This is a genomic window from Pseudomonas moorei (assembly GCF_042846945.1).
Taxonomy (GTDB): domain Bacteria; phylum Pseudomonadota; class Gammaproteobacteria; order Pseudomonadales; family Pseudomonadaceae; genus Aquipseudomonas; species Aquipseudomonas moorei.
Genome location: NZ_AP035776.1, coordinates 1,710,151 through 1,767,821, shown reverse-complemented (window position 1 = coordinate 1,767,821; position 57,671 = coordinate 1,710,151). Strand labels below are relative to the sequence as shown.

Below are 57,671 nucleotides of genomic sequence, written 5' to 3'. Positions count from 1 at the left end.
GAAGCGGCGCACCACGTTCAGCTGATGGGCTCCGGCACCATCCTGCGTGAAGTCCGCGAAGCCGCGAAGATCCTGCGTGAAGAGTTCAACGTCGGCGCCGACGTGTGGAGCGTTACCAGCTTCAACGAACTGCGTCGCGATGGCCTGGCCGTTGAGCGCAGCAACCGTCTGCACCCTGGCCAGAAGCCTAAGCTGAGCTATGTGGAAGAGTGCCTGAACGGCCGTAAAGGTCCGGTCATCGCCTCTACCGACTACATGAAACTGTTCGCCGAGCAGATCCGTCAGTGGGTACCGTCCAAGGAATTCAAAGTCCTGGGCACCGACGGTTTCGGCCGCAGCGACAGCCGCAAGAAACTGCGTCATTTCTTCGAAGTCGACCGTCATTTCGTGGTGTTGGCAGCCCTGGAAGCACTGGCTGACCGTGGTGACATCGAACCTAAAGTGGTGGCCGAGGCCATCGCCAAGTTCGGTATCAACCCGGAAAAACGCAACCCACTGGACTGCTGAGGAGAGATTCTGTGAGCGAACTCATTCGCGTACCTGACATCGGCAGCGGTGAAGGTGAAGTAATTGAACTGTTTGTGAAGGTCGGCGACCGTATCGAAGCCGATCAGAGCATCCTGACGCTGGAATCGGACAAGGCGAGCATGGAAGTCCCTGCTCCCAAGGCCGGTATCATCAAGAGCCTGAAAGTGAAGCTCGGCGATCGCCTGAAAGAAGGCGACGAATTGCTGGAGCTGGAAGTCGAAGGTGCCGCTGCGGCGGCCCCTGCGGCTGCCGCCGCGCCTGCTGCAAAAGCGCCAGCTGCACCGGCGCCTGCCGCCGCTGCTCCAGCGCCGGCCGCAGCACCTGCTGCCGCTTCGGTTCAGCAAGTGCACGTGCCGGACATCGGTTCGTCGGGCAAGGCCCAGATCATCGAGATCCAGGTCAAGGTCGGCGACACCGTCGAGGCTGATCAGTCACTGATCACCCTGGAATCCGACAAGGCGAGCATGGAAATCCCGTCGCCTGCCGCGGGCGTGGTCAAGGCCATCAGCGTCAAGCTCAACGATGAAGTCGGCACTGGCGACCTGATTCTGGACCTGGAAGTGGCGGGTGCTGCGGCACCGGCTGCGGCCGCTCCAGCCCAGGCAGCTGCACCTGCCGCCGCAGCTCCAGCGCCAGCCGCTGCTGCTCCGGCCGCACCGGTGGCCGATAGCGTTCAGGACATCCACGTGCCGGACATCGGTTCGTCGGGCAAGGCCAAGATCATCGAAGTCCTGGTCAAGGCCGGCGACAGCGTCGAAGCCGACCAGTCGCTGATCACCCTGGAATCCGACAAGGCGAGCATGGAAATCCCGTCGCCTGCCGCTGGCGTGGTGGAAAGCGTTTCGATCAAGCTGGACGATGAAGTCGGTACCGGCGACCTGATCCTGAAGCTGAAAGTCAAAGGCGCCGCCCCGGCCGCTGCTCCGGCACCGGCCGCAGCTGCACCGAGCGCTCCGGCTCCAGCCGCGGCTGCCGCTCCTGCCGCCGCCGCACCGGTTACTGCACCGACCGCGGCTCCAGCCAAGCCTGGCGCCAAGGTTCACGCTGGCCCGGCCGTGCGCCAACTGGCCCGTGAATTCGGTGTCGAGCTGAGCGCCGTGGGCGCCAGCGGTCCGCACGGTCGCATCCTCAAGGAAGACGTGCAGGTCTACGTCAAAGCCATGATGCAGAAGGCCAAGGAAGCACCGGCCGCTGCTGCTGGCGCAACCGGTGGCGCGGGCATCCCGCCGATTCCGGTCGTGGACTTCAGCCGCTTCGGTGAAATCGAAGAAGTGCCGATGACCCGCCTGATGCAGGTCGGCGCCGCCAACCTGCACCGCAGCTGGCTGAACGTGCCGCACGTGACGCAATTCGACTCGGCGGATATCACCGAACTCGAAGCGTTCCGTAACGCTCAGAAAGCCGTTGCAGAGAAGGCCGGCGTCAAGCTGACCATCCTGCCGCTGCTGCTCAAGTCCTGCGCGCACCTGCTCAAGGAACTGCCGGACTTCAACAGTTCGCTGGCTGCAAGCGGCAAGGCGATCATCCGCAAGAAGTACGTGAACATCGGCTTCGCCGTCGACACCCCGGATGGCCTGCTGGTACCGGTCATCAAGAACGTTGACCAGAAGAGCCTGCTGCAACTGGCCGCCGAGGCCGCTTCCCTGGCTGAAAAAGCCCGGACCAAGAAGCTCTCGTCGGACGAGATGCAAGGCGCCTGCTTCACCATTTCCAGCCTCGGCCACATTGGCGGCACCGGCTTCACGCCGATCGTCAACGCGCCGGAAGTGGCGATCCTCGGTGTTTCCAAGGCAACCATCCAGCCCGTCTGGGACGGCAAAGCCTTCCAGCCGAAGCTGATGCTGCCGCTGTCGCTGTCCTACGATCACCGTGTGATCAACGGCGCCGCGGCTGCACGCTTCACCAAGCGCCTGAGCGACTTGCTGGCGGACATCCGCACCATCCTGCTGTAACACCGGACGGCCCTCCTTCACCGGAGGGCCAGCCGCGTTTCGTTTTCCGAGCGCCACGCTCGTACCTCAACCCCGCCAATTTGGCGGGGCTTTTTTTGCCTGCGATTTTTAATCGAAAAGAATGCCTTCCTACATTTGTGGCTGATATCGCCCACAACTTGAATCCATTTCGGCTCGATATTTTTTAGGGCCAAATAACTAGCCTTAGTTGCGAGGTTACCGAGCAAACCCAACTAAAAACTTATTGACTCAATCAGCGCAAAGCCGAATGGACTCGAATATGTTCAAACCAACCGTTGGCCCCATTATTGGCCACACCACGACCAATCACGTACGCATATTCCTGCGCGCAGATAAACAAAAGGATGCGCCGGTATTTGCCGGCATTCGCTATCGGCGGCTTGGCGAAGAACACTGGTCAACGGGCGTCTTCGCGAAACTCGACAGCGCGCGCGACATGTCCGAAGTGATGACCCTCAACGATCTTGCCGCCGACACCGACCATGAATATCAGGCCGGCTGGTTCAGCCCCATGAGCCCGGTGCACACCGTAGAAACAGTTCAGGAGCTACCGCTGCAATGGCCGCGACAGATCCACCGCTTCCGCACCCGTTCCAGCCAGCAGACGCTGCCCAGGGCCTACATAGTGGGGTCTTGCCGTTATCTGCGCATCACTGCGGGCATCGCCTCCGCGCCTCATGTGGGCGACAGGATCTTTGCCTCGATATCCAATTTGCTGGAACAGGCCGAGCCGCCCGTCAGCGCGATGTTATTGACGGGTGATCAGATCTACGTCGATGACCTGAACTTCGTTGCCCCCGACCGGGAACTCAAGGACATTCTTCACAAGTATCGCGTGGCGTTCTCGCAGCCGAACATTGCAACGTTAATGTCAGGACTGCCTACTTACATGATCCTTGATGACCATGAGATCGAAGACAACTGGCCAGCCAATAAAAACAAATCCGATGAGTTGTTATATGCCAATGCAATGAAGGCCTATGAGCTCTATCAAGCCAGCCATAGTCCGGCCCACGAACTTTCTTCCACCGGTCAAATAAACAGGGAACTTCACAAATATTGGTATCAGTTCACGGAAGGCGATATCGAATGGTTTGTCACCGACAGCAGAACCCGACGCAACCTTTCGGCCGCCGACCGACGCATCCTGGATGTCGAGCAGGAACACGCGCTGTGCACATGGCTGATCAACAGCCCGGCCCGCGTCAAATTCGTGGTCACCAGCGTGATGTTCTACCCCGACTGCAAGCGCTCGGACGATGACGCCTGGCAAGCCTTTCCCGAGCAACGGCTGCGACTGCTGGAGACGATTCGCACGCAGCGCATCAAGAATGTGATTTTCGTTTCCGGTGACGTCCACGGCTCGATGACCAGCCGCCTGACCCACAGCGAAGACCCGGACTTCGAAGTCCACACCATCGTTTCGTCACCGCTGTGCAACAGCAAAATGCTGCCCTACGCCAAGGCCTCCACCTTCATCCTCGATCACCCCCTGGCCCGAACCGCAGCGGGCGATTATCAGCATGAATTGACGGGCGAGGTGATCAGCCAGGATAACTTCGCGCATGTGATCGTCGATACCGAACAGATTCAGGTGCGTTATCACGATCGGGATGGCAACCTGCTGCAATCGACCGGCATTGAATTGCATCAGGGCTGAAAGCGGCAAGCAGGATGACTTTTTGCGCTATTAACTGAAGAAATCCGCGCTTCTGCCGAGATATTCTTATAGCACTTGGCCTTCATGTCTCTTGTCAGTCGGTGTCGCAATGATGCAACCTTGCCGCAGGCAACAGTAAAGGGGCGAGAGCCCGGCGCGTTCAGCAAATTCGAAGCGAGTTTCCCTCAATGAAAAGCCAACCCGATGCCGCCAGCCGTATGGTGGCCGAGGTAGTGACGCAGTTGCCTGTGCCCTCGCGGCTCGGCATGCTGCGTTTCGAACGGCTGAATGAGCCAAGCTGGGCGCTGCTGTTTCTTGATCCCAATTGCGAACGCCAGTTCGGCCTGCCGGCCATGGAGCTGTGCGCTCTGGTCGGCTCGCCCTACGCCAGCCTGATGGAGCCGGAAGCGCGCTATCAACTGCACGATGCCATCCAGCAACAACTGAGCGAACACTCGCATTATCTGATCCGCTACACCCTGCACACCGCCACCGGCTCGCTGAGCCTGCTGGAAATGGGTGAACCCTTCAAACAACACAATCGACACCTGCTGCGCGGTTACCTGCTGGTGATCGACGGCTTGTTCGAAGACGATCCCCTGCTGCCGGCACTGGATCTGGAAACCCGGAACTCGCGCCTGCAAATTGCCCTGGAACTCAACCAGCGCGCCCAGCAGGAACAACTGCAGCATCTGGAACGGGCACGTGCCCAGCAGGACCTTATCCTGCTGCTGACCCGCCAGCGCTACAGCAGCAACAACTCCCTGAAAGAAGCCGCCGAGCTGATTACGCGCAGTGCCTGTGACATCTACGAAATCGACTGCGCCAGCCTGTGGAACCTCGAAGGCTCGATGCTGGTGCCCATCTCGGCCTATCACCGCACCCGCGAGGAATACCTGCTGCCGGCGCCCATCGACGTCAGCCATTTCCCCGATTACCTCGAAGCCTTGCACACCGGCCGCGCCATCGACGCCCACAACGCCATTCACGACCCGCGCACCCGGGAAATGGCCGAAAGCCTGCGCCCGCGCAATGTCAATGCGATGCTCGATGCCAGCATCCGCGTCGATGGCCAGGTGGTCGGCGTGCTGTGCCTGGAGCAAACCGGTGCCACCCGTGCCTGGCAGTCGGACGAAATCGCCTTTGCCGGCGAACTGGCCGATCAGTTCGCCCAGGTCATCAGCAATCACAACCGGCGCACCGCCACCAGCGCCCTGCACCTGTTCCAGCGCGCGGTCGAGCAAAGTGCCAACGCCTTTTTGCTGGTCAATTGCGACGGTGTGGTCGAGTACGTCAACCCGAGCTTCACCGCAATCACCCAATACAGCACCGAAGAAGTCCATGGCCAGCGGCTGTCGGAACTGCCGGCCCTGGAAAACCTCAGCGAACTGCTGTTCGACGCGCCCTCGGCGCTGGCCAAGAGCAACAGCTGGCAGGGCGAATTCAAGAGCCGGCGCAAAAACCTCGAACCCTACTGGGGCCAGTTGTCGATTTCCAAGGTCTATGGCGACAACCGCGAGCTGACCCATTACATCGGCATCTATGAAGACATCACCCAGACCAAGCTCGCCCAGCAACGCATCGAGCGCCTGGCCTACACCGACAACCTGACCAACCTGGGCAATCGTCCGGCGTTCATCCGCAACCTCGACGAACGCTTCGCCCGCGACACCGATACCCCGATCAGCCTGTTGCTGGTGGACATCGACAACTTCAAACGGATCAACGACAGCCTCGGCCACCAGACCGGCGACAAACTGCTGATCAGCCTGGCCCGACGCCTGCGCAACAGCCTTATCCCAAGCGGCAGCCTGGCGCGTTTTGCCAGTAACGAATTCGCCGTGCTGCTGGACAACAGCGACCTCTCGGTGGGCCAGCAAGTGGCCAATCAACTGCTGGCGACCCTCGACAAACCGATGTTCGTCGACAACCAGTTGATCAGCGTGACCGGCTCCGTGGGCCTGGCCTGTGCACCGCTGCACGGGCGCGACCCGCAAACCCTGATGCGTAACGCCGGCCTGGCGCTGCACAAGGCCAAGGCCAACGGCAAGCATCAGGTGCAAGTATTCACCGAAGCCCTGAACGCCGAGGCCAGCTACAAGCTGTTTGTCGAAAACAACCTGCGTCGCGCCCTGACCCAGAACGAACTCGACGTGTTCTACCAGCCCAAGCTGTGCCTGCGCAGCGGTCGCCTGCTGGGAATGGAAGCGCTGCTGCGCTGGGATCACCCGGAAAAAGGCATGATCCGCCCGGACCAGTTCATCAGCGTCGCCGAAGAAACCGGCCTGATCATTCCCATCGGCAAATGGATCGCCCGCCAGGCCTGTCGCAAGAGCAAGGAACTGACGGCTGCGGGGCTGGGCAATCTTCAAGTGGCGATCAACCTGTCGCCCAAACAGTTCTCCGACCCGGACCTGGTGGCCTCGATCGCCAATATCCTCAAGGAAGAAGCCCTGCCCGCGCACCTGCTGGAGCTGGAACTGACCGAAGGCCTGTTGCTGGAAGCCACCGAAGACACCCACCTGCAACTCGACCAGCTCAAGCGCCTGGGCCTGACCCTGGCCATGGACGACTTCGGCACCGGTTATTCGTCGCTTAGTTACTTGAAAAAATTCCCGATCGACATCATTAAGATTGATCGAAGCTTCATCCACGAAATCCCGGACAACCAGGACGACATGGAAATCACCTCCGCGGTGATCGCCATGGCCCACAACCTGAAAATCAAGGTCGTGGCTGAAGGCATCGAGACGGCCCAGCAGCTGGCCTTCCTGCGTCGCCATCGTTGCGACGTTGGTCAGGGCTACCTGTTCGACAGACCAATCCCGGGCTGCGAGCTGATCGAAAAGCTCAAACGCTACCCGCGCGGCCCGATCGCCTGACCTGCGGCACCCATGGACCTGTAGGAGCGAGCTCCTACAGGGTTAGTGCGTAAATGGCCGGTATTGGGCACACTGGCGATCTGATTATTTACATCTCAACCTGACTGAGAGGACTGATAATGGTTCTGCGCTCGGAAATTCTGGTGAACAAAAACGTGCTCCCTACTAAAGAACAAGCTCTGCCCGGCCGCGAAACCCCGATCAAGGTGCCGGACGAACACTTCGTCAACCACAACCCGCTGCTGGGTCCGTTCCCCGGCAACGTCGAATTCGCCATCTTCGGCCTGGGCTGCTTCTGGGGCGCGGAGCGTCGATTCTGGCAGCGTGAAGGCGTGTACAGCACCGCCGTAGGTTATGCCGGCGGTTTCACGCCGAACCCGACCTACGAAGAAGTCTGCTCGGGCCTGACCGGCCACAGCGAAGTCGTGCTCGTGGTCTACGAGCCGGAAAAAGTCAGCTACGAAGAGCTGCTGAAGATGTTCTGGGAACTGCACAACCCGACCCAGGGCATGCGCCAGGGCAACGACATCGGCACCCAGTACCGCTCGGTGATCTACGCCACCAAACCAGAGCAACTGGAAGCGGCGAAGAAGAGCGCTCAAATATTCCAGGCCGAACTGACCAAGGCCGGCAAAGGCACCATCACCACTGAAATCGATGAAGCCCCGACCTTCTACTACGCCGAGGCGTATCACCAGCAATACCTGGCGAAAAACCCTGAAGGCTATTGCGGGATTGGCGGTACGGGCGTCACCTGCCCGATTTAATCGGCCAACAAACCTGTAGGAGCGAGCCTGCTCGCGATGGTCGTTAACGATAACGCGCACTTTCTGATTTAACGCGTTGCCTTTGCGTCCATCGTCGGAACGCCGCCCGGAGCAATCTCGCTCCTACAGGCACAGAATCAACTCTCGGCAATCAACCAATCCATGCGCCACCCGCCCTGGGTCTGACCAAGCTTCTCGGACAACCACGGCAGCAACTCACGCAACTCTTCCTCCAGCCCCCACGGCGGATTGGCAATCGCCAGCCCGGAACCGTTCAGGCTGTTGGGCGTATCCAGCGGATGCACCAGCAACTCCACCCGCAGCAACTTCGGCGCGCCCGTGCCGGCCAGGTCCTGATAGAAACGGCGCAACGCACGCTGATCCTTCACCGGGTACCAGATCGCCGCCACGGTTTGCCGCATCCGGCCAATCGCCTCTTTCAGGGACGCCGCGCAACGCTGCATCTCATCGAGCTTCTCGAACGGCGGATCGATCAACATCACCGCACGCTTCTCTTGCACCGGCAACATCGCGCGCGGCACATGCCAGCCTTCGCCCAGGTGTACCTTGACCCGACGATCACCGGCCATGTTGTCCTTGAGCAGTACGCCGTCTTCCGGGTGCTTCTCATTGAGCAGCACGCGATCCTGCGCACGGGTCAGACGCCGCGCCAGCTCCGGCGAGCCCGGGTAATAGCGCAACTGCCCATCCGGGTTCATTTCGTGCAGCACCTGCATGTAATCGGCGGTCAGGATCGGCAGATCCGGCTGATCCCACAAACGCGCAATGCCCTCCAGGTACTCACCGGTACGACTGGCCTGATCGCCCTGAAGGTCATACAGGCCAATGCCGGCGTGGGTGTCGAGATAGGCAAACGGCTGCTCCTTGCGCGACATCAGGGCGATGAGGCGGGTCAAGGTCAGGTGTTTGAACACATCGGCGTGATTGCCGGCATGGAAGGCGTGACGATAATTCATGGCTGCTCCTGCGAAGGCCGGGAAGTTTACCTTTTACCGGCCGGCAAGTCAGGGGTTGGCGACAGAGTGGTTCACCCAACCACTGTGGCGAGGGAGCTGGCTCCCGCTGGGTTGCGAAGCGCCCCCAAGACCTGCCAATCGTGTTTCAACTGGCACACCGCACGCTCCCTCGCCACCGAACCGTGCTCGATGCTACTGCCCAGGCCGAGCCCGCAACCGCCTCCCAACCACATCCAGCACATCGCAGCCATCGCGCAACGAAATGGCGCAGAGCAAGGCGAAGTCGCTGAGGATGAAGGACTCGCACTCGATCGAACCGCGCATGGACAGGTTTTCAAGCACCTGGGTGACAGCGCGAATGCGGTGATTGGCCGCGTCATACAAAACATCGAGTGGCGCGTGGGTGTCGACGAACAGGGTGGGCATGTCGCTGCAATTGCTGGTCAATGCCATGAAGCGGTTGTCGGGATGGGCGGTCGGTTTTTCGTAGGGGGGATCGGGATGTATGGTTTTCATTTTTTAACCTCTGGTAGAAGCGGGGCTACCATCGGCCTTCCTACGGGCTTGGGTGGCAGCCATACGCGGGGTAGGAATATCGAGACCAGGGAACTCGACCACGCCGAAGCGTGCCCGCGCACAGCCGCCGCAACAGATCTTACGGACGCACGTTAGTGGCCGCAAATCAGGTGTCGACGCCAAAGCGTTTCAACTGGTCTTGACGGGTTCCTACACCCCACCACTGAATGGTCAGTGACCGCCAAAGACTACCCATGAAACCGAAGCTCCAACAGTTCACGGAAACCGTTACGTTTTGAAGGAAATGTCCGAAGACCTTGCCCGGAAAATTCGCAGCGCCCCCCATCCACTAAAGAGATGTGAGACTGCCAGGTAGTCATTGCGCGAAAACATGCGTTTGTTCGTGACGCCTGCCGGGGGCGTGCTCATCGATTGTCCTTGGGTTAAAGGTCAATCGCGCCGGGGCGATCCTCGCCGAGCGAGCTGTTTTTGATCAGGTCGCGGCAGCCATGGGCATGCGCCATCACCCCAACTCCCGCTCCGCCTGCGCGGCCAGTTCGGCCTCACGTTCGGCGATGGCGGCTTCCAGTTCCGGGGAGCGTTTGGCCCATTGCTCGGGAGGCAGGGGTTTTGACCATTCGATGATGTCGGGATAGGGCAGGTCGGGCGGTGGATTCAGTTTCCAGCGTTCCAGCACGTCGATCAGCAGGGTGTTGAAAATGAAGATCCCGCAGAACCCTTCCCACAAGAGGGTTAAAGGCCAGCCTCGCAATTTCGCGGCTTTTACAAGATCGTCCAGATAGGTCGCCCATATTCCCTTAGACCAGTCGAAACGTGCCGTCTGATCCTCGACAGCTTCTGGCCCGATCTCCATGTAACTGCGCATGCACTCCCACAACGCCATCGCTGTGGTCCCGCCGCCGCAGTTGAAGCCCAGTGAATAGTGCTTGTTGTCTTCCTTGGCCTGCGGGTCCGGATTTTCGAAACCAATGATCAACAGACCCATGGTGGTTCGACCAGCCTGACTCACCGACGACTGCTGGGTGGCGGCGGCGGTCACGGTTTCCCATGGGACGATCCAGTATTCGCCATCGTCGCGCGGGACGCAGACCTCTCGGCGTTGGCGGTTGAAGCGCACAGGCAAGGGGACTTCGCGGAAGAGGCCTTGGATCAACAAAAGAATCGGGATGACCATGATGCAGGCCCCCAACACCAATGCATCTGGATCCTCGAAGAAATAGGCCAGCCCCAGAAACAGCATCACCATCGGCCACATCACCATCACCGCCGAGCCGATGCTGTAGTTGCCAACATCCAAAAACACCTCGTTTTTGCGCCAGATGACGTTGAGCACATCGGAGGGTTTTCTACCCGTGGGGATGGGCAACGGCGCCAGGTAGTCATTGCGCGAAAGCAGCCGTTTTTTCGTGCTGCCTGCCGGCGGCGTGCTCATCGTTTGCCCTTGGGTTGCAGGTAAATCGCACCGGGGTTGCCCTCGCCGAGCGGGTAGTTCGGAACCCGATCCAGCTCAGGCGTCGGGTCCGCCCAGAGTGCGGTCACGCCCGTTGAGTGATTCAGGGTAAAGGCCAGCCCTCGCTCGCCGCCGATGAAGCGTTGGGCGCCGAGCATGGCGGTCAATGGCGTGCGATAGCGCACACGCAGGGAAACGGTGGCGGGTTGGGAGCTCAGAACATTACTCAGAGTGTTGAACGGGCCACTCAGGCGCAGGCCTCGGGTATGCGCCGTCACGCCAACTCCCGCTCCGTCTGCGCGGCCAGTTCCGCCTCGCGTTCGGCGATGGCGGCTTCCAGTTCCGGGGAGCGTTTGGCCCACTGCTCGGGAGGCAGGGGTTGTGACCATTCGATGATGTCGGGATAGGACAGGTCGGGCGGTGGATTCAGTTTCCAGCGTTCCAGCACGTCGATCAGCAGCGTGTTGAAAATGAAGATCCCGCAGAACCCTTCCCACAAGAGGGTTAAAGGCCAGCCTCGCAATTTCGCGGCTTTTACAAGATCGTCCAGATAGGTCGCCCATATTCCCTTAGACCAGTCGAAACGTGCCGTCTGATCCTCGACAGCTTCTGGCCCAATCTCCATGTAACTGCGCATGCACTCCCACAACGCCATCGCTGTGGTCCCGCCGCCGCAGTTGAAGCCCAGTGAATAGTGCTTGTTGTCTTCCTTGGCCTGCGGGTCCGGATTTTCGAAACCAATGATCAACAGACCCATGGTGGTTCGACCAGCCTGACTCACCGACGACTGCTGGGTGGCGGCGGCGGTCACGGTTTCCCATGGGACGATCCAGTATTCGCCATCGTCGCGCGGGACGCAGACCTCTCGGCGTTGGCGGTTGAAGCGCACAGGCAAGGGGACTTCGCGGAAGAGGCCTTGGATCAACAAAAGAATCGGGATGACCATGATGCAGGCCCCCAACACCAATGCATCTGGATCCTCGAAGAAATAGGCCAGCCCCAGAAACAGCATCACCATCGGCCACATCACCATCACCGCCGAGCCGATGCTGTAGTTGCCAACATCCAAAAACACCTCGTTTTTGCGCCATATGACGTTGAGCACATCGGAGGGTTTTCTACCCGTGGGGATGGGCAACGGCGCCAGATAGTCATTGCGCGAAAGCAGCCGTTTTTTCGTGGTGCCTGCCGGGGGCGTGCTCATCGTTTGCCCTTGGGTTGCAGGTAAATCGCACCTGGGTTGCCTTCGCCGAGCGGGTAGTTCGGAACCCGATCCAGCTCAGGCGTCGGGTCCGCCCAGAGTGCGATCACGCCCGTTGAGTGATTCAGGGTAAAGGCCAGCCCCCGCTCGCCGCCGATGAAACGTTGGGCGCCAAGCATGGCGGTCAATGGCGTGCGATAGCGCACACGCAGGGAAACGGTGGCGGGTTGGGAGCTCAGGACATTGTTCAGTGTGTTGAACGGGCCGCTCAGGCGCAGGCCCTGGGTATGCGCCATCACGCCAACTCCCGCTCCGCCTGCGCGGCCAGTTCGGCCTCGCGTTCGGCGATGGCGGCTTCCAGTTCAGGGGAGCGTTTGGCCCACTGCTCGGGAGGCAGGGGTTTAGACCATTCGATGATGTCGGGATAGGACAGGTCGGGCGGCGGGTACAGCTTTTTCCTTTGCAGGTAGGTGGCGAGTGGAGCATTGAAGATAAATATGCCGAATATTCCTTCCCACAGCACTGTTAAAAACCAGCCGCGTTCTTTGGCTTTATCGTTCAGGTAATCGATGTAGTAACGCAGGTTGGCGCCGGAGTTAAGCGCCGCAGCCTCCGGTGCGGCTTCCGGACCAACCTCCATGTAGCTACGCATACACTCCCACAACGCCATCGCCGTAGTCCCGCCGCCGCAATTAAAGCCCAATGAATAGTGCTTGTTGTCCTCCCTGGCCTGCGGGTCCGGATTTTCAAAACCAATGATCAACAAACCCATCGTGGCTCGACCAGCCTGATTCACCGACGACTGCTGGGTGGCGGCTGCGGTCACGGTTTCCCACGGGACGATCCAGTACTCGCCATCGTCGCGCGGGACGCAGACCTCTCGGCGTTGGCGGTTGAAGCGCACGGGGAGCGGGACTTCGCGGAAGAGGCCTTGGATTATAAAAATGGCTGGGATACCAGTGATCACCCCTCCCCCGATAAGAGTAAAGGTGCTCAGTTCAGGTGAAATGTTTCTGAGTCCATAAGCCAGAGATAAAAACAACATCACCCCCGGCCACAACACCATCACCGCCGAACCGATGCTGTAGCTGCCAACATCCAAAAACACCTCGTTTTTGCGCCAGATGACGTTGAGCACATCGGAGGGTTTTCTACCCGTGGGGATGGGCAGCGGCGCCAGGTAGTCATTGCGCGAAAGCAGCCGTTTTTTGGTGGTCCCTGCCGGCGGCGTGCTCATCGTTTGTCCTTGGGTTGCAGGTAAATCGCACCGGGGTTGCCCTCGCCGAGCGGGTAGTTCGGAACCCGGTCCAGCTCAGGCGTCGGGTCCGCCCAGAGTGCGATCACGCCCGTTGAGTGATTGAGGGTAAAGGCCAGCCCTCGCTCGCCGCCGATAAAGCGTTGGGCGCCAAGCATGGCGATCAATGGCGTGCGATAGCGCACACGCAGGGACACCGTGGCGGGTTGGGAGCTCAGGACATTGTTCACCGTGTTGAACGGGCCGCTCAGGCGCAGGCCCTGACCTTCCTTGAACGGTATCCACTGGCAGGCGCTGCTGGCCAGCCAGTGCGGCGTCAGGTCGCGCCAGGGACGCGGTAGTTTGAAATGGCCGGTACGGCTGTTTTTGATCAGGTCCCGGTAGTCCTGAGTATCCACCGGATCACCGACCATGCTCAGTTCCAGGTAGACACTGTCGGGCTCGGCACCTGGCAAGTCGAGGGTCAGGTGATTGATGGAACTGACGAAGGCGAGGCCGGAAGGCCCGTTAGCCCGGGTGGGCTTTGAGTTGCTTTGCATGCTGACCCGCGGCGCATAGAGGATGAAGTACAGCCGGTCGAGTTCGTCCTGCTGGGCCTTGGGCGGGATCGGCTGCAGATCCTTGGCCCGCGCCTTTGACCAGCAGCAGCGGTTCAGGAAGTTTTGCAGCGGGGTTTGCTGCAGGAGGCTGGTGATCAGGTGCAATACGCCCAGCATGAGAATCAGCCAGTTCAACGGTCCCATGTACAGCGTGTAACGCAAGATGGCGACATCGACGGTAATTGACCCTGCCAGGACACGAGCGGTGTAGCCAAACCCTAACAGCGCTTGAGTGCCGAAGGTCGCTATTTGTCCACCGACCACGGTTTGGCGCATCTCCAGCCACGGATCGACTCGGTTTTGGGCGCTCTCTATTTGTATTTGTAAGGACTTGAACTCTGCTCCTGCTGCAACAAATGACAATCCACCAATCACCCCGCCAAACAGAGTAAGTGCAGGTGCCGTTGAGCCATAGAAGTGAAATCGATCCCGCCCCAACCCCTTCCGCACCTGACTATCAACCACCGCCACCAACGCCGCCCCCGCATACAACGTCGCCGAAATAGTGTCATTGACCCGTCGGCTGTCCATCCCCTCCAGCCCCCCGGCCTGACTCAAATAGTTATTTGCATTGACCACGTTCAACAACAACGCCGCCAATGGCACCACCCCACCGCTGTTGACCACCACCGGCGATTGGGTAATCCACCCCATCTGCCCGGCGCCAATGGCCTTGCCGGTCGCCCTGGCCCAGTGGCCCAGCGCTTCGGCCTGCTGGCCCACCAGCTTCGCCACTGACCGGCCCGCCTCGGTGACAATCTGCAAGCGCGTGTCGTTGCCCAGGCGCGCGGCGACAAAGATGCCCATCCAGGAACGGCCGAGGCCGTTGTCACCCTTGAGCATCAACAGCGCCGCCGCCAACCGGTTGACCAGCACGCTCCATTGGCTGCCGACGTCACGGGCCATGTTGGCGATGTCGCGCAGGGTCGGTTCGCTCAATGGCGCCAGCGCCTGATGGGTCGCGCTGAGGTTGTCGGAGGCCAGGGCGGCCGTCAGCTCGCTCAGGCGCGAAGCGCTGTTCACGGCCGCATCGATGGAGGGTGTCCAGGCGTTGAACAGTTGCTTCAGGGCGCCGCCGTCAGGGGCGCGGATGTAGTCGGCGTATTGTTCGGCGCCCTGGGCGCGGAGGCACTGGGCGCTCAGGCAGCCAGTGGCCAGTTCGGTCAGCCAGCGGCGCGTCTCCCAGTCGTCGTAGTCGACAAACCAGGTGCCGCTGTGTGAGCGCTTGAGGTACAGGCCCCGGTCGGCGAACAGCGCGGTGTGACGCTGTTCCAGTTGCTGGTAATGCCCCGCGGCGGTCTGGGTGAACCAGGTGTTCATCGCCTCGAGATCGATGTACTCGCCGACCTTGGCACTGAGGTGATGGTTATTGAGGTTGGCGTGCTTTTCGGCGCGGTACTCGCGCACGAGAAATTCCGCTTCGTTGTACAGGTCGGGCGGAATAAAGGCCCGCACCGGCGCGACAATGGCGGCAATCCGGGCGTCGCGCTCGGCGGCCTGGGCCTGGGTGGGCTGCCCGCCGTATCGACGGGCCCGGGTTTCCGCCTGGAGCTCTTCATCCAGCCGATGCTGGGTGTCGAGCATGACCTGGCCCTGGGCGGGCGTGAGGTTGATCTCATGCTCCTTGTAGCGGTAGCTGATGGACCCGGCCAGTTCGGCGCCGTCTTCGTTGATCAGGCTGCGCACGAACCCGCCGATGCTTAGGCGCAGATTATTCTCGCCCAGCCATTTTTCGTGATTCGCCTCCAGCCATTCCTGTTCGTGATTGATGTCACGCAGCACACCAAGGTCGTCGTCGAGGCAGGCGAAGACGGCGAACAGTCCCTCGGTTTGTGCCATCGCGCTGTCCAGCCAGTCCTGAGTGCCCTGCCCTTCCCACGGTTCGGCGCTCCACTGGCCCGGCGGCTGGTCGCTGACGTCGGGGTGCAGGGCCAGGACGCGCTCGCGCTCGCGAGCACGGTGCATGGCGTCGGTGTAGGCCTTGATGTTGCCTCGCGTCGGGTCCTTCATCACGGCCTCGCCCAGCGCGTCGGTGTCCTCGGCACCCCGTTTCAGGTCAGCCTTCAGGGCGCGGGCGAAGGTCTCGGGGAGCAGTTCAGCCATCACCTCGGCGGCTTGCTCCAGCGGCGGGCAGTGTTCGGCTTGCAGTTCGTTGGCCACGGTGCGCAAGGCGATGTGGCGCATGTGTTCACGGCGCTTGGCGCTGCTGTCACTCAGCGCCTTGCAGCGCTCGGCGTTCAACGGGAATTCGCTGTAGAGCATCCAGGCATCGTGGATTTTTTCCAACGCCAACCCCGACAGGGGAGCGTTGAGCAGCAGGGTTTCATCCTCGTCCAGTGCCTGCTCCACGAACTGGCCGGAGCGCGAGACGCCATAACGCTTGAGCGGCCCCTGGTCCTGCCACAGATAAACAAACCCGGCACGCAGGCGTCGCACCGCCATGGGCCGGCCCTGGGTGGACACGCCGGGGACGCAGCAGGGGTCAGTGGCCTTTTCCTCGGCCAGGGCATAACGCACGGGCACGACGAAAAGCTCCGCCTGGCTGGCGGGGCACGGCATCAGCGTACAGTTGATATCGATGTGAGGCTGCGCCTTGGCGGCGCGCTCGGCCTGGGCGGCTCGATCAAGGCGGGCCAGTTTCTCTGCGATGGACTTCTTCTCGGGTGCACTGGTTTTGTCGCCTGGACCGATAGCCATGTCTTGATATCCCTCTCTGATCACCTCCCAGCCGTGGGAAGCCCGCCACTGTCAAGGATGAGTTACCCCGACTCGGGCATGAGGCGGGCTAACGCAAAGTACGTGCACACAGAGAGAATTCAAGACGACCAAGCAAAACCGGAAATATCCCACGAGAGGTAAAGAAAAAGGCGACAAAAAAGAAGTGCGAGACAATGCCCGAACAAAAAAAACGGCTCGCACCTTTAGGTTGCGAGCCGTTCTTTTATCAGAGATGGGAAGCGCGCTCCCCATCGCTTATCACTTGTTCAAACGGAAATCGGCCTCGGCAGCAGCGAAGCGCGAAAGCATGCCGCTGGTCGGATTACCCAGCTTGCTGACAATGTAGATCGCCAGGCTGGCGAAGATGAAACCAGGGATGATTTCGTACAGGCCCAGCAGTTCGAAGTGTTTCCACACGATCACGGTGATCGCGCCGACCAGGATACCGGCCAGTGCGCCGTTGCGGGTCATGTCTTTCCAGATCACCGAGATCAGCACGACCGGACCGAACGCAGCACCGAAACCGGCCCAGGCATAGCTCACCAGGCCCAGTACGCGGTTGCTCGGGTTGGCCGCCAGACCGATCGCGATCAGGGCAACCAGCAGCACCATGGCACGGCCGACCCAGACCAGCTCAACCTGGGAAGCGCTTTTACGCAGGAAGGTCTTGTAGAAGTCTTCGGTCAGGGCGCTGGAGCACACCAGCAATTGGCAGCTCAGGGTGCTCATCACCGCGGCCAGAATCGCCGACAGCAGGACACCGGCCACCCATGGGTTGAACAGGATTTTCGCCAGTTCGATGAACACGCGCTCATGGTTTTCGGTCACGGCACCGGCCACGTCAGGGTGAGCCGAGAAGTAGGCGATACCGAAGAAGCCTACGGCGACGGTGCCGCCCAGGCACAGGATCATCCAGGTCATGGAGATGCGACGGGCGTTGGCAATCGATTTGACCGAATCCGCCGCCATGAAACGCGCCAGGATGTGCGGCTGACCGAAGTAGCCCAGGCCCCAGCCCATCAGCGAGATGATGCCGATGAAGGTCGTGCCCTTGAGCATGTCGAAGTTGCTTGGATCTTGCGCTTCGATGGCCAGGAACGTGGTATCGACGCCACCGGTGGCCAGCAGCACGATGATCGGCGTCAGCAACAGGGCAAAAATCATCAGGGTGGCTTGTACGGTGTCCGTCCAGCTCACCGCCAGGAAACCGCCCACGAAGGTGTAGGCAATCGTCGCCGCAGCACCGGCCCACAGCGCGGTCTCGTAGGACATGCCGAAGGTGCTTTCGAACAGACGGGCACCGGCCACGATGCCGGAGGCGCAGTAGATGGTGAAGAACACCAGGATCACGACCGCAGAGATGATCCGCAGCAGCCCGCTTTTATCTTCGAAACGGCTGGCGAAGTAGTCCGGCAGGGTCAGGGCATCGCCGTTGTGCTCGGTCTGCACGCGCAGACGGCCGGCGACGAACAGCCAGTTCAGGTAGGCACCGATGATCAGGCCGACGGCGATCCAGCTTTCGGACAGGCCGGACATGTAGATGGCGCCCGGCAGGCCCATCAGCAACCAGCCGCTCATGTCGGAGGCGCCGGCAGACAGCGCGGTAACGACGCTGCCCAGGCTGCGACCGCCGAGGATGTAATCAGAAAGGTTGTTGGTGGAGCGATAGGCCATGAAGCCGATCAGCACCATGGCTGCGATGTAGATCACGAACGTGATCAGGGTTGGATTGCTTACGCTCATTAAGTGACGCCCTGGCTTTGTTTTTATGTAGCGGCGGCTGGTGAACCGTTCGCAAACGACGACGTTTGACAGACGATCCGGGATCCCGCGCATTTATGACTGATGTTTCCCCAGGAAAGCCATCAGCCGGTGCACCTGTCTTTTATAACGGGTTGCACCTTGGGGCGCGAATGCTATTCAACAAAGCAAATAAGGTGCAACCCATTTCTCGAGAATTAGTTGCACCTAATCGGGTTTTCAGGAAAAGCCGGCTTTTTTGCTCCCTTTTAGCGCAGTAGATACGACGCGATAGAAGCAAAAGCACCAAGCAGGCGCAGCACGTTCGTACCAGAATTTATTTCCTGACGAGCTGCTTAATATTCCGACAAAAAAGGGTTGCACCCGGTTGCACCTCTTTCGGCGCACGGCTAATCTTGCCGCCAGCTGATGCCACGCAGTCGTGGCAAACATGAGGATAAAAACATGGCTACCACCACCCTTGGGGTCAAACTCGATGACCCGACCCGCGAACGCCTCAAGGCTGCCGCGACTTCGATTGATCGCACGCCGCACTGGCTGATCAAGCAGGCAATTTTCAATTACCTGGAGAAACTCGAGGGTGGTGCAACCCTGACCGAGCTGAACGGTTTGACCAGCAAGGACGCTGACGACACGGGCGAAGTCCATGTCGACCACGCGCACCAGTGCTTCCTCGAATTCGCCGAAAGCATCTTGCCGCAATCGGTGCTGCGCGCCTCGATCACCGCTGCGTACCGTCGCCCGGAACCGGAAGTGGTGCCAATGCTGATCGAGCAGGCTCGCCTGCCGGCACCGATGGCCGAAGCCACCAACAAACTCGCCGCCTCGATTGCCGAAAAACTGCGCAATCAGAAGAGCGCTGGCGGTCGTGCCGGCATTGTTCAAGGCCTGCTGCAGGAATTTTCCCTGTCGTCCCAGGAAGGCGTGGCGCTGATGTGCCTGGCCGAAGCGCTGCTGCGTATCCCGGACAAAGGCACTCGTGACGCGCTGATCCGCGACAAGATCAGCACCGGCAACTGGCAGCCACACTTGGGCAACAGCCCTTCGCTGTTCGTCAACGCCGCGACCTGGGGCCTGTTGCTGACCGGCAAACTGGTCTCTACCCATAACGAAACAGGCCTGACCTCGTCCCTGAGCCGCATCATCGGCAAGAGCGGCGAGCCGATGATCCGCAAGGGCGTCGACATGGCGATGCGCCTGATGGGCGAGCAGTTCGTCACCGGTGAAACCATCGCCGAAGCCCTGGCCAACGCCAGCAAGTTCGAAGCCAAGGGTTTCCGTTACTCCTACGACATGCTCGGCGAAGCCGCGCTGACCGAACACGACGCCCAGAAGTACCTGGCCTCGTACGAACAAGCCATCCACTCGATCGGCAAAGCGTCCCACGGTCGCGGGATTTATGAAGGCCCGGGCATCTCGATCAAGCTGTCGGCCTTGCACCCGCGCTACAGCCGCGCGCAATACGAGCGCGTGATGGACGAGCTGTACCCGCGCCTGCTCTCGCTGACCCTGCTGGCCAAGCAATACGACATCGGCCTGAACATCGACGCCGAAGAAGCCGACCGCCTCGAGCTGTCGCTGGATCTGCTCGAGCGCCTGTGCTTCGAGCCGCAACTGACCGGCTGGAACGGCATCGGCTTCGTGATCCAGGCTTATCAGAAGCGCTGCCCGTATGTGATCGACTATGTGATCGACCTGGCTCGCCGCAGCCGTCATCGCCTGATGATCCGCCTGGTAAAAGGCGCGTACTGGGACAGCGAAATCAAGCGCGCCCAGGTCGAAGGCCTGGAAGGCTATCCGGTCTACACCCGCAAGGTGTACACCGACGTGTCCTACATCGCTTGCGCACGCAAACTGCTGTCGGTGCCGGAAGTCATCTACCCGCAGTTCGCCACGCACAACGCCCACACCCTGTCGGCCATTTATCACATCGCCGGTCAGAACTATTACCCGGGCCAGTACGAGTTCCAGTGCCTGCACGGCATGGGTGAACCGCTGTACGAACAAGTCGTAGGCAAGGTTTCCGAAGGCAAGCTGAACCGTCCGTGCCGCGTGTACGCTCCGGTCGGTACGCACGAAACCCTGCTGGCGTACCTGGTACGTCGCCTGCTGGAAAACGGTGCGAACACTTCGTTCGTCAACCGCATTGCCGACCAGTCGATTTCGATTCAGGAACTGGTGGCCGATCCAGTGGCCAGCATTGAGCAAATGGCGACGCTGGAAGGCGGCTTCGGCCTGCCGCACCCGCGCATTCCGCTGCCGCGTGACCTGTACGGCGCCGAGCGCGCCAACTCCAGCGGCATCGACATGGCCAACGAACATCGCCTGGCCTCCCTGTCCTGCGCCCTGCTGGCGACCGCGCATAACAACTGGAAAGCCGCGCCGATGCTCGGTTGTGCCTCCAGCACTGAAACACCTGCGCCGGTCCTGAACCCGTCCGATCTGCGTGACGTGGTCGGCCACGTGCAGGAAGCCACCGTCGAAGACGTCGACAACGCCATCCAGTGCGCGCTGAACGCCGCACCGATCTGGCAGGCCACCCCGCCCGCCGAGCGCGCCGCGATCCTGGAGCGTGCCGCCGATTTGATGGAAGGCGAGATTCAGCCGCTGATGGGCCTGCTGGCTCGCGAAGCCGGCAAGACCTTCGCCAACGCAATCGCCGAAGTGCGTGAAGCCGTGGACTTCCTGCGTTACTACGCAGTGCAGGCGCGCAACGATTTCACCAACGACGCGCACCGTCCTCTGGGCCCGGTTGTGTGCATCAGCCCGTGGAACTTCCCGCTGGCGATCTTCAGCGGCCAGGTCGCCGCTGCGCTGGCAGCCGGCAACCCGGTATTGGCCAAGCCTGCGGAACAAACCCCGCTGGTCGCCGCTCAAGCCGTGCGTTTGCTGCTCGAAGCCGGGATTCCGGAAGGCGTGCTGCAACTGCTGCCGGGCCGCGGCGAGACCGTCGGTGCCGGCCTGGTGGGCGATGATCGGGTCAAGGGCGTGATGTTCACCGGCTCCACCGAAGTCGCTCGTTTGCTGCAACGCAACATCGCCGGCCGCCTCGACAACCAGGGCCGTCCGATTCCGCTGATCGCCGAAACCGGTGGCCAGAACGCGATGATCGTCGACTCTTCGGCACTGACCGAACAAGTGGTGATCGACGTCGTATCGTCGGCCTTCGACAGCGCCGGCCAGCGTTGCTCGGCCCTGCGGGTGCTGTGCCTGCAGGAAGATTCCGCCGACCGCGTCATCGAAATGCTCAAGGGCGCCATGGCTGAAAGCCGCCTCGGCAACCCCGAGCGCCTGTCCGTGGACATCGGCCCGGTGATCGACGCCGAAGCCAAGGCCGGCATCGAGAAGCACATCCAGGCCATGCGCGACAAAGGTCGCAGCGTGTACCAGGTGGCCATCGCCGACGCCGAAGAAATCAAACGCGGCACCTTCGTGATGCCAACGCTGATCGAACTGGAAAGCTTCGACGAACTGCAACGGGAGATCTTCGGCCCGGTGCTGCACGTGGTTCGCTACAAGCGCAAAGACATCGATCAACTGATCGCTCAGATCAACGCTTCCGGCTACGGCCTGACGCTGGGCGTGCATACCCGCATCGACGAGACCATCGCCAAGGTGATCGACAACGTCAACGCCGGTAACGTCTACGTCAACCGCAACATCGTCGGTGCCGTGGTCGGCGTCCAGCCGTTCGGCGGCGAAGGCTTGTCGGGTACCGGTCCGAAGGCTGGTGGCCCGCTGTACCTGTACCGCTTGTTGTCGACGCGTCCTACGGATGCAATCGAACAATCCTTCGCACGCGGCGACGCCATCGCAGCACCGGATGCTCGCCTGCGTGAAGCCATGAGCAAGCCGCTGACCGCCCTCAAAGCCTGGGCCGACAGCAACAAGTTCGCCGACCTGAGCGCCCTGTGCACGCAGTTCGCCGCCCAATCGCAAAGCGGCATCACCCGCCTATTGGCTGGCCCGACCGGCGAGCGCAACAGCTATGCGATCCTGCCGCGCGAGCACGTGCTGTGCCTGGCGGAAGTCGAAGGCGATCTGCTGACGCAACTGGCGGCGGTATTGGCGGTAGGCGGTTCGGCGGTATGGCCGGAAGCTGAACTGACCAAGGCCTTGTTCGCACGCTTGCCGAAGGAGATTCAGGCGCGCATCAAGCTGGTTTCCGACTGGAACAAGGATGAAGTGGTGTTTGATGCGGTTCTGCATCATGGCCATTCCGATCAGTTGCGTGCGGTCTGCCAACAAGTGGCCAAGCGTGCCGGTGCCATCGTTGGCGTGCAGGGTCTGTCGCAAGGTGAAACCAACATTGCGCTGGAGCGCCTGGTGATTGAGCGCGCATTGAGCGTCAACACCGCTGCGGCGGGTGGTAACGCCAGCTTGATGACGATCGGTTAATACCGATGAACCGGGCAGCCGCAATGGCTACCCGGTACGCAATACCCCTGTGGGAGCGAGCCTGCTTGCGAAGACGGAGTGTCAGTCGACATCAATGTTGCCTGACCCACCGCTTTCGCGAGCAAGCTCACTCCCACAGTTGTTTTGGGGTGTTTGCTAAGCCGGCGCTCGGCTCCACCATCACGCTCATCAATCATCCTGTTCAGCCTTTATTCCCCCGCCTAGACTCGGCCCATCCCAATAAAAGGTAGGTCGCCATGTCCGAGACGTTGCTCAGTTCCCGCAATCTGGCTTTCGAGCTGTATGAAGTCCTCGATGCCGAGGGCCTGACCCAGCGTGAGCGTTTCGCCGAGCACAACCGCGAAACCTTCGATGCCGCGCTTGGCACCGCCCGCAACATCGCCGAGAAGTTCTTCGCCCCACATAACCGCAAGGGTGACGAGAACGAGCCACGCTACGAGGACGGTCGGGCGATTCTGATACCGGAAGTGAAACCGGCGGTGGATGCCTTTCTTGAAGCCGGCTTCCTTAATGCGGCGCGCAGTTTCGAAGCGGGCGGCATGCAGCTTCCGACACTGTTGTCCCAGGCCTGCTTCGCGCATTTCCAGTCGGCCAACGCGGCGTCGACTTCGTACCCCTTCCTGACCATGGGCGCGGCGAACCTGATCGAAAGCTTCGGTACCGAGGAGCAGAAGCGCCGCTTCCTGCAACCGATGATCGACGGCCGCTTCTTCGGCACCATGGCCCTGACCGAACCCCATGCCGGCTCATCGCTGTCGGATATTCGTACCCGCGCCGAACCGGCGTCTGACGGCACTTATCGACTCAAGGGCAACAAGATTTTCATCTCCGGCGGCGATCACCCGCTGTCGGAAAACATTGTGCACATGGTGCTGGCCAAGCTGCCGGACGCACCGGCCGGGGTGAAAGGCATTTCGCTGTTTATCGTGCCCAAATTCCTGGTCAACGATGACGGCAGCCTCGGCCAGCGTAACGACGTATTGCTCGCCGGGCTTTTCCACAAGATGGGCTGGCGCGGCACGACCTCTACCGCGCTGAATTTCGGCGATAACGGCGAGTGTGTCGGCTATCTGGTGGGCAAGCCGCACCATGGCTTGAGCTACATGTTCCAGATGATGAACGAAGCACGGATCGGCGTCGGCATGGGCGCGGTGATGCTCGGTTATGCCGGCTACCTGTACTCGCTGGAGTACGCCCGCGAGCGTCCGCAGGGTCGCGTGCCAGACAGCAAGGACCCGAACACCGCACCGGTGGCGATCATCCAGCACGCCGACGTCAAACGCATGCTGCTGACCCAGAAGGCTTACGTCGAAGGCTCGTTCGACCTCGGCCTGTACGCCGCTCGACTGTTCGACGACACCACCACCCTGGAGACCGAAGCCGAGCGCAAGCAGGCCCATGAGCTGCTGGATTTACTGACGCCCATCGTCAAATCCTGGCCGTCGGAGTTTTGCCTGAAGGCCAACGAACTGGCGATCCAGATCCTCGGCGGCCACGGCTATACCCGCGAATACCCGGTGGAGCAGTACTACCGCGACAACCGCCTGAACCCGATTCACGAAGGCACCCACGGCATTCAGTCGCTGGATTTGCTGGGGCGAAAACTGGCGCAGAACGGCGGCGCAGGGCTCAAGCAACTGATTCGCCTGATCGCCGATACCGGCAAGCGAGCACACGCGTTCGAATCGCTGACCGCACTGCGCGAGCCGCTGGAGAAACTGGTGGCGCGCCTGCAAACCGTAACCATCGGTTTGCTGACCGATCTGGGCCAGGGCAAGGTCAACAGCAGCCTGGCGAACTCGGCGCTGTATCTGAAAGTGTTCGGGCATACGGTGATTGGCTGGCGCTGGCTGGAGCAGGCGATCCGCGCCGAGGAAGGACTGGCCAAGGGCAATGCGGCGGATGTGAGCTTCTATAAAGGCAAGCTACAAGCGGCCCGGTACTTCCTGACCTGGGAAGTGCCGGCTTGCCATCATGAACTGGCGATTCTTGAGGCCCGGGATGATGTTTGCCTGGGCATGCAGGATGAGTGGTTCTGATCCAAGCCTTGTGGTGCTGCTGACACTCATTCGCGAGCAGGCTCGCTCCCACATTTGAACGCGTTGCGCGAACCATGTGGGAGCGAGCCTGCTCGCGATGGCATCGGTACGTTCAACGCGATTTTCAGCTCAGACGAAACCCACCCATCTGCCGCGCCAAATCATCCGCCAACCGCTGCAGCGTCTGACAGTCCTCCCGACACGCCCTGACCTCCCCCGCCGTCGCCCGTGCCAGATCGGAAATGCCCTGCACGTTGCGGTTGATCTCTTCGGTCACCGCCGACTGCTCTTCCGTGGCCGTCGCCACCTGGTGGTTCATGTCGCTGATGCGCTCGACCTGCCCGGTAATCGCAGTCAACGACGCCCCGGTGCGCTGGCTCGACTCAACCCCGGTGCCGGTCGCGGCCTGCCCGGAGTGCATCGACGACACCGCGTTCTCCGCGCCTTGCTTGAGGCTGCCGATCATCTGCTGAATCTCGTCGGTCGACGTCTGCGTACGCCGCGCCAGGGTGCGTACCTCATCGGCCACCACGGCGAATCCACGCCCCATGTCGCCGGCCCGCGCCGCTTCGATGGCGGCGTTCAGCGCCAGCAAATTGGTCTGCTCGGAAATCCCGCGAATCACCGCCAGCACCTGATCGATCGACGCCACCTGATCGGCCAGCTCGCCCACTGCGCTGGCTGCAACGCCGATCTCATCGGACATGCTTTCGATGTGCCGAATGGACCCGCCCACCACTTCCCGCGCCTGCATCGCCTCATCCCGCGCATTTTGCGAGGCGAGCGCCGCGTTACCGGCGTTCTGTGCGATTTCCTGCACAGTCAGGCCCATTTCATGGACCGCCGTGGCGACCATGTCAGTCATTTCCTGCTGACGCCCGGAGCGCTCGGCCGTGTTATCCACCACCCGTGCCACCTGACCGACCGCTGTGCGCAATTGGTCGCTGGTGGTCAGCACTTCGCCAATCATGTCGCGCTGACTGTCGAGAAACCGATTGAAACCGCGAGCCAGATCACCCAGCTCATCAGCGCGACTGGCATCCAGCCGATGGGTCAAATCTCCACCGCCGCTACCAATGGCCACCAATGCCGCTGTTACCTGACGAATCGGTCTGACCAGCCCACGGGCCAGCAGCACCACCAGCAACAGGCACACCAGCGCCACCGCCAGGCCGATGCCGCTGCTCATCCACAGGGCGCGACGGGCTTCAGCATAGATCTGCGACTGTGGCACTTCGGCCACCAGGGTCCAGCCCAGATCCCGCAGCGGCAGGCTCAACGCGAGGAAGTCTTCGCCGTCACGCTGGAAACGGCTGTGGGTGGCACCAGCTTTGGAGGTAGAGAGTTGACCCATCACTGCTTGGGCGGCTGACGCGCCAATCTGCTCGACCAGGGTGCGTTTGCCGCTGAACTGCGCCTCGGGATGGACCTGGATCAAACCGTCGGAACGCACGAGATAGACCTTGCCGCGCTCACCGAAGCTGAAATTGTGGATCAGCTCCGACAGCTCTTTCATGCTCAGGCCAAGCCCGGCAACGCCCACGACCTTGCCGGCCTGCTCGACCTTGAGATCAATGAAAAGCGCCAACTCTCCGGTGGCCGTGTCGTTGTCGATATTGAGGGTGCGCGGCTGGTTGCTGTCGAGAAACGAATAGAACCAGGCGTCCTTGGGGTTGGAACGGCTGAGGGTGCGATCCAGGCCTTTTTCGGTGTAGTAGTGGCTGGAAGCGCCCCCGACAATCAGCGCGGTAAAGGCTTTGTGCTCGGCGCGAATGCCTTCCAGATAGTTCACGAATGCTGGGGTCTGGGCACTGTTTTCACCCCCGGCCAGCCATTCGCGCACCATGCTGTTGCTGGCGATGTCCTTGGCGGCGGTGAGGGGTTGAACGAGGATCCGCTCGATGTCGTTGCGCATCGCCTCGATGCTCGACGGCAGCGCCTGCTCGACCAGATAGCGCTCGGCGAGGCGGTTGACCACCAGGGTATAAATGCCAACCACAATCAGAATGCTGACCAGCAGGGCGGTGCCCATGCTCAGGATCAACTGCCATTGAATACTGCGTCGCCAGAACTGCATGGTGCACCCCCAAAGAATAAGAGGCTGAAACACTGCAACAGCCGTGCCGATTGTATACAAACAAATCGACAATCTATTCTTTGGTTGTGCGCAAAGCCGATCAGGCCTGATTGATCGTCTTGGAGATCACTTCAACCGTGGCGCTGACTTGCTCTTGGTAACGGTCGAGTTCGAGCTTGTGTTGCTTCTGCATTTCGATCTGCTGCGAACACAGATTCATCGCGGCCAGCACCAGCAGGCGGTCACCGATCAGCGTCGGGTACTTTCTTTTGGTGTCGGCCAGGGCAGCCTTCAGCATCATTGCAGCGTCCAGCAGGGTTTGCTCCTCCCCGGCTGGCGCCTTGATCGAATAGTCCTCCCCCAGAATCGAGATGACTCTTACCCCTGCGGCGTTGTAACTCATGCGCTGACTGGGCCTGCGCTGACGCGCTCAACCAGGGCCTGGATGCGTGCCGCGGTGGCGCCCTGCTTCTCTTCCTGCTCCATCAGGCTCAGTTGCAGGCTTTCGTTTTCATCTTTGGCCTGGGCCAGTTCTGCGCTCAGGGCCTGGTTGGTGCTGAGCAAGCTCTGGTTCTGTTGCACCAGGTCGCTGACCAGTTGTTCCAATTGGCTTAGGGATGCTTCCAACATTTTGATTTTCCGGGGTTTTTCAAAGGGCGCGTACGATAAAGAAAAGTCACGGTGGATGCCAGGGTTATACGGGCGCAAAGCCTTGATTTTCCTGACGGCGACTGTCCTCGCGAGTTTTAAAGACTGTGATTGGCTCATCTGGTTCCTGCACTTCGTCGCCCGCCTTTATGCAGGAGCGAGTTCGCTCGCGATGCTGGTCAACGATTACGCGTTCTTCCAGACAGCCCGCGTAATCGTTGCCGTCCATCGCGAGCAGGCTCGCTCCTACAGAGAACGACCGGTTAGCGGCAAAAACCGCGTAGCGGCTCAAGACTTGAGGCGCATGACCGATATGTCATCCATACAGCAGCCTCAGCCCCGCACGGACGCGCTCATTTTGGTACCCGCCATGTCCCTTCGAAATATGAATATTGCTCCACGGGCGTTCCTCAGCTTCGCCCTGATCGGCGGCTTGATGATGATTCTGGGGGTGTTTGCCTTGAATCAGATGAGCAAGATCCGTGGCGCCGCCGAAGAAATCACCTTGAACAGCGTGCCGAGCATCCAGAGCCTCGATGAGTTCACCCAACTCACCTTGCGCCTGCGCGTGCTGTCGTATCGCTTGCTGGTCAATCGCGAACCGGACGTCCAGCAGAAAACCATGGAATTGCTGGAGACGCGCAACCAGCAGATCCGCGCCGCACAAGCGACCTATGAAAAACTGATCGCCAGCCCGCAGGAACGCGCAGCCTACGACCAATACGTGCAGTTGCTGGGGCAATACCGCCAGATCGAAGACCGGATGAAGACCCTGTCACGCAACAATCAGGTCGATGAGCTGCGCACACTGCTCAACACCGATTTGCTCAACAACGCCGAGGCCGTGAACGCTGTGTTGAACCGACTGCTGGAGATCAATACCCAGCAGACCCACGACACCAACCAGCAGGCCGCCGATCAATATGATTCGGCGTTCGATCTGGTCATCGCCTTGCTGGTGGCCGCCACCGCACTGACCCTGGCCCTCGCCTGGTCGCTGACCAACAGCATCACCAAACCCATCGCCAATGCCCTGGGTGCCGCCGAAAGCATCGCCGAAGGCGACCTGACTCGCCCGATCACGGTCGACGGCGAGGACGAGGCTGGTCGCTTGCTGGCGGCGATGGCAAAGATGCAGGACAAACTGCGCGACACCCTGCAGCGGATTTCCGGCTCGGCCACGCAACTGGCCTCGGCCGCTGAAGAACTCAACAGCGTCACCGACGAAAGCGCTCGCGGCCTGACCCGGCAGAATAACGAGATCGAGCAGGCCGCCACCGCGGTCAACGAGATGACCAGTGCCGTGGAAGAAGTCGCGCGCAACGCCGTCAGCACCTCCGAAGCCTCGCAGAGTGCCACCGCTTCTGCCGGGGATGGCCGCGACCTGGTGCAGGAAACCGTCAGCGCCATCGAACGCATGAGCGCCGACGTGCAAAGCACCGCGACCCTGATCGGCGACCTGGCCAATGAGTCCCGCGACATCGGCAAGGTGCTGGATGTGATTCGCGGGCTGGCCGATCAGACCAACCTGCTGGCGTTGAACGCCGCGATCGAAGCAGCCCGTGCGGGTGAAGCCGGTCGCGGGTTTGCCGTGGTGGCGGACGAAGTGCGGGCCCTGGCCCATCGCACCCAACAGTCGACCAGCGAAATCGAACGCATGATCGGCAGCATCCAGAGCGGCACCGAGCACGCGGTGGATTCGATGCGCAACAGCACCGAGCGCGCCGAGTCGACCCTGAACATCGCCCGTGGTGCCGGAATGTCGCTGGACACCATCAACAGCGCCATCGTCGAAATCAACCAGCGCAACCTGGTGATCGCCAGCGCCGCAGAAGAACAGGCGCAGGTGGCCCGTGAAGTGGACCGCAACCTGGTGAACATCCGAGACCTGCCGGTGCAATCGGCCACGGGCGCCAACCAGACCAGCGCGGCGAGCAGCGAGCTGTCGCGGCTGGCGGTGGATCTGAATACCATGGTCGGACGCTTTAGCCTGTAACCGCTCCCTGTAGGAGCGAGCTCGCGATGCTGGTCAACGATTACGCGTACTTCCAGACAGCCCGCGTAATCGTTGACGTCCATCGCGAGCAGGCTCGCTCCTGCAGGGTTCTGCGTTTAAAAAGCTTTTTGACAGCATCACATTTCAACAGGTTAGAATCGCTGGCACGCAGACTGCATGGTCAGTTTGTGCCCGCCTCTCAGCTTTCCGGAGTACTGCCTTTGAATGCGACGACCATCAACAGCCTGTTCTTGATCGGCGCGTTGCTGGTAGGTGCGAGCATTCTGGTGAGCTCACTTTCGTCGCGCCTCGGCATCCCGATTCTGGTGATCATCCTGGCCGTCGGCATGACCGCCGGCGTCGATGGCGGCGGCATTATTTTCGACAATTACCCGACGGCCTATCTCGTCGGCAACCTCGCGTTGGCGGTAATCCTGCTCGACGGCGGGTTACGCACCCGAGTCTCGAGTTTCCGTGTGGCGTTGTGGCCCGCGTTGTCACTGGCGACCATCGGCGTGTTGATCACCACCGGGCTGACCGGGATGGCCGCCGCCTGGTTGTTCAACCTGAACCTGATTCAAGGCCTGTTGATCGGCGCCATCGTCGGCTCTACCGACGCCGCGGCGGTGTTTTCGCTGTTGGGCGGCAAAGGTCTGAACGAACGGGTGACGGCGAGCCTGGAAATCGAATCCGGCAGCAACGACCCGATGGCGGTGTTCCTCACCGTGACCCTGATCGACATGCTCGCCAGCGGCCAGACCGGCCTGCACTGGAGCCTGTTGACCCACCTGGTGCGCGAGTTCGGCATCGGCGGCTTCATTGGCCTGGCGGGCGGCTGGCTCATGCTGCAATTGGTCAACCGCATCAATCTGGCCACCGGTCTGTATCCGATCCTGGTCATCGCCGGCGGTCTGGTGGTGTTTGCCCTGACCAACGCCCTGCATGGCAGCGGGTTCCTGGCGGTGTACCTGTGCGGCCTGGTGATCGGCAACCGTCCGGTGCGCAGTCGCCACGGCATCCTGCACATGCTCGACGGCATGGCCTGGCTGGCACAGATCGGCATGTTCCTGGTACTGGGACTGCTGGTCACGCCCCATGACCTGCTGCCGATTGCACTGCCGGCACTGGGCCTGGCGCTGTGGATGATTCTGTTTGCCCGGCCGCTGTCGGTGGTGGTCGGCCTGCTGCCGTTCAAGGCGTTCCACGGCCGCGAAAAGGCGTTCATTTCCTGGGTCGGCTTGCGCGGCGCGGTGCCGATCATTCTGGCAGTGTTCCCGCTGATGGCCGGTCTGCCCAACGCCCAACTCTACTTCAATCTGGCGTTCTTCATCGTGCTCGTTTCGCTGCTGGTACAGGGCACCAGCCTGCCGTGGGTGGCGAAGCTGTTGAAAGTGACCGTACCGCCGGAGCCCGCGCCGATCTCCCGCTCTGCCCTGGAAGTGCACGTCACCAGCGAGTGGGAGCTGTTCATTTATCGCCTCGGTGCCGAGAAATGGTGCATCGGCTCGCCCCTTCGCGAACTGAAAATGCCCGAGGGCACCCGTATCGCGGCCCTGTTTCGTGGCCAGCAACTGCTCCATCCGTCGGGTAGTACGGTGCTCGAAGTCGATGATTTGCTCTGTGTCATCGGCCATGAACACAACCTTCCGGCCCTCGGAAAACTGTTCAGCCAGGCACCGCAACGCGGTCTCGATTTGCGCTTCTTCGGCGACTTCGTACTCGAAGGAGATGCCCAGTTGGCCGCGGTTGCCGCCCTGTACGGGTTGAAAGTCGACGGCATCGATCCGGACATGTCCCTGGGGCACTTCATCGCCCAGAAAGTCGGGGGCGCCCCCATCGTCGGTGACCAGGTGGAATGGAACAACACCATTTGGACCGTCGCCGTCATGGACGGGAACAAGATCGCCAAAGTGGGCGTCAGATTCCCCGAAGGAAGTCGCCCGGGTCCGGGCCTCTTCCTCTAAACTCCACACTTCGTTTCGCTTTTTGATCGGTCTCTATGTCAAGCCTGCGCACCTTTTTTGTCATGGTCCTTCTGGGCCTGAGCCTCTCCGTCGGTACGTTACAAGCCGCCGAACCGCCGTCCCGCGAAGCCGTGCAAGCGAGCCTGGACAAAATCGCCGACCGCAAACTGCCGGAAGCCGATCAAAAGGCCCTGCAATCGGTCCTGCAAAACACGCTGACACAGCTCAACAACCGGCGTGATTACGAGCAGAAGCTCAGCGATCTCAAGCAGCAGCTGGCCACCGCGCCCAAACAGACCATCGAAAACCAGCGCGAGCTGGCGCGTCTCAAGGCCAGCAGCGTGGTACCGGTGGCGCAACGCTTTACCAAAGAGTCGATTCAGCAACTTGAGCAAATGCTGACCGATCGTTCGACCCAGCAAAGCGATCTGCAAAAAGCCCTGGGCGACGCCAATACCCTGATCATTACCGCCCAGACCCGCCCCGAGCGCGCCCAGGCAGAGATTTCAGCCAGCCAGACGCGCATTCAGCAGATCAACAACATCCTCAAGACCGGCAAGGACAGCGGCAAGACGTTGAGCGCCGAGCAACGCGACCAGTTGAATGCCGAGCAGGCGGCACTGAACGCCCTGATCCCGCTGCGACGCCAGGAACTGGCCGGCAACACCCAACTGCAAGATCTGGGCAACAGCCAGCATGACCTGCTCTCGGAACGCTCCGACCGTCTCGACCAGGAAATTCAGGACCTGCAAAGCCTGATCAACCAGAAGCGCCTGGCCCAATCCCAGGAAACGGTGACGCAGCAATCCATCGAAGCGCAGAAGGCGGGGGGCAGCAGCCTGCTGGCCACCGAAAGCGCGGCCAACCTGAAGCTTTCCGACTACCTGCTCAAAAGCACTGACCGCCTCAATGAAGTCACCCAGCAGAACCTGCAGACCAAGCAACAACTGGACAGCCTGACCCAGAGCGATTCGGCCCTGGACGAGCAAATCAACGTGCTCAAGGGCAGCCTGCTGCTGTCGAAGATCCTCTACAAACAGAAACAGGCCCTGCCGCGCCTGAGGGTCGACCGCAACCTGGCCGACCAGATCGCCGACATCCGCCTGTATCAATTCGAAGTCAGCCAGCAACGGGAATTGCTCAGCAACCCGGCCACGTATGTCGACAACTTGCTGTCGACCCAAACGCCCGAGCAAGTCACCCCGCAACTACGCAAAAGCCTGCTGGAACTGGCCACGACCCGCGCCGACCTGCTGGAACGCCTGAACCGCGAGCTGAGCGCGGTGCTCAATGAATCGATCACGCTGCAACTGAATCAGAAGCAACTGCTCAGCACCGCGCAAAGCCTGCGGGCGACGCTGGATGAGCAGATGTTCTGGATTCCCAGCAACAAACCGCTGGACCTCGAATGGATACGCAGCGTACCGGAGCGTCTGCAACGCCAGGTCGACAGCCTGCCGCTGGCCTCGAGCCTGAGCGAGCTGACCGATGGCCTGACCCAGCGGCCGCTGCTGTTCCTGCCACTGGCGCTGCTGATCGGTGCCCTGCTGTGGCGACGCAAGAATCTGTACGCCCGCCTGAACAAGGTTCACCAGGACATCGGCCACTTCAAGCGCGACAGCCAGTGGCACACGCCTCAGGCGATCCTGATCAATATCCTGCTGGCCATGCCGGTTTCGCTGGGCCTGGGCTTGTGCGGCCTGGCGCTGCAAATCGACGCCCGCGGGCAGAACGCCAATATGGGCGCGGCGCTGCTGCAAATGGCCGGGGCCTGGCTGGTGTTCTATACCGCCTATCGCATCCTCGCGCCGCGCGGTGTGGCGGAACTGCACTTCCGCTGGGAAAAGCCCCAGGTCGAGTTCCTGCGCGGCTGGATCCGTCGTCTGGGCATGGTCGTCATGGCTCTGGTGACAGTCGTGGCCGTGGCCGAACTGCAACCGGCGGCGCTGGCCGATGACGTGCTCGGCATGCCGGTGGTGCTGATCTGCTACGCCCTGATGACCTTGCTGCTCAGCCGCCTGCTGATCGGCAGCCCGACCCATGAAAACGCTTCGCTGTTCCGCAAAGCGGTGGGGATTCTGTTCACGGCCCTGCCGGTCGCCCTGTTCGTCGCCGTGTGCTTCGGCTACTACTACACCGCGCTGAAACTCAGCGACCGCTTGATCAACACGTTGTACCTGCTGATGTTCTGGCTGGTGATCGAGGCCACCTTCGTACGCGGCCTCAGCGTGGCCGCCCGGCGTCTGGCCTACCAGCGCGCCCTGGCCAAACGTCAGGCCGCCAAAGAGGCCGGCGACGGCGAAGCGGTCATCGAAGAACCGACCATGGACATCGAGAAGGTCAACGAACAGTCCCTGCGCCTGATCCGCCTGGCACTGCTCGGCGGCTTCATCGCAGCGCTGTATTGGGTCTGGGCCGACCTGATCACCGTGTTCTCGTACCTGGACAACATCACCCTCTACGAATACACCAGCGGCACCGGCGCCAACATGAGCATGGTGCCGATCAGCATCGGCGACATGCTCGGCGCGCTGATCATCATCGGCATCACCTTTGCCCTGGCGCGTAACTTGCCGGGCCTGCTGGAAGTGTTGGTGCTGTCGAAACTCAACCTGGCCCAGGGCAGCGCCTACGCCACCACCACGCTGCTGTCCTATGTGATCGCTGGCGTCGGTTTCGTCTCGACCCTGTCGACCCTTGGCGTGAGTTGGGACAAGTTGCAATGGCTGGTGGCGGCACTCTCGGTCGGCCTCGGTTTCGGTATGCAGGAGATCTTCGCCAACTTCATCTCCGGCATCATGATCCTGTTCGAACGCCCGGTGCGGATCGGCGACACCATCACCATCGGCAACCTGTCGGGGACGGTGAGCAAGATCCGCATCCGCGCCACGACCATCACCGACTTCGACCGCAAGGACATCATTGTCCCGAACAAAACGTTCATTACCGGGCAATTGATCAACTGGTCGCTGACCGACACCATCACCCGGGTCACCCTCAAGCTTGGCGTCGATTACGGATCGGACCTGGACCTGGTCAAAGAACTGCTGTTGAAAGCGGCCCGCGATAACCCCCGCGTGCTGAAGGATCCGGAACCGCATGTGTACTTCCTGAACTTTGGTGAAAGTACCCTCGACCACGAGTTGCGCATGCACGTGCGCGATCTCGGCGACCGAAACCCGGTGATCGATGAAGTCAACCGCTTCATCAACCGCGAGTTCAAGAAACAGCACATCAACATCTCGTTCCGGCAGATGGAGGTCTACCTCAAGAACCTCCACGGTCAGGAATACAAGTTGGTGCCGATCGAGCCGGAAACCAAAACCACCGCGTCGCCCGTTGATGGCAAACCGCAGCAAGAGCCGCCCGCCGCCAAACTCGACTAACCGGCCATTCCCCAGCAGAATGCTCGGACATTCTGCTGGAGACGGCCTTTGAAAGCCCTCGACGAACTGACCTTCGATAATCGCTTCGACCGCCTGGGCGACGCGTTTTCCGCCCATGTGTTGCCCGAGCCCATCGACAACCCGCGCCTGGTCGTGGCCAGCCCTGCCGCCATGGCGCTACTGGACCTCGACCCGGCCGTCGCCGAAACCCAGGAGTTCGCCGAGTTGTTCAGCGGCCACAAACTCTGGGCCGATGCCATTCCGAGGGCGATGGTCTACTCCGGTCATCAGTTCGGCTCCTACAACCCGCAACTGGGCGACGGTCGCGGATTGTTGTTGGGCGAGGTGTACAACGAGGCCGGCGAACATTGGGACCTGCACCTCAAAGGCGCCGGCCAGACGCCCTTCTCGCGCATGGGCGACGGACGGGCCGTGCTGCGTTCGTCGATCCGTGAATTCCTCGCCTCCGAAGCCCTGCACGCCCTGAACATCCCGACCACCCGGGCGCTGTGCGTGATCGGCTCCGATACACCGGTCTGGCGCGAGAAACAGGAACGCGCAGCCATGGTCTTGCGCCTGGCACCGAGCCATGTACGCTTCGGGCATTTCGAATATTTCTACTACACCAAGCGTCCCGAGCAGCAGAAAGAACTGGGCGATCACATCCTCGCCATGCACTTTCCCGAGTGCCTGGAACAACCGGAACCTTATCTGGCGATGTTCCGCGAGATCGTCGAGCGCAACGCCGAACTGATCGCCAAGTGGCAGGCGTACGGCTTTTGCCACGGGGTGATGAATACCGACAACATGTCGATCCTGGGCATCACCTTCGACTTCGGCCCGTTCGCCTTCCTCGACGACTTCGACGCCAACTTCATCTGTAACCACTCCGATGACCAGGGCCGCTACTCCTTCAGCAACCAGGTGCCCATCGGCCAATGGAACCTCAGCGCCCTGGCTCAGGCCCTGACGCCGTTCATCAGCGTCGAGGCCCTGCGCGAAACACTGGGGCTGTACCTGCCGCTGTTCCAGGCCCATTACCTCGACCTGATGCGTCGCCGCCTCGGCCTGACCACAGCTGAAGACGATGACCAGAAACTGCTGGAGCACCTGCTGCAACTGATGCAAAACAGCGGCGTGGATTACAGCCTGTTCTTCCGCCGCCTGGGTGAAGAATCACCGGAAGCGGCCGTCGCCCGTTTGCGCGATGACTTCGTCGACCTCAAGGGTTTCGATGCCTGGGGCGAGCAGTACATCGCCCGGGTAGCCCGGGAAGGCGAACTGAATCAGGAACAACGCCGTGCCCGGATGCATGCGGTCAACCCGCTGTACGTCCTGCGTAACTACCTGGCGCAAAAGGCTATCGATGCCGCCGAACGTGGCGATTACTCGGAAGTCCAACGCCTGCACGCGGTGCTGAGCAAGCCGTTCGAGGAGCAACCGGGGATGGAAAGCTACGCCGAACGGCCACCTGAATGGGGCAAGCATCTGGAGATCAGTTGCTCGTCGTGAGACGTGTCAGATAAAGACCTCCGCCGACACACCAAAGCGCTCGGCCAGCCAGCGGATCTGACGCAAGTTGAGCTGGCGCTTGCCGCTCAGGATCTCGGAAACGACAGACTGAGCGCCGACGCCCGGCAGGTCGCTCTGGCTCAGGCCGTGCTCACGCATCAAGTAGCCAAGAACCTCGACCCCGCCAGGCTTCGGCATCGGGTGATGCTTATGATCCCACTCCTCAATCCAGTCACCGATGATATCCACCAGGCTCATCAGCGGGTGGGACTCATCATCGCCGGTCATCTCGAGCAACTCGTCCAGCGCCTGTGCCAGCATGTCATAGTCATCTTCGCTTTTCGGTTTCCGAAGAAGCGGTGAGACAAACTCCCAGTGCTCGGCAGCTCTTTTGATCAGGATACTCATGTTCCTATCTCCTTCCATTTGCCGCGATCATATTCACGGTGGTCCAGCACACACTTGATATAAAGCTTCTGCGATCGATATCTGACAAAAGCTATCAGCCGCAATTTGTTGCCACCGATATCGAAAACATGAAATTCACCCACCTTGTCGACCGCAGGAAATGTGGCTCTCATCGCCGCAAAGTCAGACGGATTGCTTCCTTTGGCCAATTGATACCAATGATCCAGCGCGCTGGCTGCCATTGGCCATTTGGCCTTGGCTTCGCGTACTCTTTTTTCGGTGAGAACATGCATGCAACATCCTTATCGCATTTTGCTATGGAAAGTTAATCTCAGATCGAAAATATCGCAAGTTGCGATATTCCTGAGCAGACCAGCGGTCCTCGCTCAGTGCGACTCAGCCTAGTTTCGTCGCCGGAGAGTGTGAGATTGAAAAGGTGAGCAAACGTCTCCAACTAGGAATTATCGGCTTCTATACAGGACCACGCTCATGACCGACCCACTCCTCATCCCCTGCCCCCACTGCAACGGCCTCAACCGTATCCCGGCCGAACGCCTGAATGACCATCCAAAATGCGGTCGCTGCAAAGCCGAGGTTCTGCTGAATAAACCGTTTGAGCTGAAACAAGGCGACTACGCCAGCCAGATCAAGGGCGATTTACCGTTGCTTGTGGACGTGTGGGCGGACTGGTGCGGGCCGTGCAAGTCCTTTGCACCGGTGTTCGAGCAGGTGGCCGGGCAATTGGCGGGCAAGTGTCGACTGGCCAAGCTGGACAGTGAGGCGAACCAGCAACTGTCGGCGCAGTTGGGCATTCGCTCGATTCCGAGCCTGATCCTGTTCAAGAACGGCCGGGAAGTCGCCCGCCAGAGCGGGGCGTTCCCGTTGCCGCAGCTGATGAGTTGGTTGCGTAGCCAGGGAATCTGAATGTAGGAGCGAGCTTGCTCGCGAAAAACCTGAGGGCGACGCGGCGTGTCAGGCTTCCAGCGTTATCGTTGACGACCATCGCGAGCAAGCTTGCTCCTACAGAGGTTTCAGGCGTTTTCCAGCAGGCTATGCAACTCAACGAACTGTTGCGTCAGCTTGTGCCGTGGATCGAGATGAATCAGCGGCGTATTGGCCTGATGGGATTCGCGCATGCGCACTGAGCTGGCCAGGTACACCGGCAATACCGGCAAGCCTTCGGCAATCAGTTCGTCGAGAATTTGCTGGGGCAGGCTGGCCCGGGCCTGGAACTGGTTGACCACGATGCCTTCGACTTCGAGACCCTCGTTGTGGTCTTCCTTCAACTCTTCTATTTCCGCCAGCAGGCCATAGAGCGCCTGACGCGAGAAACTGTCGCAATCGAAGGGGATCAACACACGATCAGCGGCAATCAGCGCAGAAACCGCATAAAAATTCAGCGCCGGCGGCGTATCGAGGTAAATTCGGTCGTAATCCTCATCGAGCTCTTCGAGCAACTTACGCAGCTTGTTGATCTTGTGCTTGGCCTCAAGCTTTGGCTGCAGGTCTGCCAGTTCGGCCGTGGCGGTGATGACATGGAGGTTATCGAACGGGGTTTCGTAGATATCGACCTGATTCTTTTTCGCGAACGGCCCGGAAGACAGGGTTTGCTTGAAGAAGTCGGCAATACCCATCGGGATGTCGTTGCCGGTGAGTCCCGTCAGGTACTGAGTGGAGTTGGCCTGGGCATCGAGATCCACCAACAGGGTACGGTAACCCTCGCTGGCACTGACCGCCGCCAGATTGCAGGCAATGCTGGATTTGCCCACACCACCTTTCTGATTGAACACCACGCGCCGCATGTCTAAACCTCCGTGTATCAAAGAATGACCGAGTGTAGTGGTCCTCGGCAGTGCTTCGCTACCTCGCAGAGACAGGGACCGCCCGGTCAGCCGATATCTCTCGCTGAAAAAGCCGCAAAAGGCCCATGGCGCGAAGACAGAACCGACAGACGGCCCCTCGACAATGTGAATCATTGTCAAACATAAGATTTTTCATGCACTGCCGATCCCTTATCATTGAGCAAAATGTAACCAGTATTTGCTACGCGTTGGTCGCACCGGGATAATGCTCGCCACTCGGCGCCAGGCGCCACGCAAGTGAGTCGTGGCTTTCAGCCAGTCACTGCGTCAAGCAAGCCCGCAAGGGCGGGATGAATGTCTGTGATCAATTTCAACATCGCCCAGTGGCGCGCGTGGGCCCCGGGGCTCGAAAGCGTGGACGATTGGCAGGTCTGGAGCCAACAGCCGGTTGTGTTGCCGGTCAGCGATGCGGCCCCCGACGTGTCATTTCTGCCAGCCATGCAGCGCCGTCGACTCAGCCGACTGGCGCGCATGGCGTTCAGCGTCGGCTGGCCATTGGCCGAAGGTCGCCAGGACCTGCCATTGGTCTTTATTTCCCGTCATGGCGAAACCCCTCGCACCCTCGACATTCTCAGCGACCTGGCCACCGACCAGCCGCTGTCGCCGACCCATTTCAGCCTTTCCGTGCACAACGCGATCATCGGCCTGTGGTCGATCATGCGCGGCGAAACCAGCGAAATGACGGCCCTGGCTGCGGCAGGCGATGGCCTGGAGCATGGCATGCTGGAGGCTGCGGCACTGCTGAAGGAAGGCGCGTCCGCGGTATTGGTGATCATCACCGAAGAACAACCGCCCCAGGCCTACTCGACCTGGATCGACGATGTGCCCTTCCCCTATGCCGTCGGCCTGCTGGTCACCCCCGGAAATGACTGGCAGCTGTCCCTGAACAGCCCCGCGGTTGCGTTGTCCAACGCTCGCTGGCCCCATGCGCTGAATCTATTGCCTACGCTGCTGGGCCAGCAAACCACCTGCCAACATGCCTGGAAAAATCGTGTATGGACCTGGCAACGCAACCTGTGACCGAGAAAAACCGCGACGCCTACTACTGGCGCCTGCTGGCCACCGCCGCAAGCTTTACCCTGTTCGGGGTGGGCGGCATGTGCCTGCGCCTGGTGATTTTCCCGCTGCTGGGCTGCCTGCCGGGCGATGCCCAGACCCACCGCTTGCGCGCGCGGCAAACCGTCAGTCGTTGCTTCTGGTTCTTCGTCCGGTTCATGACCCGTGTCGGGGTGCTGACCTACGACATTCAAGGCGCGGAAAAACTCGGCCGTCCGGGGCAAATGATCATTGCCAATCACCCGTCGCTGATCGACGTGGTGTTCCTGATCGGCCTGGTGCGCCACAGCAACTGCGTGGTCAAGCAAAGCCTGTGGGAAAACCCGTTCACCCGTGGCCCGTTGCGCCGCACCGACTACATCAGCAACGACGGCAGCATGGAGATGCTCGATGCCGCCGCCGACGCACTGAAAAACGGCCAGACCCTGATCATCTTTCCCGAAGGCACCCGCACCCAACCGGGCCAGGCGCCGGCCTTTCATCGGGGGGCTGCGGCAATAGCGCTGCGGGGTGCGAAAATCCTCACCCCGGTCGTTATCAAGGTCAGCCCGACCACATTGACCAAGGCCGAGCCCTGGTATCGGATCCCCAAACGGCGCGTGCACTTCAGTTTCCGTGTCGGGGCCGATATAGACCCACAGGCCTTCGCCGCGCAGGGCCCGCCTCCACAGGCCTCGCGCAAGCTCAACGACTATTTGCATTCTTACTTCATTAAGGAGCTCGCCGAAGATGAGCGATCTGCACACTAAGAACCTGGTGCTGGAAATAAAGGACCTGATCATCGAAGCCCTCGGCCTCGAGGACATGAGCGCCCAGGACATCGGCGACGACCAGACGCTGTTTGGCGAAGGCCTGGGCCTGGACTCGGTAGACGCCCTGGAACTCGGCCTGGCGATCCAGAAAAAATACGGCATCAAAATCGACGCCGATGACAAGGACACTCGTAATCACTTCAGCAACGTGGCGAGCCTTGCGGCGTTCGTCACTGCAAAACAGGCAGCTTGAGACCGGACCATGCAAACTCGTGACGACATTTTCAACACCCTGCGCGATGCCTTGGTTGAGCTGTTCGAACTGGACCCCCAGCGTGTGAGCCTCGAATCCAACCTGTACCAGGACCTGGAAATCGACAGCATCGACGCGGTCGACCTGATCGATCACATCAAACGTGAGACCGGCAAGAAAATCGCCGCCGAAGAATTCAAATCGGTGCGCACCGTCAGCGACGTGGTCGAGGCGGTCTACCGTCTGGTTCAACCGGCCGCATGAGCCGATTGATTGGCCTCGGCCTGCTGCTGGCGGGCCTGCTGTACCCCTTTGCGGTGTATTTCGGCATGGAGCACTTCGCCCCGTGGCAGTTCGGATTGCTGCTGGGCGGCCTTTGGCTGGCCCGCGCACTGACCGGACGGCAACGACCCGGCAGCCAGTGGATGGCCACGGTGGCGATCGTGTTCTGCCTGTTGCTGGCGTTGTTCGACAGCCCGGAGCTGTTGCGCTGGTATCCGGTGCTGATCAGCGGTTTCATGCTGGCGCTGTTCGGGCTCAGCCTGATATACGGCCCGCCCATGGTCGAACGCATTGCCCGTCTGCGTGAACCGCACCTGCCGGCCAAAGGCGTTCGTTACACCCGCCAGGTGACCATCGCCTGGAGCGTTTTCTTTCTCTGCAACGGTTTGTGTGCTGCCGCCCTGACACTGTGGGCGCCGCTGAGCTGGTGGATGTTATACACCGGCCTGTTTTCCTACGGATTGATAGGCCTGATGTTTGCCATTGAATGGCTAATACGACAACGGGTACGAGGCCGCCCATGAATTGGATAAAACTTGAGCACCTGTTGCTCAAGGCTGAAGCGGATCGTGCCGTAACGGCCGAACCACCGCTGAATCACGCACAACTGTGCACACAGGCCCTGACCCTGGCCGCCGGCCTGCAAGCCCAGGGTGTGCGGCGCATTGCCGTGCACCTTGAAGACGCCGCCGACCTGGCCATCGCCCTGCTCGGTGCCTGGCGTGCCGGCGTCAGTGTCTTGTTGCCGACCGATCTGCAAGCCCAGACCCGCCAGCGCTGGTCGAGCGAAGTCGACCTGTGGCTGACCGATCAGCCCGATGACGCGCACCTGACCGATTTCAACGCGCCCCCCCTCAGCGCCGCGGCACTGGACCTGGATCGTTGCTCGCTGAGCCTGTGCACTTCCGGCTCCAGCGGCGAACCCAAGCGCATCGACAAAACCCTGCGTCAACTGGTCAACGAAGTTGAAGCCCTGGAGCAACTGTGGGGCGCCGACCTGGGCCCGGCCTGCATCATCGGCAGCGTGGCGACTCAACACATTTACGGCCTGCTGTTTCGGGTGCTGTGGCCGCTGTGCGCCGGGCGTTCGTTCGTGCGCAAGCAACTGGCCTTTCCGGAAGACCTGCAACGCGCCAGCCGCGAGCACCCGGCCTTTGCCTGGGTCGCCAGCCCGGCGCTGCTCAAACGTATGGGCGACAACCTCGACTGGCCGGCCTTGAGCGCGGTGCGCCGGGTGTTTTCGTCTGGCGGCGCACTGCCGGCAGACGCCGCACAAAGCCTGCACCAACGCTTGCATCAATGGCCGACGGAAATCTTCGGCAGTTCGGAAACCGGCGGGATTGCCTGGCGCCAGGGCCACGATCTCTGGCAGCCCTTCGCCGACGTAAAACTGAGCCAGGACAATGACGGCGCGCTGCTGATCACCTCGCCTTACCTGCCGGCCGGCCATGTCGAACACACCGCCGACGCTGCGCGCATCGCGGCGGATGGCCGTTTCGAACTGCTCGGACGACTGGACCGGATCGTCAAACTGGAAGAAAAGCGCATCTCGCTGCCGATGCTGGAAAAGGCCTTGGTGGACCATGAGTGGGTCGTCGAAGCGCGACTCGGCGTGGTTCAGGAAAACCGCGCCTCCCTGGGCGCGCTGCTGGTCCTGAGCGAATCAGGGTTGCACGCCCTGCGCAATCAAGGCCGACGCAGCCTCACCCAGGCATTGCGCCAGCACCTGAGCCAGCATTGCGAAGCCCTGGCCCTGCCACGGCGCTGGCGCCTGCTGCGACAACTGCCGCTGAACAGCCAGGGCAAACTGCCCCAGGCCGATGTCGAAGCCCTGCTATTGGCACCGCGCCCCAAAGCACCGCAGGTGCTGGAACAAGTCGAAACCCAGGGCGAGTGGAGCCTGCAACTGGCCGTGCCGCCCGACCTCGCTTACTTCAGCGGACATTTCCCCCGGGCGCCGGTATTGCCCGGGGTGGTGCAAGTGGAGTGGGCGCTCAAGCTCGGCCAGCAATTGATGAACCTGCCGGAAAAATTCGCCGGCATGGAAGTGCTCAAGTTTCAGCAACTGGTACGCCCCGGCGATGAAGTCCAGTTGCACCTGCGTTTCGATCCGGTGCGCAGCAAGTTGTACTTCGCCTACCGCAATGAAACCGCCACCTGCTCCAGCGGGCGGATTTTGCTGGAGGCTGCGCATGCATAACCCTTGGCAAGAGAGCTTCATGGAGTGCTTTTTGTGGCGAGGGAGCTTGCTCCCGCTCGAGGGCGAAGCGCTCGCCATTGATCTTTTTGGGTCTGCTTCGCAGCCCAGCGAGAGCAAGCTCCCTCGCCACAAGGGTCTTGCAGAGGTTTCGGAGCATGCATAAACCCTGCGCCATCATCCCGGTCTACAACCACGAAACCGCGATCACCACCGTGGTCGATGCCCTGCTGGCCAGTCATCTGCCGTGCATTCTGGTGGACGACGCCAGCAGCCCCGCCTGTGCCAGGGTGCTCGATCAACTGGCCCTGCGCGACGATGTTCACCTGATCCGCCTCACCACCAATCAGGGCAAGGGCGGCGCAGTGATGACCGGCATGCGCGAAGCTTCACGCCTGGGTTTCAGCCATGCCTTGCAGGTGGATGCCGATGGCCAGCACGACCTGCAGGACGTCGCACGCTTTATCGAACTGTCCCGCGCCCATCCCGAGGCCGTGATCTGCGGTTATCCGCAATACGACGAGAGCGTACCGAAGGGGCGTTTGTATGCCCGCTACCTGACTCACGTCATGGTCTGGATCAACACCCTGTCGTTGCAGATTCGCGACTCCATGTGCGGCTTTCGCCTCTATCCGTTGCCGCCGACGCTGGCGCTGATCGATTCGACGAAAATCGGCAAACGCATGGATTTCGACTCAGACATTCTCGTGCGCCTGGCCTGGCGCAATCTGCCGATGGAGTGGCTGCAAACCAAAGTCCATTACCCGCTGGACGGCGTTTCGCACTTCCGGATGTTCCACGACAACGTACTGATTTCGAGCATGCACACCCGGCTGTTCTTCGGCATGTTGCTGCGCTCGCCCCTGATCCTCTGGCGACGGTGGCGCAGATGAACGCGGACAAGCAACACTGGGCCGACCGCGAGGAGCGAGGCAGTTTCTGGCTGATGAAGTTCACCGCGTTCGCCTCCAAAGTGCTCGGCCGACGCCTGTTGAGCCCGTTGCTGTACGGCATCGTGCTGTACTTCTTCCTGTTCGGTCGCAGCGCCCGCCACAGCGCCTGGCAGTACCAGCAACGACTGGCGGACTGGAGCGCTCGCCCCGACTTGCGACCGAACCAATGGCGGGTGTTTGGCCAGTTCATGGCGTTCGCCGATTCCATGCTCGACAAGCTCGATGTGTGGAACGGCAAGCTGAGCATCGAGCAGATCGAAATCATCGACCCGGCATTGCTGCGTAACCAGTTGCGCGGCACTCGCGGGCAGATGCTGGTGGGCGCGCATCTGGGCAACCTCGAAGTGTGCCGCGCCCTGGCGGAAATCGGCGAGAAGGTCACGATGAACGTGCTCGTTCACACCAAGCACGCCGAGCAATTCAACCGTCTGCTGGGCGAAGCGGGGGCGACCAATCTGCGCCTGATTCAGGTCAGCGAGCTGGACCCGGTGATCATGCTGCAACTGCACGAGCGCCTGGAGCGCGGCGAATGGCTGGCCATCGCTGGCGACCGCGTGCCGCTGCACGGAGGGCGCAGCGTAACCGTGGACTTCCTCGGCCACCCGGCGAAATTCCCCCAGGGGCCGTGGCTGCTGGCGGGCCTGCTGAAATGCCCGGTCAACCTGCTGCTGTGCCTGAAGAAACCCGATGGCGACTATCGGCTGACGATTGAGCCGTTCGCCGAGTCGATCACCTGGAAACGCAGCGACCGCGAGCAGGTCATTCATCAGTGGGCCTCCCGCTATGCCGAGCGCCTGAGTCACTATTGCCTCGAAGCACCTCAACAATGGTTCAACTTTTACCCTTTCTGGAAGACCGATGACGACGCCAACGCTTGAGCCGGTAACCTTCGGCGAACTCCCTTTGCGTATCGAAGACGTGCTGGCCCTGGCCAACCGTCAGGTGCCGACGCAGTTGCAAGGCGATCCCGAGTTCCGTCGGCGCATCGCCAAGGGCCCGCAATTCCTTGACTCCCTATTGGACAAGGAAGGCGTGATCTATGGCGTGACCACCGGTTACGGCGACTCCTGCGTGGTGGCGGTGCCGCTGCATCACGTCGAAGCGCTGCCGCGTCATCTGTACACCTTCCATGGCTGCGGGCTGGGCAAGCTGCTCGATGCCCAGGCCACTCGCGCCGTGCTGGCGGCGCGTTTGCAGTCGCTGTGCCACGGCGTGTCCGGTGTTCGGGTGGAATTGCTCGAACGCCTGCAAGCGTTCCTCGAACACGACATCCTGCCGCTGATTCCGGAAGAAGGCTCGGTGGGCGCCAGCGGCGATCTGACGCCGTTGTCCTACGTCGCCGCGACCCTGTCCGGCGAGCGCGAAGTGATGTTCCGCGGCGAACGTCGTCAAGCCGCCGATGTGCATCGCGAACTCGGTTGGCAGCCGCTGGTGCTGCGGCCCAAGGAAGCCCTGGCCCTGATGAACGGCACCGCCGTCATGACCGGCCTCGCTTGCCTGGCCTACGCCCGTGCCGATTACCTGCTGCAACTGGCCACGCGCATCACCGCGCTGAACGTGGTCGCCCTGCAAGGCAATCCGGAGCATTTCGACGAACGCCTGTTCGCCGCCAAGCCTCACCCGGGGCAGATGCAGGTGGCTGCATGGTTGCGCAAGGACCTGGCGATCGACGCGCCAACCGCGCCGCTGCATCGCCTGCAGGACCGCTATTCCCTGCGCTGCGCACCCCACGTCCTCGGCGTGCTGGCCGACAGCCTGAACTGGCTGCGTTCGTTCATCGAGATCGAACTCAACAGCGCCAACGACAACCCGATCATCGATGCCGAGGCCGAGCGCGTGCTGCACGGCGGGCACTTCTACGGCGGCCACATCGCGTTCGCCATGGACAGCCTGAAAAACCTCGTGGCCAACGTCGCCGACCTGCTGGATCGCCAACTCGCGCTGCTGGTGGACGAGCGTTACAACCACGGCCTGCCGAGCAACCTGTCCGGCGCCAGCGCCGACCGCGCGATGCTCAACCACGGCTTCAAGGCCGTGCAGATCGGCACCAGCGCCTGGACCGCCGAAGCCTTGAAAAACACCATGCCGGCCAGCGTGTTCTCGCGCTCCACCGAGTGCCACAACCAGGACAAGGTGAGCATGGGCACCATCGCCGCCCGCGATGCCATCCGCGTACTGGAACTGACCGAACAGGTCGCCGCCGCCACGCTGCTGGCCGCCAACCAGGGCGTCTGGCTGCGCGCCCAGGCCGAAGACGCCCGGCCGTTGCCACCGGCCCTGGCGGCCATGCACGAAGCACTGGCCAAGGACTTCCCGCCGGTCATCGAAGACCGCGCGCTGGAAGGCGAATTGCGCCTGTGCCTGCAACGTATCGCTGAACAACACTGGAGGCTGCATGCGTAGCAAGGGAGTGCTTCACACCGATACGGAAATCCTCGTGCCGTTCTTTGACGTCGACAGCATGAACGTCGTCTGGCATGGCCACTACGTCAAATACCTGGAAGTCGCCCGCTGCGCCTTGCTCGACAAGATCGGCCACAACTACAGCGCCATGTCTGACTCGGGCTACGCCTGGCCGGTGATCGACCTGCAGCTGCGCTACGTGCGCGGCGCGGTGTTCGGGCAGAAACTGAACGTGCGGGCCAATCTGGTGGAGTGGGAAAACCGTCTGAAGATCAACTACCTGATCAGTGACCTGGAAACCGGCGAACGCTTGACCCGCGCCGTTTCCGTGCAGGTGGCCGTCAACATGCACAACCGCGAAATGCAGCTGGCCTCGCCAAAGGTGTTCACCGAAGCCGTCGAGAGGATGCTGGCATGATTGTCTGCCTGCCCCGTTCCCCTGGAGGAGCGAGCCTGTCGAATCGTCGCACCGTCGCGATGGTCGTTAACGATGCCGCTGGGCACCTGGCACTCCGCGGCGCTCTCAGGTTTTTCGCGAGCAAGCTCGCTCCTGCAGTGTTCTGCGTGTTGCTGGGCATGCCGGGGCTGGCCAATGCCTTCGACCTGCAACAGCTCAGCGATCAACTGGCCAAACCGGAGGTGATCCATGGCCAGTTCATCCAGGAAAAACACCTGCGCGCACTGCCTCAACCACTGACCAGCAAAGGCACCTTTGTCCTGGCGAAAAACCACGGTCTGTTATGGCTGCTCAAAACGCCGCTGCAGCAGGATTACCGCATCACCGACCAAGGCATCGCCCGGCGCGACCCCAGCGGCTGGCAGATGTTGCCGGGCAAGAGCGCCGGGGCCGAGCAGAACCGTCTTTTCCTTGCCGTCCTGCAAGGCGATAGCAGCGGGCTGCAACGGGATTTCGAACTGTCGCTGAGCGGCGAAGCGCAGGACTGGCGGCTGACGCTGGTGCCGCGTTCGATGCTGCTCAAGCAGGTGTTCACCCAGATCAACATCACGGGCGGTGAACTGGTGCACAGCATCGAGCTGCTGGAAACCCAGGGTGACAGCACCCTGTTGCGCATGCAGGACAGCGTCAGTACCGAACCGTTGAGCGACGCGGAGCAACACGACTTTGCCGAGTGAACGCGCACTTCCTCGGCTGTTCCTGATCCTGCTGCTGGCGGTACTGGCGCTCGCCGGCTGGCAATGGCGTGACGGTGCGCCGCTGTCGGCCAACCTGATGGAACTGGTGCCCGGCACGACGCCGGACGCGCTGGAACTGCGCGCCGAACAACGCATGCAGGAACCGCTGAACCGCGAGATGCTGGTGCTGGTCGGTCACACCGATCGCCAGCAAGCCATCGCCATGGCGCACAAACTGGGCGATCAATGGCAGGCCAGCGGGCTGTTCGAGAAGGTCCAATGGAACCTGCAAGCCGATTTGCCAGCCTTGCGCACGCAACTGCTGCAAGGCCGACTGGCGATGCTTTCGGCAACAGATCGCCAGCAATTGATCGAACACCCCGACGCCTTTATCCAGCAACGGGTGCAAGCACTGTTCGACCCCTTCACCGGTTTCAGCCTGGTGTCGAGCCAGGATGACTGGCTGGGCCTGACCGGGCGCATCCAGAACAGCCAGCCGCAGCACGGCTTGGTGCAACTGGACATTGGCAGCGGCGCATTGATCGCCGACGCCGACGGCAAGAGCTGGGTGCTACTGCGTGCGCGGACCACCGGCAACGCCTTCGACATGAAACTGCCGCTGCAAGTGGCCGACCTGCTCCAGCGCAGTCGTGAACAAGCAGCCGAGTCTGATGTGCAGCTGCTCGCGGCCAGCGGCTTGCTCTATGCAGCCAATGGTCAACGACAGGCCACCCGAGAGATGACCTGGGTGGGGGGCGGCGCCACCCTGGGGATTCTGTTGCTGCTGTTGCTGGCCTTTCGCCGCTGGCGCGTGTTGCTGGCGTTCGTCCCGGTGCTGGTGGGCATGCTGTTTGGCGCGGTGGCGTGCGTGGCGCTGTTCGGCCACATGCATGTGATGACGCTGGTGCTGGGGTCGAGCCTGATCGGCGTCGCGGTCGACTACCCGCTGCATTACCTGTCCAAGAGCTGGAGCCTGAAACCCTGGCACAGTTGGCCGGCCCTGCGCCTGACCTTGCCCGGTTTGACCCTGAGCCTGATCACCAGCGCCATCGGCTACCTGGCCCTGGCCTGGACGCCATTCCCCGCGCTGACGCAGATTGCCGTGTTCTCCGCCGCCGGTCTGCTGGGTGCCTATTTGTCCGCCGTGTGCCTGCTGCCTGCGCTGCTCAAGGGTGTAGAGCTGCGCCCGGCGCAATGGCCACTGCGGGTTTGCGAGTTTTTGCTGGGGGTGCGTGAAGCGTTGCTCCAGCGCCTGCGCACGCCCGTGCTGTTTGCGCTGCTGATTGCCTTCTGCGTCGGCGGCCTGTTGCACCTCGGGACCCGCAATGACATTCGCCAGTGGGTCGGCGCCCCCCAACAATTGACCGACGAAGCCCAGACCATTGCCCGCATTACCGGTTATCAACCCACCAGCCAGTTCTTCCTGGTGCGCGCGGCCAATCAACAGGAACTGCTGGAACGCCAGACCGCCCTGAGCGAACGCCTGGATCAACTGGTCAACCTGAAAAAACTTCAGGGCTATCTGTCGCTCAATCAACTGGTGAGCCCGCCGAAAGAGCAGCTTCACCTGCGTGAAGCGTTGAACGCCTTGCCGAACGTCTGGCAGCCGCTGCTCGACGTCGGCGTGCCGGCCGAGGCGCTGCAAGCGGAGCTGAAAACCTTGCAGGCGCTGCCCGTCGAAGACATCGACGCCGCATTGGCCGGGCCCTTGGCCGAACCCTATCGGGCGCTGTGGCTGGGGCCGACCGATGATGGCGTGGCGGCCATGGTCAGCCTGCAAGGCCTGAACAACCCGTCACTGCTGCGCATCCAGGCGCTGGACCTGCCAGGCGTGCAGTTGGTCGACCGGCTTGGCGAACTGAACGACGTTTTCGCCGCTACCCAGATCAGTGCCGCAGAACTGAAGCTCGCCTCCTGCGCGCTGATCGTGCTGGTGCTGATCCTGCCGTTCGGCCTCGGGGGCGCGCTGCGCATTGTTTCCCTGCCGCTGCTAGCCGCGCTGTGCAGCCTCGCCAGCCTCGGCTGGCTGGGGCAGCCGTTGACCCTGTTCAGCCTGTTCGGCCTGCTGCTGGTGACGGCCATCAGCGTCGATTACGCGATCCTGATGCGTGAGCAGGTCGGCGGTGCCGCCGTGAGTCTGCTGGGCACCCTGCTGGCGGCGCTGACCACCTGGCTGTCGTTCGGCCTGCTGGCGGTGTCGAGCACACCGGCGGTGAGCAACTTCGGTCTGTCGGTCAGCCTGGGCCTGATATTCAGCTTCATGCTCGCCCCTTGGGCCGGAAAGCACAGGCACGCGGCACCCGTCGAGGAGCCGGCACAATGATGGTTGCACTGTTCTGGGCGATGGCCCTGGCGTTGTTCGCCGTGGCCACCCGACTGGGCCGGCATCTGGGCTTGATCCCGATTGTCAGCCAGTTATTGCTGGCAACCGTCGGCCTGCCGCTGCTGATGTATTTCTGGATCGAACCCCATTGGCAACTCAGTGGCGCGGCGCTGGTGTCGCCGATCTGGCTGAAAAACCTCTACAGCCTGAGTTTCGCGCTGCTGCTGGGCTACATCCTCAGCGATGTGATCGACCTGCAGCTGGATCGACAGAGCCTGAAAATCGCCCTTCCGAGTTTCTGCCTGCCGTTTGCCTGCGGCCTGGCCACGGCGTTCTGGCTGTTGCCACCGCAGCCATGGATCAGCTCGCTGGCGGTCGGTCTGTTATTCGCCATTACCGCGATTCCGGTGTTGTACCTGTACCTGCGGCACATCGACTACCCGCCCGCCGCCACCCGGCGCCTGGTGCAGACAGCGATCCTCATCGATCTCAGCTGCTGGACCCTGTTCGCCATCGCCCAGGGCACCCTGCATTTGAGCAGCCTGTTGCTGCCCTTGGCCGGCGCCTGTCTGCCGGTGCTGCTGCGCCTGCTCGGCCTGCGCCAGGCATGGCTGTACAGCGGATGCTTTTTCGCGCTGCTGGTGGTGGCCGAACACTACAAGCTCAACGCGCTGATTTTCGGTATCGGTTACCTGCTGCTGATGGCCGTATTGAAGGCGCCGCTGATACTGCCGTTTCCGGTGCGCTGGATGATTTTTCTGCAAACCTACATCGCCATCCCGCTGATCCTCACGTTCGGCATCGTGCAGATCAATGTGCACAGCGCCATGGACAGTCTTGGCTGGGTGCAACTGGCGGCGCTGCTGCTATTGCCGATCGCCAGCAAAATGCTCGGCAACTGGCTCGGCCTCGGCTGGGCTGGCGCTTCGTTCCAGGGCGCCAGCCGCTGGCGGGAAAGCGTGTTACTGAACATTCGCGGCTTGAGTGAGATCGTGTTTCTCAACCTGCTGTTGCAACAACAACTCATCAGTCCGGCGCTGTACTTTGCGCTGATGCTGATGGGCCTGATCGCCACCCTGCTGCCGGCACTGGCCGGCATGCATCGAATCCCCTTGAAACCCGCCGCCCCGGCAAGGAGCCCCCATGCCAACCGTTGAAATGGAACGTCGCCAGATCGTGGTCATCGGTGCAGGCCCTTCGGGGGCCATCGCCGCCGCGCTGCTCAAACGCCAGGGTCATGACGTGCTGGTGATCGAGCGCCAGCATTTCCCACGGTTTTCCATTGGCGAAAGCCTGTTGGCCCACTGCCTGGATTTCATCGAAGAGGCGGGCATGCTGGACGCCGTCAATGCCGCGGGATTCCAGGTGAAAACCGGTGCCGCGTTTGCCTGGGGCGAGCGTTACAGCGCTTTTGATTTCGGCGACACCTTTACCCAGGGCAAGCCGACGACCTTCCAGGTCCAGCGCGCCGATTTCGACAAACTGCTGGCCGATCAGGCCGCGCTGCAAGGCGTGGAAATCCGCTACGGCGAAGCCATCGTCAGCGTCGAGGTCGATTTGCCGCACCCGCAGCTTGGCGTGCGTCGCGAGGACGGCAGCGAATACCGCATCGAGGCGGACTTCATGCTCGACGCCAGCGGTTACGGTCGTGTGCTGCCGCGCCTGCTCGACCTCGAAGCGCCGTCGAACTTTCCGGTGCGTCAGGCCGTGTTTACCCATGTCGAAGACCGCATCACCAACCCGACCTTCGACCGCACCAAGATCCTCGTGACCACCCATCCCGACAAACGCGACGTCTGGTTCTGGACCATCCCGTTCAGTAACGGCCGTTGCTCGGTCGGTGTGGTCGCCGCCGCAGAGCATTTCGAGGGCCGCACCGATAACCTGGACGATTGCCTGCGCGGTTTCATTGCCGAGACGCCCAGCCTGTCCGGCGTGATGAACAATGCGGTGTGGGATACGCCCGCGCGGACCATCGGCGGCTACTCGGCCAACGTCAAGGCCCTGCACGGGCCAGGTTTTGCGCTGCTGGGCAATGCCGCGGAGTTCCTCGACCCGGTGTTTTCGTCCGGCGTGACCATTGCCATGCGTTCGGCGAGCATGGCCGCCGGCGTCCTGCACCGGCAGTTGCAAGGCGAAACCGTCGACTGGGAAAAGGCATTTGCCGAGCCGCTCAAGCGCGGGGTCGATACCTTTCGTTGCTACGTCGAAGGCTGGTACGCCGGGACCTTCCAGGACGTGATTTACCACGAGGGCAGCTCCGGGGAGATCCGCCGCATGATCAGCTCGATCCTGGCCGGCTACGCCTGGGACGAGCGCAACCCGTTCGTCAGCGAAGCCAAGCGCCGCCTGAAAGTGATTTCCCAACTCTGCGCACGGGATGCGACATGAGCTACCTGAGCGACAACTACGTCGAAGAAACCCGTTTCGGCCTCTGGTTCCTGCGCAGCTACACCTGGCAGTACCGTGTGCTGCGCGTGGCGATCGACGATTTGCGCAGCCTGTTCAGCGAGCCGCTGCCGAGCAATCCGGTGCTGCTGGACGCCGGCTGCGGTCAAGGCAAGTCGTTCAAGCACCTGCAACAGACCTTTATGCCCGGACGTCTGATTGGTGTGGATGCCGATCCCCACAGCCTGAACCAGAGCCGTGAAGAAGCGGTCTATCAGGGTATTGCCGTGGAGTTGATCGGCAGCGACTGCGCCACCCTTGCCGTACCGGACGCCAGCGTCGACCTGCTGTTCTGTCACCAGACCTTCCATCATCTGGTGGAGCAGGAAAAGGCACTGGCCGAGTTCTACCGTGTGCTCAAGCCAGGCGGCTATCTGCTGTTCGCCGAATCCACCGAGGCATACATTGATACCTGGGTCATTCGCTGGTTGTTCCGGCATCCGATGCACGTGCAAAAAAGTGCCGCGCAGTATCTGGAGATGATCCGCCGTCAGGGTTTTGAATTCGGTCCGCAAAATGTGTCTTATCCGTACTTGTGGTGGAGCCGTGCCAAGGATTTCGGTCTGCTGGAACGCTTGGGCTTGCGCCAGCCAAAACCCTTTGGCCAACGGGAAGAAACCCTGGTCAATGTGGTTGCGCGCAAACCGTTGAAAGGTGGAGTTTGATGCTCACCATCCGTCACTCAGAATGCATGGCCTGTGGGAGCGAGCCTGCACGCGATAGCGGTGGATCAGTCACCCTGAATGCCGACTGTACTGCCGTCATCGCGAGCAGGCTCGCTCCCACAGGGATAGCAGGCTTTCTGCGATTTCTGCTGTTTGCCGCAGCCCTGCTGCTCAGCGCCTGCGCCAGCCAGCCGCCGCTGCCCGAGCAGACCCCGAACCTGTCGCTACCGCTGCAATTGCACATCCAGCGCCTGCAGGCCGAACAACGTCAGGACTGGGTGCTGGTGATCCAGCGTGAAGGCCCGGGCATTCGCTGGTCGATGATGGACCTGCTGGGCATCCCGCAGGCACGCCAGAAGCTGGTCGACGGAACCTGGCATGCCGACGGCCTGCTGCCGCCCAACCCCGAAGCCCGGGAGCTGTTCGCGGCGCTGCTGTTTGCCCTGACCCCCAGGGACGAGTTGCACGGCAACTATCCCGCGGCCTGGCAACATGGCACCCAACGCACCCTGCCCGAACGCTGGGACGTTCGTTATTCACAACCGATGAGCTTTGAATTGAACCTGCCCAAAGGCCCGAAATATCAAGTCACGCCCCTGAGCGGGGAGGCACCATGACCGCCTACCTGAACGCCCTCGGCGTGATCTGCGCCCTGGGCCGCGACAAGCAGGAAATCGCGCGCAACCTGTTTGCCGGCGATTGCTCCGGCATGTGCAGCGAGGCCGGTTGGGTGCCGGAACGGTCGTTGCCGGTGGGCGCGGTCGCAGGCGAACTGCCGGCGATTCCACCCGAGTTAATCCGCCAGCGCAGCCGCAACAACCAATTGCTGATGGAAGCCGCCCTGCAAATTCGCCCGGACATTGATCGCGCCATCCAGACCTACGGTCGCGAGCGCATCGGGATCGTGCTGGGCACCAGCACTTCGGGCATCGACGAAGCCAGTGAGAGCCTGGGCTGTTACATCCGCGAGCAGCAATTCCCGGCCGACTATGACTACCAGCAACAGGAACTCGGTGCCCCGGCGAATTTTCTCGCCGACTGGCTGCAAGTGAGCGGGCCGACCTACGTCATTTCAACGGCCTGCACCTCCAGCGCCCGTGCCCTGATGAGTGCCCAGCGCCTGCTGGACCTGGGCGTGTGCGACGTGGTCCTGTGCGGTGGCGTCGACACCCTCTGCAAGCTGACCCTCAACGGTTTCTCGGCACTGGAAGCGGTATCAGGGCAGCGCTGCAACCCGTTTTCGCGCAACCGCAACGGCATCAACATCGGCGAAGCCGCCGCGCTGTTCCTGATGAGCAAGCAGCCTGGCGACAGCCAACCGATTGCCCTGTTGGGCAGCGGCGCCAGCTCGGATGCGCATCACATTTCGGCACCGGAACCGAGCGGACGCGGCGCACAGGAAGCGATGCGCAAAGCCTTGAATCGCGCCGGACTGCAACCGCAACAGATCAGCTACCTGAACCTGCACGGCACCGCTACCCAACATAACGACGCCATGGAAAGCCACGCCGTCGCGGCCGTGTTCCCTGAAGGGGTGCCCTGCTCTTCGACCAAACCCATGACCGGCCACACCCTCGGCGCGGCCGGAGCGCTGGAAGCGGCGTTCTGCTGGTTGAGCCTGAGCACCGGCAATCACGAGCACGCCCTGCCACCCCATGTCTGGGATGGCCAGGCGGACCCTGAACTGCCCGCACTGAATTGGGTGACCCCGGCCACGCGCCTGTCGTCCATTGGTCCCCGCTACCTGATGAGCAATTCCTTCGCTTTCGGTGGTAACAACGTCAGCCTGATTATCGGAGACGCCCCATGATTGACTGGCCGCTCGCCGAACTGCTGCCCCACGCTGGCGACATGATCTTCATCGAGCAGATCCTGGCGTTCGATGAAGAGCAGATCCACACCCGTCTCACCGTCAGGCCCGATGGTCTGTTCAGCCAACCGGACGGCAGCCTGCCGGCCTGGGTCGGGATTGAGCTGATGGCCCAGAGCGTCGCCGCCTTCGCCGGTTGCCATGCGCGCCAGCGTGGCGATGCCGTGGCGCTCGGCTTTCTGCTGGGCAGCCGTAAATTCGAATGCAATGTCGAAAGCTTCCCGGCCGGCACCGAGCTGACCATCCACGGCATTCGCTCGCTCGAAGACGATAACGGCATGGGCGTGTTCGAATGCCACATCAATGCACCTGGCATTCACGCCACCGCCCGTCTGAACGTGTATCGCCCGCCCCAGCCGACTCACTATCTTTCCGAGCCCGAAAGCTCGTCACAAGGAACACAGCCATGACTGAATCCGTACTGGTCACCGGTTCCAGCCGTGGCATCGGCCGCGCCATCGCCCTGCGCCTGGCCCAGGCCGGGCACGACATCGTGTTGCATTGCCGCAGCGGCCTGGCAGACGCCGAAGCCGTGAAGACCGATATCGAGGCCTTGGGGCGCCAGGCCCGTATCCTGCAATTCGATGTGGCCGACCGCGCCCGCTGCAAAGCCATCCTTGAAGCCGACGTCGAGGCCCACGGCGCCTATTACGGTGTGGTGCTCAACGCCGGCCTGACGCGTGACGGTGCTTTTCCGGCGCTGAGCGAGGATGATTGGGATGTGGTGATGCGCACCAACCTCGACGGCTTCTACAACGTGCTGCACCCGGTGATGATGCCGATGATCCGTCGTCGCGCCGCCGGGCGAATTGTCTGCATCACCTCGGTGTCCGGGCTGATCGGCAACCGTGGCCAGGTCAACTACAGCGCCTCGAAAGCCGGATTGATCGGCGCGGCGAAGGCGTTGGCGATCGAATTGGGCAAGCGCAAAATCACCGTCAACTGTGTCGCACCCGGCCTGATCGACACGGCCATGCTCGATGAAAACGTGCCGGTGGAAGAACTGATGAAAATGATTCCTGCTCAACGCATGGGCACCCCTGAAGAGGTGGCTGGCGCGGTGAATTTCCTGATGTCGGCGGAAGCCTCGTACATCACCCGGCAGGTTCTGGCCGTCAACGGAGGCCTGTGTTGATGAAGCGCGTCGTCGTCACCGGCATGGCCGGCATCACATCCCTGGGCAGCGATTGGGAAACCATCGTGGGCCACTTCGCGGCCAACCGCAGCGGCATCCGTCGCATGGACGAATGGGATCGCTTTACCGAACTCAACACCCGTCTGGCCGGCCCCATCGACGACTTCATGGTGCCGAGCCACTGGACGCGCAAACAACTGCGCAGCATGGGCCGGGTGTCGCGGCTTGCCGTGGGTGCAGCGGAGATGGCGCTGGCCGACGCCGGGTTGCTGGGCGATGAATCGATCAAGGACGGGCGCATGGGCGTCGCCTGCGGCTCATCGACCGGCAGCACCGACGAGATCAAGGCGTTCGGCAACATGCTGCTCAACTCGGTCGCCGAGGGCCTGAACGCCAACTCCTACGTGCGGATGATGCCGCACACCACGGCCGCCAATATCAGCATTTTCTTCGGCCTCACCGGCCGCCTGATCCCGACGTCCAGCGCCTGCACCAGCGGCAGCCAGGGCATCGGCTATGCCTATGAAGCGATCAAGTTCGGACGCCTGCCATTGATGCTGGCCGGTGGCGCCGAAGAACTGTGTCCGACCGAAGCCATGGTCTTCGACGCGCTCTACGCCACCAGCCTGAAAAACGACGCCCCGCAGACCTCACCACGGCCGTATGACAGCGCCCGCGATGGCCTGGTGATCGGTGAAGGCGGCGGCATGCTGGTGCTCGAAGAACTGGAGCACGCCCTGGCCCGTGGCGCTCGCATCCATGCCGAGATCGTCGGCTTCGGCAGCAACGCCGACGGCCAGCACACCACCCGTCCGGAGCAAGTCACCATGCGCAGGGCCATGGAACTGGCGCTGGAAGACGCCGGACTCAAGCCGTCGGACATCGGCTACGTCAACGGCCACGGCACCGCCACCGAACAGGGCGACATCGCCGAAACCGTTGCCACCAGCAGCCTGTTCGGCGAGCACATGCCGATCAGCTCGCAAAAAAGCTTCCTCGGCCACACCCTCGGCGCCTGCGGCGCACTGGAATCCTGGTTCAGCATCGAAATGATGAACCGCGACTTGTATGTGCACACGCTGAACCTGGACGAAGTCGACCCGCACTGCGGCAAGCTGGATTACCTGCGCGGCGAGTTTCGACAGATGAGCAACCGGTACGTGATGAACAACAATTTTGCGTTTGGCGGGGTGAATACTTCGTTGATCTTCAAGCGCTGGCCTTAAGCAGAACATCCCCCTTGTGGGAGCGAGCCTGCTCGCGATTGCGGTGGATCAGTCACCATGAACGCTGACTGTAATGCTGTTATCGCGAGCAGGCTCGCTCCCACAAAGGTTTTCGTGTCCCCGCATGTTCAGGGTGGATCGAGTTTATCCAGCACCCGGTTCACCGCCAGCTCGCCCAGCATGATCAATTGCTGGATCCCCACCAGGGTGTCGCTCTGCGACCCCTTCAGGTACCTGGCGAAATCCATGGCCATCACGTTGGCGGATGCCAGGGACACACAGGCGTGTTCCAGCAGGGTGTGGTTGTCGATATCGGGGTCGATGAGGAAGATGCTGCTCGGCCGGCGTGGCGCAT

At 61.5% G+C, this 57,671-nt stretch carries 49 protein-coding genes and 3 pseudogenes (2 of these 52 only partly in view); 33 read left to right on the top strand and 19 right to left on the bottom strand.

What is annotated here, in order from left to right; genetic code table 11:
- From aceE to msrA, 5 genes are all read left to right on the top strand, one after another.
- A protein-coding gene (gene aceE, locus ACGJAX_RS08305) for a pyruvate dehydrogenase (acetyl-transferring), homodimeric type (protein WP_390958337.1) crosses the window boundary here: on the top strand, positions 1-507 show its 3' portion. It extends 2,139 nt beyond the left edge of the window; only the last 507 of its 2,646 coding nucleotides appear in the window; the start codon falls outside the window, past its left edge; the stop codon is at positions 505-507.
- Positions 508-518: 11 nt separating this feature from the next.
- Positions 519-2,480 (top strand): dihydrolipoyllysine-residue acetyltransferase, encoded by a 1,962-nt coding sequence (gene aceF / locus ACGJAX_RS08300; protein WP_390958335.1) that lies wholly within the window; start codon positions 519-521, stop codon positions 2,478-2,480.
- A gap of 280 nt (positions 2,481-2,760) precedes the next feature.
- The gene (locus ACGJAX_RS08295; RefSeq protein WP_390959824.1) at positions 2,761-4,161 is read left to right on the top strand and encodes an alkaline phosphatase D family protein; all 1,401 of its coding nucleotides are present in this window, start codon (positions 2,761-2,763) and stop codon (positions 4,159-4,161) included.
- 188 nt (positions 4,162-4,349) lie between these two features.
- Complete coding sequence (locus tag ACGJAX_RS08290) at positions 4,350-7,043, top strand: EAL domain-containing protein (protein WP_390958333.1); 2,694 nt, start codon at positions 4,350-4,352, stop codon at positions 7,041-7,043.
- 119 nt (positions 7,044-7,162) lie between these two features.
- Entirely contained in the window at positions 7,163-7,810 is a 648-nt protein-coding gene (gene msrA, locus ACGJAX_RS08285; RefSeq protein WP_247258040.1) for a peptide-methionine (S)-S-oxide reductase MsrA, read from the top strand.
- A 137-nt stretch (positions 7,811-7,947) separates the two neighbouring features.
- Here the strand turns inward: msrA and ACGJAX_RS08280 are convergent, their stop codons facing one another.
- From ACGJAX_RS08280 to putP, 9 genes are all read right to left on the bottom strand, one after another.
- Positions 7,948-8,787: a 23S rRNA (adenine(2030)-N(6))-methyltransferase RlmJ gene (locus ACGJAX_RS08280; RefSeq protein WP_247258039.1), complete on the bottom strand. Its 840-nt coding sequence runs from the start codon at positions 8,785-8,787 to the stop codon at positions 7,948-7,950.
- 192 nt (positions 8,788-8,979) lie between these two features.
- Positions 8,980-9,303 (bottom strand): hypothetical protein, encoded by a 324-nt coding sequence (locus ACGJAX_RS08275; RefSeq protein WP_247258038.1) that lies wholly within the window; start codon positions 9,301-9,303, stop codon positions 8,980-8,982.
- Between the two features lie 523 nt (positions 9,304-9,826).
- Complete coding sequence (locus ACGJAX_RS08270) at positions 9,827-10,756, bottom strand: hypothetical protein (RefSeq protein WP_390958330.1); 930 nt, start codon at positions 10,754-10,756, stop codon at positions 9,827-9,829.
- Positions 10,753-11,052, bottom strand: a complete 300-nt coding sequence (locus tag ACGJAX_RS08265) for a hypothetical protein (protein WP_247258036.1) — start codon at positions 11,050-11,052, stop codon at positions 10,753-10,755. Before ACGJAX_RS08265 ends, ACGJAX_RS08270 begins: the two co-directional genes overlap by 4 nt.
- Entirely contained in the window at positions 11,049-11,978 is a 930-nt protein-coding gene (locus ACGJAX_RS08260; RefSeq protein ID WP_390958328.1) for a hypothetical protein, read from the bottom strand. Before ACGJAX_RS08260 ends, ACGJAX_RS08265 begins: the two co-directional genes overlap by 4 nt.
- Positions 11,975-12,271, bottom strand: coding sequence for a hypothetical protein (locus ACGJAX_RS08255; RefSeq protein ID WP_390958326.1), 297 nt, complete (start codon positions 12,269-12,271; stop codon positions 11,975-11,977). Before ACGJAX_RS08255 ends, ACGJAX_RS08260 begins: the two co-directional genes overlap by 4 nt.
- A complete protein-coding gene (locus tag ACGJAX_RS08250; RefSeq protein WP_390958324.1) occupies positions 12,271-13,212 on the bottom strand; it encodes a hypothetical protein in 942 nt (313 codons plus the stop codon). The genes ACGJAX_RS08255 and ACGJAX_RS08250 overlap by 1 nt, the downstream gene beginning before the upstream one ends.
- A complete protein-coding gene (locus tag ACGJAX_RS08245; protein WP_390958322.1) occupies positions 13,209-16,526 on the bottom strand; it encodes a toxin VasX in 3,318 nt (1,105 codons plus the stop codon). Before ACGJAX_RS08245 ends, ACGJAX_RS08250 begins: the two co-directional genes overlap by 4 nt.
- Positions 16,527-16,805: 279 nt before the next feature.
- Positions 16,806-18,290 (bottom strand): sodium/proline symporter PutP, encoded by a 1,485-nt coding sequence (gene putP / locus ACGJAX_RS08240; RefSeq protein ID WP_090328352.1) that lies wholly within the window; start codon positions 18,288-18,290, stop codon positions 16,806-16,808.
- A 462-nt stretch (positions 18,291-18,752) separates the two neighbouring features.
- Between putP and putA the strand changes: the two genes are divergently transcribed.
- Both putA and ACGJAX_RS08230 read left to right on the top strand, forming a co-directional pair.
- On the top strand, positions 18,753-22,706 hold the full coding sequence (gene putA / locus ACGJAX_RS08235; protein ID WP_247257873.1) for a trifunctional transcriptional regulator/proline dehydrogenase/L-glutamate gamma-semialdehyde dehydrogenase: 3,954 nt from the start codon (positions 18,753-18,755) through the stop codon (positions 22,704-22,706).
- A gap of 257 nt (positions 22,707-22,963) precedes the next feature.
- Positions 22,964-24,766, top strand: coding sequence for an acyl-CoA dehydrogenase C-terminal domain-containing protein (locus ACGJAX_RS08230; RefSeq protein ID WP_390958319.1), 1,803 nt, complete (start codon positions 22,964-22,966; stop codon positions 24,764-24,766).
- A 124-nt stretch (positions 24,767-24,890) separates the two neighbouring features.
- On the opposite strand, the gene ACGJAX_RS08225 is transcribed toward ACGJAX_RS08230, so the two are convergent.
- The 5 genes and pseudogenes from ACGJAX_RS08225 to ACGJAX_RS08205 all read right to left on the bottom strand — a co-directional run bounded on the left by ACGJAX_RS08225 (position 24,891) and on the right by ACGJAX_RS08205 (position 27,783).
- On the bottom strand, positions 24,891-25,598 hold the full coding sequence (locus tag ACGJAX_RS08225) for a methyl-accepting chemotaxis protein (protein ID WP_390959822.1): 708 nt from the start codon (positions 25,596-25,598) through the stop codon (positions 24,891-24,893).
- 204 nt (positions 25,599-25,802) lie between these two features.
- Positions 25,803-26,681, bottom strand: a pseudogene (locus ACGJAX_RS08220) (cache domain-containing protein); the annotation flags it as partial.
- 262 nt (positions 26,682-26,943) lie between these two features.
- Positions 26,944-27,246: a cell division protein ZapA gene (locus ACGJAX_RS08215; RefSeq protein ID WP_090328340.1), complete on the bottom strand. Its 303-nt coding sequence runs from the start codon at positions 27,244-27,246 to the stop codon at positions 26,944-26,946.
- Positions 27,243-27,473: a hypothetical protein gene (locus ACGJAX_RS08210; RefSeq protein WP_090328338.1), complete on the bottom strand. Its 231-nt coding sequence runs from the start codon at positions 27,471-27,473 to the stop codon at positions 27,243-27,245. The genes ACGJAX_RS08215 and ACGJAX_RS08210 overlap by 4 nt, the downstream gene beginning before the upstream one ends.
- Before the next feature lie 64 nt (positions 27,474-27,537).
- Positions 27,538-27,783, bottom strand: a complete 246-nt coding sequence (locus tag ACGJAX_RS08205) for a hypothetical protein (protein ID WP_390960048.1) — start codon at positions 27,781-27,783, stop codon at positions 27,538-27,540.
- Between ACGJAX_RS08205 and ACGJAX_RS08200 the strand changes: the two are divergent.
- From ACGJAX_RS08200 to selO, 5 genes and pseudogenes are all read left to right on the top strand, one after another.
- Positions 27,664-28,584 (top strand): annotated as a pseudogene (locus ACGJAX_RS08200) (MCP four helix bundle domain-containing protein); the annotation flags it as partial. The gene ACGJAX_RS08205 and the pseudogene ACGJAX_RS08200 sit on opposite strands and share 120 nt — an antisense overlap.
- Before the next feature lie 30 nt (positions 28,585-28,614).
- A complete protein-coding gene (locus ACGJAX_RS08195; RefSeq protein WP_390959820.1) occupies positions 28,615-29,487 on the top strand; it encodes a methyl-accepting chemotaxis protein in 873 nt (290 codons plus the stop codon).
- A gap of 221 nt (positions 29,488-29,708) precedes the next feature.
- Positions 29,709-31,451 (top strand): potassium/proton antiporter, encoded by a 1,743-nt coding sequence (locus tag ACGJAX_RS08190; RefSeq protein WP_090328335.1) that lies wholly within the window; start codon positions 29,709-29,711, stop codon positions 31,449-31,451.
- A 35-nt stretch (positions 31,452-31,486) separates the two neighbouring features.
- Positions 31,487-34,837, top strand: coding sequence for a mechanosensitive channel MscK (mscK, locus tag ACGJAX_RS08185; protein WP_247257868.1), 3,351 nt, complete (start codon positions 31,487-31,489; stop codon positions 34,835-34,837).
- Positions 34,838-34,885: 48 nt separating this feature from the next.
- Complete coding sequence (gene selO, locus ACGJAX_RS08180) at positions 34,886-36,349, top strand: protein adenylyltransferase SelO (protein WP_390958316.1); 1,464 nt, start codon at positions 34,886-34,888, stop codon at positions 36,347-36,349.
- A gap of 6 nt (positions 36,350-36,355) precedes the next feature.
- On the opposite strand, the gene ACGJAX_RS08175 is transcribed toward selO, so the two are convergent.
- Entirely contained in the window at positions 36,356-36,757 is a 402-nt protein-coding gene (locus tag ACGJAX_RS08175) for a type II toxin-antitoxin system HigA family antitoxin (RefSeq protein ID WP_390958315.1), read from the bottom strand.
- Entirely contained in the window at positions 36,754-37,050 is a 297-nt protein-coding gene (locus ACGJAX_RS08170) for a type II toxin-antitoxin system HigB family toxin (protein ID WP_390958312.1), read from the bottom strand. Before ACGJAX_RS08170 ends, ACGJAX_RS08175 begins: the two co-directional genes overlap by 4 nt.
- Before the next feature lie 196 nt (positions 37,051-37,246).
- Between ACGJAX_RS08170 and trxC the strand changes: the two genes are divergently transcribed.
- The gene (gene trxC / locus ACGJAX_RS08165) at positions 37,247-37,681 is read left to right on the top strand and encodes a thioredoxin TrxC (protein ID WP_390958310.1); all 435 of its coding nucleotides are present in this window, start codon (positions 37,247-37,249) and stop codon (positions 37,679-37,681) included.
- A 1-nt stretch (position 37,682) separates the two neighbouring features.
- On the opposite strand, the pseudogene ACGJAX_RS08160 reads toward trxC, so the two are convergent.
- Positions 37,683-37,760: pseudogene (locus ACGJAX_RS08160) on the bottom strand (outer membrane lipoprotein carrier protein LolA); the annotation flags it as partial.
- A gap of 28 nt (positions 37,761-37,788) precedes the next feature.
- On the bottom strand, positions 37,789-38,559 hold the full coding sequence (locus tag ACGJAX_RS08155) for a ParA family protein (RefSeq protein WP_090328322.1): 771 nt from the start codon (positions 38,557-38,559) through the stop codon (positions 37,789-37,791).
- Between the two features lie 354 nt (positions 38,560-38,913).
- On the opposite strand from ACGJAX_RS08155, the gene ACGJAX_RS08150 reads away from it, so the two are divergent.
- The 20 genes from ACGJAX_RS08150 (at position 38,914) to ACGJAX_RS08055 (ending at position 57,316) form a co-directional block, all read left to right on the top strand.
- Positions 38,914-39,639 carry a beta-ketoacyl synthase chain length factor gene (locus ACGJAX_RS08150; protein ID WP_390958308.1) on the top strand — a complete coding sequence of 242 codons (726 nt, stop codon included), beginning with the start codon at positions 38,914-38,916 and terminating at the stop codon, positions 39,637-39,639.
- Positions 39,615-40,424 (top strand): 1-acyl-sn-glycerol-3-phosphate acyltransferase, encoded by an 810-nt coding sequence (locus ACGJAX_RS08145; RefSeq protein WP_090328317.1) that lies wholly within the window; start codon positions 39,615-39,617, stop codon positions 40,422-40,424. Before ACGJAX_RS08150 ends, ACGJAX_RS08145 begins: the two co-directional genes overlap by 25 nt.
- Complete coding sequence (locus tag ACGJAX_RS08140; protein WP_090328314.1) at positions 40,405-40,680, top strand: phosphopantetheine-binding protein; 276 nt, start codon at positions 40,405-40,407, stop codon at positions 40,678-40,680. Before ACGJAX_RS08145 ends, ACGJAX_RS08140 begins: the two co-directional genes overlap by 20 nt.
- A 9-nt stretch (positions 40,681-40,689) precedes the next feature.
- Positions 40,690-40,944 carry an acyl carrier protein gene (locus ACGJAX_RS08135; RefSeq protein WP_390958306.1) on the top strand — a complete coding sequence of 85 codons (255 nt, stop codon included), beginning with the start codon at positions 40,690-40,692 and terminating at the stop codon, positions 40,942-40,944.
- The gene (locus ACGJAX_RS08130; protein ID WP_390958304.1) at positions 40,941-41,486 is read left to right on the top strand and encodes a hypothetical protein; all 546 of its coding nucleotides are present in this window, start codon (positions 40,941-40,943) and stop codon (positions 41,484-41,486) included. Before ACGJAX_RS08135 ends, ACGJAX_RS08130 begins: the two co-directional genes overlap by 4 nt.
- Positions 41,483-43,162, top strand: a complete 1,680-nt coding sequence (locus ACGJAX_RS08125; protein WP_390958302.1) for an AMP-binding protein — start codon at positions 41,483-41,485, stop codon at positions 43,160-43,162. The genes ACGJAX_RS08130 and ACGJAX_RS08125 overlap by 4 nt, the downstream gene beginning before the upstream one ends.
- Positions 43,163-43,317: 155 nt before the next feature.
- Positions 43,318-44,052: a glycosyltransferase family 2 protein gene (locus tag ACGJAX_RS08120; protein ID WP_247257860.1), complete on the top strand. Its 735-nt coding sequence runs from the start codon at positions 43,318-43,320 to the stop codon at positions 44,050-44,052.
- Positions 44,049-44,990: a glycosyl transferase gene (locus ACGJAX_RS08115; protein ID WP_247257859.1), complete on the top strand. Its 942-nt coding sequence runs from the start codon at positions 44,049-44,051 to the stop codon at positions 44,988-44,990. Before ACGJAX_RS08120 ends, ACGJAX_RS08115 begins: the two co-directional genes overlap by 4 nt.
- Complete coding sequence (gene hutH, locus ACGJAX_RS08110) at positions 44,971-46,515, top strand: aromatic amino acid lyase (RefSeq protein ID WP_390958300.1); 1,545 nt, start codon at positions 44,971-44,973, stop codon at positions 46,513-46,515. The genes ACGJAX_RS08115 and hutH overlap by 20 nt, the downstream gene beginning before the upstream one ends.
- Positions 46,508-46,933, top strand: a complete 426-nt coding sequence (locus tag ACGJAX_RS08105; RefSeq protein WP_247257857.1) for a thioesterase family protein — start codon at positions 46,508-46,510, stop codon at positions 46,931-46,933. Before hutH ends, ACGJAX_RS08105 begins: the two co-directional genes overlap by 8 nt.
- On the top strand, positions 46,930-47,649 hold the full coding sequence (locus tag ACGJAX_RS08100) for an outer-membrane lipoprotein carrier protein LolA (RefSeq protein ID WP_390958298.1): 720 nt from the start codon (positions 46,930-46,932) through the stop codon (positions 47,647-47,649). The genes ACGJAX_RS08105 and ACGJAX_RS08100 overlap by 4 nt, the downstream gene beginning before the upstream one ends.
- Positions 47,639-49,972 (top strand): MMPL family transporter, encoded by a 2,334-nt coding sequence (locus ACGJAX_RS08095; RefSeq protein WP_390958296.1) that lies wholly within the window; start codon positions 47,639-47,641, stop codon positions 49,970-49,972. The genes ACGJAX_RS08100 and ACGJAX_RS08095 overlap by 11 nt, the downstream gene beginning before the upstream one ends.
- Positions 49,969-51,129: a sodium:proton antiporter gene (locus ACGJAX_RS08090; RefSeq protein WP_248915283.1), complete on the top strand. Its 1,161-nt coding sequence runs from the start codon at positions 49,969-49,971 to the stop codon at positions 51,127-51,129. The genes ACGJAX_RS08095 and ACGJAX_RS08090 overlap by 4 nt, the downstream gene beginning before the upstream one ends.
- Positions 51,116-52,363 carry a tryptophan 7-halogenase gene (locus ACGJAX_RS08085; protein ID WP_390958294.1) on the top strand — a complete coding sequence of 416 codons (1,248 nt, stop codon included), beginning with the start codon at positions 51,116-51,118 and terminating at the stop codon, positions 52,361-52,363. Before ACGJAX_RS08090 ends, ACGJAX_RS08085 begins: the two co-directional genes overlap by 14 nt.
- On the top strand, positions 52,360-53,085 hold the full coding sequence (locus ACGJAX_RS08080) for a class I SAM-dependent methyltransferase (RefSeq protein WP_390958292.1): 726 nt from the start codon (positions 52,360-52,362) through the stop codon (positions 53,083-53,085). Before ACGJAX_RS08085 ends, ACGJAX_RS08080 begins: the two co-directional genes overlap by 4 nt.
- Positions 53,085-53,702 carry a hypothetical protein gene (locus ACGJAX_RS08075; protein ID WP_247257851.1) on the top strand — a complete coding sequence of 206 codons (618 nt, stop codon included), beginning with the start codon at positions 53,085-53,087 and terminating at the stop codon, positions 53,700-53,702. Before ACGJAX_RS08080 ends, ACGJAX_RS08075 begins: the two co-directional genes overlap by 1 nt.
- A complete protein-coding gene (locus ACGJAX_RS08070) occupies positions 53,699-54,895 on the top strand; it encodes a beta-ketoacyl-ACP synthase (protein WP_390958290.1) in 1,197 nt (398 codons plus the stop codon). Before ACGJAX_RS08075 ends, ACGJAX_RS08070 begins: the two co-directional genes overlap by 4 nt.
- Positions 54,892-55,365 carry a hotdog family protein gene (locus ACGJAX_RS08065; protein WP_090328290.1) on the top strand — a complete coding sequence of 158 codons (474 nt, stop codon included), beginning with the start codon at positions 54,892-54,894 and terminating at the stop codon, positions 55,363-55,365. Before ACGJAX_RS08070 ends, ACGJAX_RS08065 begins: the two co-directional genes overlap by 4 nt.
- Positions 55,362-56,090 carry a 3-oxoacyl-ACP reductase FabG gene (gene fabG, locus ACGJAX_RS08060; protein WP_390958288.1) on the top strand — a complete coding sequence of 243 codons (729 nt, stop codon included), beginning with the start codon at positions 55,362-55,364 and terminating at the stop codon, positions 56,088-56,090. Before ACGJAX_RS08065 ends, fabG begins: the two co-directional genes overlap by 4 nt.
- Positions 56,090-57,316: a beta-ketoacyl-ACP synthase gene (locus ACGJAX_RS08055; protein WP_248915279.1), complete on the top strand. Its 1,227-nt coding sequence runs from the start codon at positions 56,090-56,092 to the stop codon at positions 57,314-57,316. Before fabG ends, ACGJAX_RS08055 begins: the two co-directional genes overlap by 1 nt.
- A 128-nt stretch (positions 57,317-57,444) precedes the next feature.
- On the opposite strand, the gene ACGJAX_RS08050 is transcribed toward ACGJAX_RS08055, so the two are convergent.
- Positions 57,445-57,671: the 3' portion of a DUF6124 family protein gene (locus ACGJAX_RS08050; RefSeq protein ID WP_247257848.1), read on the bottom strand. Its footprint extends 37 nt past the window's final position; 227 of the gene's 264 nt are visible here — the last part of the coding sequence; the start codon falls outside the window, past its right edge; its stop codon occupies positions 57,445-57,447.

Coding starts and splice junctions, on each gene's coding strand:
- ACGJAX_RS08295 (WP_390959824.1), top strand. CDS start 2,761: ATGTTCAAACCAACCGTTGGCCCCATTATTGGCCACACCACGACCAAT.
- ACGJAX_RS08290 (WP_390958333.1), top strand. CDS start 4,350: ATGAAAAGCCAACCCGATGCCGCCAGCCGTATGGTGGCCGAGGTAGTG.
- msrA (WP_247258040.1), top strand. CDS start 7,163: ATGGTTCTGCGCTCGGAAATTCTGGTGAACAAAAACGTGCTCCCTACT.
- ACGJAX_RS08280 (WP_247258039.1), bottom strand. CDS start 8,787: ATGAATTATCGTCACGCCTTCCATGCCGGCAATCACGCCGATGTGTTC.
- ACGJAX_RS08275 (WP_247258038.1), bottom strand. CDS start 9,303: ATGAAAACCATACATCCCGATCCCCCCTACGAAAAACCGACCGCCCAT.
- ACGJAX_RS08270 (WP_390958330.1), bottom strand. CDS start 10,756: ATGAGCACGCCGCCGGCAGGCAGCACGAAAAAACGGCTGCTTTCGCGC.
- ACGJAX_RS08260 (WP_390958328.1), bottom strand. CDS start 11,978: ATGAGCACGCCCCCGGCAGGCACCACGAAAAAACGGCTGCTTTCGCGC.
- ACGJAX_RS08255 (WP_390958326.1), bottom strand. CDS start 12,271: ATGGCGCATACCCAGGGCCTGCGCCTGAGCGGCCCGTTCAACACACTG.
- ACGJAX_RS08250 (WP_390958324.1), bottom strand. CDS start 13,212: ATGAGCACGCCGCCGGCAGGGACCACCAAAAAACGGCTGCTTTCGCGC.
- ACGJAX_RS08245 (WP_390958322.1), bottom strand. CDS start 16,526: ATGGCTATCGGTCCAGGCGACAAAACCAGTGCACCCGAGAAGAAGTCC.
- putP (WP_090328352.1), bottom strand. CDS start 18,290: ATGAGCGTAAGCAATCCAACCCTGATCACGTTCGTGATCTACATCGCA.
- putA (WP_247257873.1), top strand. CDS start 18,753: ATGGCTACCACCACCCTTGGGGTCAAACTCGATGACCCGACCCGCGAA.
- ACGJAX_RS08230 (WP_390958319.1), top strand. CDS start 22,964: ATGTCCGAGACGTTGCTCAGTTCCCGCAATCTGGCTTTCGAGCTGTAT.
- ACGJAX_RS08225 (WP_390959822.1), bottom strand. CDS start 25,598: ATGGGCCTGACTGTGCAGGAAATCGCACAGAACGCCGGTAACGCGGCG.
- ACGJAX_RS08215 (WP_090328340.1), bottom strand. CDS start 27,246: ATGAGTTACAACGCCGCAGGGGTAAGAGTCATCTCGATTCTGGGGGAG.
- ACGJAX_RS08210 (WP_090328338.1), bottom strand. CDS start 27,473: ATGTTGGAAGCATCCCTAAGCCAATTGGAACAACTGGTCAGCGACCTG.
- ACGJAX_RS08195 (WP_390959820.1), top strand. CDS start 28,615: ATGGCAAAGATGCAGGACAAACTGCGCGACACCCTGCAGCGGATTTCC.
- mscK (WP_247257868.1), top strand. CDS start 31,487: ATGTCAAGCCTGCGCACCTTTTTTGTCATGGTCCTTCTGGGCCTGAGC.
- ACGJAX_RS08175 (WP_390958315.1), bottom strand. CDS start 36,757: ATGAGTATCCTGATCAAAAGAGCTGCCGAGCACTGGGAGTTTGTCTCA.
- ACGJAX_RS08170 (WP_390958312.1), bottom strand. CDS start 37,050: ATGCATGTTCTCACCGAAAAAAGAGTACGCGAAGCCAAGGCCAAATGG.
- trxC (WP_390958310.1), top strand. CDS start 37,247: ATGACCGACCCACTCCTCATCCCCTGCCCCCACTGCAACGGCCTCAAC.
- ACGJAX_RS08155 (WP_090328322.1), bottom strand. CDS start 38,559: ATGCGGCGCGTGGTGTTCAATCAGAAAGGTGGTGTGGGCAAATCCAGC.
- ACGJAX_RS08150 (WP_390958308.1), top strand. CDS start 38,914: ATGTCTGTGATCAATTTCAACATCGCCCAGTGGCGCGCGTGGGCCCCG.
- ACGJAX_RS08145 (WP_090328317.1), top strand. CDS start 39,615: ATGGACCTGGCAACGCAACCTGTGACCGAGAAAAACCGCGACGCCTAC.
- ACGJAX_RS08140 (WP_090328314.1), top strand. CDS start 40,405: ATGAGCGATCTGCACACTAAGAACCTGGTGCTGGAAATAAAGGACCTG.
- ACGJAX_RS08135 (WP_390958306.1), top strand. CDS start 40,690: ATGCAAACTCGTGACGACATTTTCAACACCCTGCGCGATGCCTTGGTT.
- ACGJAX_RS08130 (WP_390958304.1), top strand. CDS start 40,941: ATGAGCCGATTGATTGGCCTCGGCCTGCTGCTGGCGGGCCTGCTGTAC.
- ACGJAX_RS08125 (WP_390958302.1), top strand. CDS start 41,483: ATGAATTGGATAAAACTTGAGCACCTGTTGCTCAAGGCTGAAGCGGAT.
- ACGJAX_RS08120 (WP_247257860.1), top strand. CDS start 43,318: ATGCATAAACCCTGCGCCATCATCCCGGTCTACAACCACGAAACCGCG.
- ACGJAX_RS08115 (WP_247257859.1), top strand. CDS start 44,049: ATGAACGCGGACAAGCAACACTGGGCCGACCGCGAGGAGCGAGGCAGT.
- hutH (WP_390958300.1), top strand. CDS start 44,971: ATGACGACGCCAACGCTTGAGCCGGTAACCTTCGGCGAACTCCCTTTG.
- ACGJAX_RS08105 (WP_247257857.1), top strand. CDS start 46,508: ATGCGTAGCAAGGGAGTGCTTCACACCGATACGGAAATCCTCGTGCCG.
- ACGJAX_RS08100 (WP_390958298.1), top strand. CDS start 46,930: ATGATTGTCTGCCTGCCCCGTTCCCCTGGAGGAGCGAGCCTGTCGAAT.
- ACGJAX_RS08090 (WP_248915283.1), top strand. CDS start 49,969: ATGATGGTTGCACTGTTCTGGGCGATGGCCCTGGCGTTGTTCGCCGTG.
- ACGJAX_RS08085 (WP_390958294.1), top strand. CDS start 51,116: ATGCCAACCGTTGAAATGGAACGTCGCCAGATCGTGGTCATCGGTGCA.
- ACGJAX_RS08080 (WP_390958292.1), top strand. CDS start 52,360: ATGAGCTACCTGAGCGACAACTACGTCGAAGAAACCCGTTTCGGCCTC.
- ACGJAX_RS08075 (WP_247257851.1), top strand. CDS start 53,085: ATGCTCACCATCCGTCACTCAGAATGCATGGCCTGTGGGAGCGAGCCT.
- ACGJAX_RS08070 (WP_390958290.1), top strand. CDS start 53,699: ATGACCGCCTACCTGAACGCCCTCGGCGTGATCTGCGCCCTGGGCCGC.
- ACGJAX_RS08065 (WP_090328290.1), top strand. CDS start 54,892: ATGATTGACTGGCCGCTCGCCGAACTGCTGCCCCACGCTGGCGACATG.
- fabG (WP_390958288.1), top strand. CDS start 55,362: ATGACTGAATCCGTACTGGTCACCGGTTCCAGCCGTGGCATCGGCCGC.
- ACGJAX_RS08055 (WP_248915279.1), top strand. CDS start 56,090: ATGAAGCGCGTCGTCGTCACCGGCATGGCCGGCATCACATCCCTGGGC.